Raw genomic sequence first — 40,902 nt, 5'->3', positions numbered from 1 at the left:
GGCGCGACCGGCGGCGAACTGATCGGCGGCTGAACGACGGGCGCCTGCGCGACCGGCGGCGCAGGCTCGTCCGGCTTCGGCGGCACCGCATCGGCGGCAACCGGCGGCGGAGCCGGATCCCGCGCTGGTGTCGGCACTGCGGGCGCCGGGACCGGCACCGCATCGGCGCTCACCGGCGGCGCCGGCAGCGGCTGAGGCTCGGCGATCGCGACCGGCGACGGGACCGGCGACGGGACCGGCGCCGCACTGAGCCGCACATAGAGATAGGCGCCGCCCGCCACCAGAGTGAGCGCCGCAACCCCCAGCATGATCAGAGGCAATGTCGAGCCGCCCTGCCGACCTTGAGGATATTGCCGTGGCTGGCGATCCTGCATGCTCCCACCCTTCGAACGCCGGCTCGAAGATACCGCATTTCCGCCGGCCGGGCCTCGCCGGACCGGCCTTCGGAATCGCCACTATGCAAGGCCCGAACAATCGGTTCTGATTCGGCATGCCTGCCGGCAGCGGGATACCGCCCGATGGACGAAGCGCCGTTCCGACCGCACGACAATCGCCTGATCGACCTCTACCGCCTCTGGCAGGCTAAGCGGCCTGAGGGTCGCTTGCCGGCGCAGGGCGATTTCAGCCTGGACGACCTGCGCCCGCTGATGGGCCGCATTGCCATACTGGACGTGATCGATGGCGGCGCGGATTTCCGCTTTCGTCTGTACGGCTCCAGCATCGCCAGCGCCTATCGGGGCGAGATGACAGGGAAATCGATCAGCGCCTATCGCCCACATTTCTACGCCAAGATCGCGCCCGGCTATCGCGAGGTCGTCGCCACCCGGCAGTCGCGCTACGACGAGATCCAGGTCGATGACGAGATGATGCTGTACCGCTGGGAGCGGCTGGTGCTGCCATTGTCCAATGACGGGAACGAGGTCGACATGCTGCTGGTCGCCTCGATCACGCTGCAGTATCAGGAGAAGGGCGGCAAGTAGACGCCCGCCGCAGAGAGGAAAGCGTCCGATGAAGCAACTCGCCGTCAACGGCTACGACATGGCCTATCTCGATCTTGGCCAGGGCAGGCCGCTTGTCTGCATTCACGGCACGGTCGGCGATTTCCGTTCCTGGGCGCCGGTGCTGGGGCCGCTCAGCGCGCGGCACCGGGTGATCGCACCCAGCCTGCGCCATTTCTTCCCCGAACACTGGGACGGGCGCGGCGGCGACTTCACCATGGACCAGCACATCGCCGACATGATCGGCTTCATCGAAGGCCTGAAGCTCGGCCCGGTCGATCTGGTGGGACATTCGCGCGGCGGCCATATCGCCTTCCGCATCGCGCAGCAGCGGCCCGAATTGCTGCGCCGGCTTGTCCTGGCGGAGCCCGGCGGCGACCTCGATGCCTCGCTGCAGCCCGCCGGCGCGCCGCCGCCGGATCAGAGCCGGCGCGAGCGCACGATCGCCGCCGCCGACCGGATCCGGTCCGGCGACATCGAAGCCGGCCTCGAGAGCTTCATGGAGGGCATCGACGGGCCGGGCGCCTGGGAGCGCCGGGGCCCGGTGGGCCGCCAGCGCGTGCGCGACAACGCCCTCACCCTGCTCGGCCAGATGAACGAGCAGCGCCGGCCGTTTAGCCGCGCCGATGCCGAGGCGATCCGGACACCGACCTTGTTCATTCTGGGTGCGAAGACCGCGGGCGCGCTGCCGATCGTGCTGCGGGCGCTCGCCGCCCATGTCCGGGGCTCACGCACCGTGCTGCTGGACACCACCCACGGGATGATGGACCAGGACCCGCCCGGCTTCGCCAAGGCGGTGCTGGATTTCATCGATGGCGATTGAAGGCGTCGATCAGCGTCGCAGCTGACGGGGCCAAGCCCTTCCAGGGCAAAAGAAATGCCGGACGCTGCTTGGGGGGAAGCAACGCCCGGCAGGGTGGCGGGATGCCCGGGGGGATGGGCGCCCGCTGCCATGCCAACGCGCCCGATGGCGCTTGGTTCCAGGCGGCGGCCCGCCGCAAGAAATTTTTTCGTCAGTCCGCGTAGGCGACGCTGCGCTGGGTCGCCACGAACTTCTCGCGCAGATGCTCACCCGACGTGGTCGGCGCGTAGCGCGGCGGATTGCCGGCATCGGTGCAGCTCGGCAGGCAGGCGACGCGCGCGTCGTAATTCGGGTTGTGGAAGAACACGATGGACTGACGCCGGCTCTCCGCCGCGCGGTCCGGCGGCGGATTGACCACCCGGTGCAGGGTCGATACCCAGCGGTCGTTGGTCCAGCGCGCCATCATGTCGCCGATATTGACCACGAAGCAGCCCGGCACATGCGGCACGTCGAACCAGGCGCCGCTCTTGTCCTGAACCTGCAGGCCGCCCGGCCGGTCTTCGGTCTTGAGGATGGTCAGGCTGCCGTAATCGCTATGCGCCCCGGCGCGGAGCTGGCCCGGCTCCGGCGGCACCAGCGGCGCCGGATAGTTGCGGATGCGAAGCCGGCTGATATTGCGGTCGATGCTGGCGCGGAAGAAATCCTCCGGCAGGTCGAGCGCCAGCGCGAACAAGGCCATCAGGTCGGTCGCCAGCGCGTCCATGGCGCGGTAATAGGCCTCGTAGAGCGGGCGTAGGCCGCGGGGGCGGTCCGGCCACATATTGGGCGCGAAATGCCGGCCGGCCGCGGCCGCGGTGTAGTACGGCGCGTCGGTCACGTCGATCGGGCCGACCATCAGGCTCTCGTTCAGGTCGCCGGGCGCGTCGCCGCCGCGGCTGCTGACCAGCACCTCGGCCTTGAACGGCATGTAGCCGCGCGTGACATCCGGCGCCGGGCGAACGATGCGCATCTTCTCCGCCAGCGGCAGGTCGAAGAATTCCCGGCTGACCGCCTCCACCGCGTCGATCAGCTGCGGCTCGACGCCGTGCCCCGCAATGACCATGAAGCCGATTTCACGGCAGGTCCGGTCCACTTCTCCGGCCAGGGTCCGTCGGGCAGCGGCTCCCTGGCGGAACGGCGAGATATCGAGCACAGGAACCGGGGTTGAGGTCATCGCGCGCAGCCTCCGGCCAGGTTACGGCCCGAAGGCGATGCAAGCGGCGCGCCATGGCACGCTGCTTGCTGGTCATCCGGGCGCCGCCGGGGAGGTGCTGGATGACCGAGACCGACTTCATGCGCTACGCGATCGAGCTCAGCCGCCGGAAGATGCAGGAGATCGGCGCCGCGCCCTTCGCCGCCGTTATCGTCAGGGACGGCGAGATCGTCGGCGAAGGCGTCAACACGGTGCTGGCCGACCACGATCCGACGCTGCACGGCGAGGTGGCGGCCATCCGCGATGCCTGCAAGCGGCTCGGCACCTTCGATCTTTCCGGTTGCGACATCTACACCAGCTGCGAGCCCTGCGAGATGTGCGTGGCGGCGATCTGGTGGGCCAGGCTCGACCGCGTGTTCTACGCCAACGCCCTTGCCGACACGAACCACCTGATGCCGATCGACGGCTTGACTCAGGATATCCGCCGCCCGATCGGCGAGCGCTCGGCCCCGGCCCGCCAGCTGCTCGCCAAGGAAGCCTTCGACGTCATCAAGCAATGGGTCGATAGCGGCGAGGCCGCCAAGCTGATGACCCGCCCGGAACGCCGCCTCTAGGAGACAGTCATGCCCACACTCATCCGCCAGGCCAGCATCATCGCCATGGACAAGACGCATGGCAGCATGCCCTTCACCGGCGACATCCTGATCGAGGGCGACCGGATCGCGGCGATCGGCCCCGATCTCGGGCCCCAGCCCGGCGCCACCGTGATCGACGGGCGCGACCGCCTGGTCATGCCGGGCCTGGTCAACGGGCACCTGCATTCCGGCGAGGCACTGTTCAAGGGCCGTTACGACAACATGCCGCTCGAACTGTGGATGCTCTACTGCTACCCGATCCTGGGCGACACGCCGCCGGGCGACCGGCTGATCTATCTGCGGTCCATGATCTGCGCCATGGAATCGCTGAAGAACGGCGTCACCACGGTGGTGGACGACGTCTATGAGCTCGGCGGCCAGTCGATGGAGCAGCTCGCCGCCGTGTTCCAGGCCTATGACGATGCCGGCATCCGGGCCAACATCTCCGGCCACATCATGGACCGGCCCTTCCTGGACACCATTCCCTTCGCGCACGAGATGGTGCCGGCCGAGCTGAAGGCCAAGGCAGGCGCCCTGCCGACCCCGAAGCTCGACGACTATCTCGCCTTCTGCAAGGCGGCGACGGCGCGCTTCCACGACCGGGCCGGGCGGCTCCGCTTCATGATCGCGCCCTCGGCCCCGCAGCGCTGCACCGAGCCGCTGATGCAGGCGGCGGACGAATTCGCCCGCTCCATCGGCTCGCCCTTCCATACCCATATCCTGGAGACCAAGACCCAGGCGGTCACGGGTCCCGAATTCCACGGCAAGACCCTGATCCGCTACATGCACGACCTGGGATTGCTGCATGCCGGCACGACCATCGCGCATTCGATCTGGGTGACCGACGACGACATCGCGCTGATGGGCGATGCCGGCTGCTCCATCGTGCACAACGTGATCTCCAACCAGAAGCTCGGCGCTGGCATCGCGCCGCTGCGCAAGCTGCTCGACGGCGGCGTCAACGTCGCGCTGGGATCGGACGGCATCTGCAGCAACGACACGCCGCGCATGTTCGACGTGATGCACGCCGCCGGCCTGCTGCATTCGATCTCGACGCCCGACTACGACACCTGGATCAGCGCCCACGAGGTGCTGGAATGCGCCACCATCAAGGGGGCCAGAAGCGCGCTGCTCGACGGCCAGACCGGATCCTTGGAGGCCGGCAAGAAGGCCGATCTCGTCATCCTCGACCTCAACACGGCGCAGTTCACCCCGCGCAACGACCTGCGCAACCACCTCGTCTATTGCGAGAACGGCAGCTCGATCGAGACCGTGATGGTCAATGGCGAGGTCGTGGTCAAAGACGGCAAGCTGACCCGGGTGAACGAGGCCGATCTGCTGGCCGAGCTGCGCGAGGAATGGGCCGCCTACCGCCCCGTGCACACGGCGATCGAACAGCAGAACAAGGCGTTCCATCCCGCCTTCGCCGCCATCCACCAGCGCTGCACCAGCATGGATGTCGGCATCAACCGCTATGGCAGCGACATGCCGGCCTGGAAGGGCCACAACCGGCCGAGGGACTAATCGGCTTCCTTGCGGCGCGACAGCAGGAGCGGCAGCAGCAGGAGCTCGACGCCGATCAGCGACAAGAGCGAGATGGCGAAGACGATGCTGCCGACCGCATTCAGCGAGGGATCGATCGACCCGACCATGTAGGCATAGACCGCCACCGGCAAGGTCGGATCGAAGCCGGAGACGAACCAGGCGATGATGAACTCGTCGAAGGAGAAGGTGAAGGCGAGCAGCCAGCCGCCGGCAATGCCCGGAAACGCGAAGGGCAGCACCACCTTGTAAAGCGTCTGGAACTCGGTCGCGCCGAGATCCCAGGCCGCCTCCTCCAGCGCCGGCGGCATCTGGCCGAGGCGAAGCTGGATCACCGCCATGGCCGGCGCCGCGATGATGACCATGTGGGTGAGCAGCACGCTCAAGAGTTGCCCCTGCAGGCCGATGCGCGCCAGCAGGCCGAGGAAGCCGACGCCGAGAATCAACGGCGGAATCAGGATCGGCAGCACCAGCAGGACCGTGAAGGCGCCGCGGAAGCGGAACCGGTAGCGGTTCACCGCATAGGCGGCGAAGAAGCCGATGACGCAGGCGCCGGTCGCAGCCAGCGGCGAGACGATCAGGCTGTTCTGCAGCGCCTCGATCAGACTGCCGTCTTCGAACAGCTTGCCGTACCAGCCGAAGGTCCAGCCCTGGCCCGGGATCGAGGCGAACTGCCCCTTCTGGAACGAGAACACGATCATGGTGGCGATCGGCAGCACCAGGAACAGGTAGCCGATCACAAGGTAGAAGCGGCCCGCGATGCGCCACCAGCGCCCATCGGCGGCCAAACGGGCGGCGGCGGAGCCTTGCATGTCAACCGGCCTCGATCTTCCCGCGCTCGGCGAGGGCGGCGCCCGCGGCGAGGATCGCCACCATCAGCAGGACCAGGATCATCGCCAGCGCCGAGGTGCGCGGCAGGTTGGTCGAGCTCGCATATTCCGTCATGATCATGTTGGAGAACAGCGGCACCGAGCCGAGGATCGAGGTCCCGGCGCCGCCGCCGAGCAGCGCGCCGGAGAGCACGTCGCCGAAGCTGACGATCGCGGCGAAGCTTGCCGCCACCACGATGCCGGTCCGGCTCATCGGCAGGATGACGCGACGGAAGGCTTGGCCCTGCGTGCAGCCGAGATCGCGCGCGGCCTGGATCAGGCTGCGGTCGATATTGGCCACGGTGACGTAGAGCACCACGATCAGGATCGGCGCGAGGTAGTGGATCAGGCCGATCCGCGTCGCCGTCTGGGTGTAGATCAGCTCGACCTGCAAGCCGTCCAGCCCGATCCAGATCAGCGCCGAATTGATGATGCCCTTCTTGGCCAGCAGGATCTGCCAGGAAAACAGGCGCAGCACATAGCTGCTCCAGAACGGCGCCACCGCCAGCACCAGGAACAGCCGCTGGCGATTGGCCGGCGCCACATAGACGATCGCCAGCACCAGCGGATAGCAGACCAGTACGGCGAAGAAGGCCGTGGTCAGCGCGACCCAGAGCGACTGGGCGATCGCCAGCGCATAGGTCGACTGCGCGAACATGTTGGCGGCGATGTCGAGATAGTTCTCGAGCGAAAGCGCCGGCACGACCTGGTAGTCCTCGACCCGCCAGAAGCCGAGCAGGATGAGGAAGCCGAGCGGCGCGACGAAAAACGCCGCCGAGTAGAGCAGCGGCAGGCCGATGCTCGCCAGCTTGAGCGGATTGAGCCGATCCCGCACCTCGGCCGTGTCGGCATCCGCTCGCCCAAGCGCGGCGACCACCATCGTCAGGTCCCCAGCGCCACGAAGGACCGGCCGCCCGGCACGTTCTCCGGCCCCGGCACGATATTGGGCCGCAGGATCACCGTATCGGCCGGCGACCAGTAGAGCAGCATCTCCGGGCTGGTGCCGGCGCCTTCGGTCTGGCTGAACGGCTCCTGCGCCACCATCTTCACCTCGCCGCCATCCGGCGTCTCCAGGTGATAGATGACCTGCGAACCGGTGAACTCGCGGCCCGAGAGAACGGCACGGATGCCGTTCTCGCCCGCCACGCCCGTCGGGCGGCTGCGCAGCTTGTCGGCCTGCACCACCAGCGAGACGGTGGAGCCTTTGCCCGGCGGCCGCTCTCCGGCGGCAGCATGGATCACGCCTTGCGGGCATTCGACCGCGACCAGGCCGCGCTCCACCGCCACCACACGACCGTCGAAGATGTTGTTGCTGCCGACGAACTCGGCGACGAAATGCGTCTGCGGGCGGGTGTAGATCTCTTCCGGTGGGCCGATCTGCTCGACCCGCCCCTTGTTCATCACCACCACGCGGTCGGCCATCGAGAAGGCTTCCGACTGATTATGCGTGACGTAGATGAAGGAGATGCCGAGGCGCTGCTGCAGGCGCTTCATCTCGCTCTGCATGCGGATGCGCAGATGGGCGTCGAGCGCGCTCAGCGGCTCGTCGAGCAGCAGGATCTCGGGCTCCGTCACCAGCGCGCGGGCGATGGCGACGCGCTGCTTCTGACCGCCGGAAAGCTGGCCGATGCGCCGGTCGAGGAAGGGTCCGAGCTGCACCATCTCGGCGATCTGCTCGACCTTGGCCTTCACCTCGGCCCTGTCGTGCCGCTTCAGGGTCAGGCCGAAGGCGATGTTCTGGCGCACGTTGAGATGCGGGAACAAAGCGAAGTTCTGCCACACCAGGCGGGTGCTGCGCTTGTGCACCGGCAGGGCCGAAATGTCCTGCCCGCGCAGCAGAAGCTGGCCCGAGGACATCGCCTCGAGGCCGGCGACGATGCGGAGAAGCGTGGTCTTGCCGCAGCCGCTCGGCCCCATGATGGCGACGAACTCGCCGCGATCGATCGACAGGTCGACCTGCTCCAGCACGACGAAATCGCCGAAGCTCTTGGCGATACCCCGCAATTCGAGGTCGAAGGGCGGCGGCGCGGAAGCGATGTTCATCCTCTCATCCAGCGCGGACCGGACCGGCGCCCGAACAGGCGGGCAGCCGGCCCGATCACGCTCAGCCCTTGCTGGTCTTGAACTCGTTGTAGATGGCGATCCAGGCCTTGTCGGGCTGCTGCACCGGCAGGCCGCGCGGCACGCTCTTGTCGATCAGGGTCTCGACCAGCATCTTGCCCGGGTTCTTCGGATCCGGGACATAGCTCATCAGCTTGGTCTGTTCCTCGTTCCAGTATTTGGTCACCTTCATGTTGGGCGCGCGCGCCTTGAAGCCCTTGGTGTAGACGAGCTCGGACTGCACGCGGGCGCCGCTCATGTACTCGATCCATTTCAGCGCCAGCTCCTTGTTCCGGCTGTCGGCGCAGAGCGCGGCGGCCTCGGTCCAGCGGATCGAGCCCTCGTCCGGCACGGTGGAGGCGAAGTTCTTGTGGCCGGCGCCGATCAGGGTGATCTCCATGTCGCCGGTCGGCGTGACCCAGGCGTCCTCGTTGATCAGCGCGTTGACCAGGCCCTGGTTCTGCTCGCTGAACACGCTGACCTGCGGGCGCAGCTTGAACAGCCACTCCTTCACCTTGGCGAGCTGCGCGTCCGGAATGTCGTAGGGCGTCTGGTTGTTGGGCGAGACCGCGAGGCTCGCATTGCTCATGTTCGGCAGGTACCAGTCGAACAGCGCCACCTTGCCCTTGTACTTCGGCAGGAACAGCGAGCTCCAGGTCTTCGCCTCCTCCTCCGACATGTACTTGGTGTTGTAGGAGAGGCCGTAGAAGCTGAACCGGGTGCCGACCGCCCAGATCTTGCCGCCGGGCGCGCGCAGCGGCGCGAAATCGCGGTATTTCGGGTGATAGTCGGCGAGGTTCGGATAGTCCTTGGGGTCGAGCGGATCGATCGCCTTCTGCGCCGTCAGCTTCTGCACGTATTCCGCATCCGAGATGATGGCGTCGAACGTGCCCTTCGGCGACTGGGCATAGAACTGCAGCATCTGCTCGCCGCCGATATAGGTCTTGAATTCGACCTTGCAGTTGTTCTTCTGCTCGAACTCCTCGACGACCGGCTTCTCCTCGTAGCCGGGCCAGCACAGCACGCGCATCTTGCCGGCCGCGTCCGCCGTCCGGCTGAAGATGGTGAGGTTGCTCCAGGCGACGACGCCGGTTGCCGCCGCGCCACCAAGAAATCCGCGGCGCGATGCCTGCTGACGGGTTGCCGCAACGACGCGCGGCGTGGAAGGAGCGTCGCTCCGATCTTTTCTTGCCAATTCCGCCTCCTGTCGACCGCCGGTCACGGCGCATCGCGCGATGCCGCGCGACAGGCCAGCCGGACGATTACTTGCCAATTCAAGTTGCGTGCCAGGGCGCGCGAGGCTCAGTGCGCGTGCCCGTAGCGGTGAATGTGGTACGGCGCATTGGACAGGCCGGTGCAGAAGCTGCCGACGATGCCCTCCAATTGGGCACCCAGCGCCTTCGCGGGCCCGTTGAGCTCGGCAAGCCGGGCCCGCGCCGCTTCCGCCTCACGCGCCAGCTTGCCCATATCACAGCCAATCAGCCGGCCGCCCTGCACCACCATGCGCCCGCCCACCATCACCGCGTCGACGCTGGTGCCGTCCTCGGTCAGCACCAGCTGGTTGGTCGGATCGTTGACCGGGATCCAGTTCACCTTGTGCAGGTCGAGGAACACGATATCGGCCTTGTAGCCCGGCGCGATGCGGCCGATCTTGTCGAAGCCGAGGGCGCGGGCGCTGCCGATCGTCGCCGCGTTCAGCACCTCTTCCGCACCCAGCCAGCGGGTGTAGTCCGGCCCGCGGACGTTCGACACCATCGAGGCGCAGTGCATCGCCTCGTACATGTTCTGGTTGTCGGAGCAGTTGGCGGAATCGGTGCCGATGCCGAGATTGACGCCGAGCTCCAGCATGCGGCGCGCATCGGCGATGCCGGAGCCGAGCCGCATGTTGCTGCCCGGATTATGGGCGACCGAGGCGCCGTGATCGGCCAGCCGGCGCATGTCGTCGTCATCCAGCCACACGCCGTGGGCCACGGTGAAGTCCGGTCCGAGCAGGCCGAGACCGTCGACATGCGCGGTCAGGGTCTTGCCGTAGCGCTTGAAGGCGGAGACGGCCTGCACCTTGGACTCCGCCACGTGGCTGTGCAGCACCACGCCGTAATCGCGGGCGAGATGGGCCGAGCCTGCGATCAGCGCGTCGGAGCAATGGAGCGGGATGATCGGCGCCACGCCGAGCCGCACCCGCTCACGGTCATGGCTCCAGCCGTGCAGGCTCTCCCGCATCATCTTCAGGGTGCTCTCGTGCGGCGCCTCCTGATAGGCCGCGACCTCGCGCTGCAGGCGCTCGGGCAATGCCTCGAGCAGACCGGGGATCGCCTGGTAGAACGAGAAGTCGGCCAGCATCGGCGCCACCACGGCGCGCATCCCGACATCCATATAGGCCTTGCCGATGGCACTTATTTCATCAACCGACGCGGTCGGATAGCCGAAGGTCAAATCGTAGGCAGCCGTGCATCCTTTGAGCAGCATCTCGACGGCGCCGAGATAGGTGTTGAGGTACTTGTACTCGAGGCTCTGGTTGGCCATGAAGCCGGGCGCGCCGACCCAGAGCAGTTCCAGCGTCCAGCGATCGGCGCTGCCCTTGCTGAGATTGCCCATGCCATGGGTATGCGCGTTGATCAGGCCGGGATGCAGCAACCGGTTCGTGGCATCGAGCAATTTGGCATCCGACGGCGCGGGCATGCCCGGCGGGCCGATCTCGGCGATGCTGTCGCCGATCACCAGGATGTCGGTTGGCGGGGCTGCATGGCGGTCGACGTCGATCAGACAGCCGCCGCGGATGATGATCTTGTCTGCTTTGGGCATTGTTGCGCTCTCCGGCGTGGGAAGCCTCGTGCCCTCGCCTACAAGCGCTGTGCCAAGCGCTCAAAGGGTGCGCGGCGGCGCCACCCAGCAATAGATCTCCCACAGATTGTCGTCGGGGTCGGTGAAGTAGACGGCGCGCGCGCCCCAGGGAAATGTCTCCGGCGGCTGGCGGAACTCGACGCCGCGCGCCACGAGCGCGGCATGGGCGGCATCCACCGCCTCCCCTGTCTCCAGCCGCATGGCGACCATGGTGTGCGGGCCGCCGACCCGCACCCGGTCCGGCAGCGCGAGCGCGCGCCGCAGGTCGCCGACTTCCCACAGCGCCAGGATCGCGCCCTCGGTCCAGAACTCGGCGAAGCCGGTATCGCGCCGCTTCAGCTCCAGCGCCAGCTTGTCGCGGTAGAAGGCGACGGCGCGCTCGATATCGGCGACGCAGAGCGCGATGTCGGTGATGCGGCCGAGGCCCGGCAGCGGCATGGCGAGACTCCATTGGTGTCGCGGCTCGCCAAGCAAGCTTCTTGCCGTCGCGGCGGCTGGCCCTGATCTTGCTGCTGCCGCGGGCGATGGATGGAGGGGCCGACCGATGCTTGACCTGATCCTGCGCAATGCCGCCTTGCCGGATGGCCGCCGCGGCATCGATATCGGCGTGCGGGACGGCCGCATCGTCGCCGTAGAACCGACGCTCAAGGCCGAAGCGGGCCGGAGCATCGATGCCCGCGGCAACCTCGTCACGCCGCCCTTCGTCGATTCCCATTTCCACCTGGATGCGACGCTCTCGGTCGGCCTGCCGCGCCGAAACCGGAGTGGCACCCTGCTGGAAGGCATTCAGCTCTGGGGCGAACTCAAGCCGCTCTTGACCCAGGAGGCCATCGCCAAGCGCGCGCTCGACTACTGCGACTGGGCGATCGGGCGCGGCCTGCTCGCCATCCGCAGCCATGTCGATATCTGCGATCCGCGCCTGCTCGCCGTCGACGCCCTGCTCCAGGTCAAGAAGCAGGTGGCGCCGTTCATCGACCTGCAGCTCGTCGCCTTTCCGCAGGACGGCGTCTACCGCTCGCCCGGCGCCATGGAGCTGTTGAAGGAGGCGCTCAAGCGCGGCGTCGACGTGGTCGGCGGCATCCCGCATTTCGAGCGCACGATGGAGGAGGGCCGCGCCTCGGTCATCGCGCTCTGCGAGATCGCCGCCGCACAGGGCCTGATGGTCGACATGCATTGCGACGAGACCGACGACCCGATGTCGCGCCATGTCGAGACCTTGGCGGCGGAGACGATACGCCTGGGCCTCCAGGGCCGCGTCGCCGGCTCGCATCTCACCTCGATGCACAGCATGGACAACTACTACGTCTCCAAGCTGATCCCGCTGATGGCGGAGGCCGATCTCGGCGTCATCGCCAATCCTTTCGCCAATATCGTGCTGCAGGGCCGGCACGACACCTATCCGAAGCGGCGCGGCATGACCCGCGTGCCGGAGCTGATGGCGGCCGGGCTGACCGTCGCCTTCGGCCATGACAGCGTGATGGACCCCTGGTACGGGCTCGGCAGCGGCGACATGCTGGATGTCGCCCATATGGCGGTGCATGTCGGCCAGATGACCGGCCTCGATGCCATGGCGAGTTGTTTCCAGGCGGTGACCGCCAACGCCGCGCGGCTGATGCAGCTCGACGGCTATGGCCTCGCCCCCGGCTGCCGGGCCGACATGGTGCTGCTCGACGCGGCCGACCCGGTCGAGGCGATCCGGCTCAGGGCCGCCCGGCTGAAGGTGATCCGTGCCGGCGAGGTGATCGCCGAAACCCCGGCGCCGCGCACCGCCCTGACGGCCGGCGGCAGCCCGCGCCAGCTGTCCTACCGGAAGGAACCGGGCTGAAGCCCGTGCTCCCGGACACAGGAATAGAAGCCCTGCCGGAGCAGGACTTCCAATTCATGTCAGAAAAAGAGGTGGCGGAGGGGATGTCCGCCTATTTCCCGTTTCCGGCCGACCGCACGTATCCGCTCAGATTCCACGGAAGCGTATGATTCCGCGATATTTCTATGGTGCTCTGCCCGTAGGCGCACGTTGCCGTCCGTTCCCGTTCGGGCTAATTTGGAGGGGCCATTGGAGGGGATACGAGATGCCAAAGCGGGCGGCGGGATTGAGCGCGGCGAAGGTGAAGACGGCTAAGCCGGGGCGCTATGGCGACGGCGGCGGGCTGTTCCTTTTGGTACGGGAGGATGGTCGGCGCTCATGGCTATTTCGCTATAGGGTCGCCGACGCCAGCAAGCGGGATGGGCGCCGCATGCGGGAGATGGGCCTGGGCGTTGCCGACGGAAAAGGCGCCGTGACGCTGGCCGAGGCGCGCGAGAAGGCGGGCGCCGCGCTCCGACAAGTCAGGAATGGGATCGATCCGCTGGTAGCCCGGGATGCCGAGCGGGAGGCACAGGCGGCGGCAGCGGCGGCGGCACAGGCCGGCGCCGTCACCTTCAAGCAAGCCGTTGATAGCTTCCTTGCCGGGCGCGAAGCCGGCTGGCGCAACCCCAAGCATCGGGCGCAGTGGCGCAACACGCTGACCGACTATGCCGGCCCGCATATGGGCGCCAAGCCGGTCGGCCGGATCGACGTATCGGACGTGCAGAAGGCGCTGACGCCGATCTGGGAAGCCAAGCCCGAGACGGCATCGCGGCTGCGCGGTCGAATCGAAGCGGTGCTGGATTTCGCCCGCGTCCAGGGATGGCGCGAAGGCGAGAACCCGGCGCGGTGGCGCGGCAACCTTGATCACGTGTTTCCGCGCCGCTCCAAGGTGTCGCCGGTCGAGCACCACGCGGCGCTTCGCTGGCAGGAGATCGGCGGATTCATGGCCGACCTGCGCGCGATCGACGGCGCGCCGGCCCGCGCGCTGGAGTTCACCATCGTCTGCGCCGCGCGGACCGGCGAGACGCTGGGCGCGCTCTGGCCCGAGATCGACATGGGCGAGGCCGTGTGGACAATCCCTGCCGGACGCATGAAGGCAGGCAAGGAACATCGCGTGCCGCTCTCCGAGGCTGCGCTGGCCGTCCTGCGGGCCATGCTGCCGTTCAAGTCCGGCGAGAACACGGCTGTGTTTCCCGGCCGATATCGGGGCGCGCATCTCTCCAACATGGCCATGGCGATGACGTTGCGGCGGATGGGCCGCGATGACCTGACGGTTCATGGCATGCGATCGACTTTCCGCGACTGGGCCGGCGAGACGACAGCGCATCCGCGCGAGGTGGTCGAGGCGGCGCTGGCGCACCGGCTCGGCGACAAGGTGGAACAGGCATATGCGCGCGGCGACCTGTTCCAGAAGCGGCGCGTGCTGATGGATGATTGGGCCGCCTTCCTGGCCACGGTGCCGGCGACGGTCCTGCGCCTCGGCGACCACCGGCCGGTCACGGCATGAGCCGTCGCCGGAGAGTCGATTTTCAATCGTCGGCGTAAACCAAGGCCGCCCAACAAACACCAGACCCCCCATCCGGCGCCGGTGCGGGTGGCTTTCGATGGCGACTATTCCCTCTCCCCTATCGGACGGTTGCGAGAAGAATGCGAACGGCGGCGGTCGGTTATGGTTATCCGGCCGTTCGCCTTACGCGGGCAAGGGCTTGCGTGGCAAACTGGACAACTCGAAAGGCTGGTTGGGCAGAAGATGTGCACGAGGGGACATGGTTTCATAACGCAGCTGAATGCCCTCAAAGGTCCACTTCTGCGGGACGTTGAGAACCTGAGGAGCCCAGATGAAACTAAGCCCCACCATCCAAGGTCCATAGAGTGCAGGTCGTTCTCCGGCGCCCAGCGACTCAGTTTCGCCAGGATAGAATCGGATTCTTATGCCCATCTGTTCGAGCGGCAGGCATACCGCGACGGCGAGGACGTCCTTCCCGACACGAGGGTCAACTTGTGACGTGCTCCGCGTCGTCTCTACGAGCGACTTCTCCATCCCGTCCATGTCAAACTGATGATGAGCACGCAGCTCGCGTCGAAGTTGTCCGCTCAGTGAATTGGCGTTGGAGCTGGGGGCAAAGACACAGGTAAACGAACCCGGTCCTCGATCCCGAAGCCATTTCGCTCTCAGCCGCCAATCCCGGTCCATAGACCAATTGATTGCGTAGTGTGCGCCCCGGCGCGCCAACTCGAAGCAGACGGGGGCCCACCACCCATTGCGCCCGACCATCCCCAAGCCGACGATCTCGATCCCACCGCGTCGAAATGCCATACTCCTGTTCAACTCGGCGGTGAGGGCGTCTCGCAGCCGGATGAAATGCTGCCCGTAGCCGCCGCGTAGCGAGTTCCTTCCACGGATGCCAATCAAGCCCTCGCGCGAAAAGCGGTGCTGGAGGAGCTGTTCAACAATCCAGCAGTCGGTGGGTATTCCCCGAATACCGGCGTCGCCGGTATAGGCGAGAAGAAACAGTCCGTCCTTAAGCCGATATACGATTTGCTTATTCGACGCGTCGTCATGCACGCCGCCATCGTCGTAGGTCAGGCGGCGGTCCGCTGTCTGGAGCAGATAGCGACCTGCATGCAAACCGAGAAGAAGGGTCATCGGTCAACGTCGTGCAATCCGAGCGGAGCCCTTAGCCGCGACTTCGTTTCCCTATGCCGCCAGCCACGCCACCACGACAACTATTACCGCCGGGACAGGCATGTACGCCAGCCCCGAGCCGCCGGAGCAGGTAGGTCGCGGCGGCGTCGATTCCCCCTGCCCTATCGAACGGCTCCGAAAAGCGAACGGCGACGGTCGCCCGCAGCTTCCGGCGACCCGGGGCGCACGCGTAAAATCCTCGCGGTCGAAGTGCAGGCAGCGGGAGCGCGGACCACGTCTGCCGTTCCTGCAACCTCGCAACTGCCGAACGGGGACAGCACGCCGGGCGGGGCATCGTGAAATACTTGGACACCCAGATTCGCACCATCGTCGAAACCACGGGCCCGCTGCCGGACACCGATTGCGAGCACTGGCGCTACGACGACGATGCCAAAGAAGTTGTGGTCAGGGTACCCCGCATCGTCGCGTTGAAAGAGCGGCTTGAGACCGCCGCACTGCATTACGAATTTCATGCAAAGACAAGCGACCGCCCTTCGCCGAGCGAACTGGTTGGGCGGCTGGACGACATACGCGCGGCAGCCGATCGGCTGCTCGTCGCATTGAGGGCGAATGCCCCCGAAGAGGACCGACTGACGTCGGAAGCGCGTTACGCCCTGCAAGGGCAAGCGATCTTTGAGGCGCAAGCGCGAGGGGGCTTTGACGACGTTCGGCCGCTTCCGTTCGGCATGAGGGGAGGCCCCAATGAATATATCAACTGGGGCGGGCCGGAGCTGGTCCGGAAGTCAGTGGAGGGAGTGAGGCGACTCTCCCGGTGGTCGCAGAAGGCATCGGCCCGCGCAGCGCGGCGGAAGGGAACGGTGGAGAACGTCGGGCCAGCGGACAAGGCCCTGAACGAATGGATTGCTTCTCTTCGCGGCATCTACCTCGATATCTATCAGGCGGTGCCCACACCAAGCGGACGGTTCTGCAAGTTCGTGGTGGCTGCAGCCGAACTGCTCGGCTTGACCATCGATCCCGAGGCGATGCGAGCCCGGCTCAGGCGGCAAGAGCCGAAGCGGTCGAACCGTCGCAAAAACAAATCCGGTTCGGCCATTACGAAGGCGACGAGCGATTGATTGATTGTCTCCGTTCCCGCCCGATCCCGTGGGCACCATCATGAACGGAGCACTGATGACATTTCCCACCCACCAACGCCTCCGCGAGGCTGGCGCGCCGCTCTTCGTCTCGCCGACCGAGGCCGCAAAGCTTCTCGGTATCGGCCGAACGAAGTTCTACGAGTTGCTTGCCGCTGGCGAGGTCGAGGCTAGGCGCCTTGGCACCCGGACGCTGGTCGACACCGCCAGCATCGCCGCGCTGGCCGACCGCCTGCCAAGGCTAGGCGCGGCGGGCTGAAGAAGAAGCCCAGCCGCTGCGACGGCCGGGCCGGCACCAAATCGCCCAACAGGTAAGACACACATGCAATACCGGACATCAAACTCGCGCGCCAGCAGCGCGTCGCACCAACTCGACCTGTTTCTCTGGCTTGCCGATCAGGACCAGCGGCAGCGCATGTGCTGGCCGGCTCGGCGGCTCGCCCGACAACTGGGCCTGACGCCGACAGCGGCAGCGTTGGTGGCGGCGGAACTGTTCGCCGAGGCGCGGCCATGACCGAGCGCATCGACCTGAACCTCGAACTCGTGCTCGCCGCCCGCGCGGTCCAGCCGCGTCATCTCGCGCGGCTCCGCCGGGCCGGGCTGACTCCCGCAAATTTTGTGAGGCTGATGATGCTGATGATCGCGGCCGAAGCTCCCTTCGGCGTCGCCCTGATCACGCCGGTCGAGGACGGCGACTTCTACACGCCGACCGAGGCCGGCACGGAGGCCGTGGTGATCCCGGTCATCGAGGGCCAAGACGTTGTCGACTTGGTCGGCGTGCCGATCGACGACCTGGGCCGGTGGTACCTGCGGCTCGGTCACGGCGTCATTCTTGGCGCGGCCGAAATGACGCGGGCACAGAGGCGAGATTCGCCCCTGCATCTGCACGCCTGCCCCTGGCACTGGCTAGTGAGTGGCGGCACGGGCGCGGTGGTCCTGTTCCCAGACGATCCACCGTCCGATCTGCCGCGCCGTCTGATGGTCGACGATACCGCCCTGGCGCGCCGCCTGGACGCCGCCCTGAATCCGCGCCGATACAGGATCCGGAAGGTGGAGGTGCGCCATGTCGCGTGACTGCGAAGCCGACTGGGACCGCGCCGATCCCATCTGCGAGGAGTCGGCCGACGAAGGAAGCCGCCGCACGCCCCAGCGCGACAAGCTGATCGCCATCGGCCTGGAAGCGAGGCTGTGGCGGGACGCCGACTTCAACGCCTACGCCACCATCCCGGTCGACAGCCACAACGAGAACCATCCCGTGCGCGGAACAGCTTTCCGGCGGTGGCTGATCTCCAAGTTCGGCGAGCGCCACCGGACGCGACTGCCGGGCGGCCGGGACACCCCGTCCGCGCCGGGCAACCAGGCGATCGCCGACGCCCTGCAGAGCATCGAAGCGGCGGCGACGCAGAAGCCGGAGCGCATGCCGGCGGTGCGGCTCGGCCGGCATAACGATGCGATCTATCTCGATCTCGGCTCGGCCGACTGGCGCGTGGTTCGCATCGATCAGAACGGCTGGGAGGTGCTCCAGGAGTCACCGGTGCCGTTCCTGCGCGCCAATGGCATGCGCCCGCTTCCGTGCCCCCAGCGCGGCGGCGGCATCTCCGATCTCGCGCCGTTCCTGAACGTGGCGAGCGACGCGGATCGAATGCTTGTAACGGCGTGGCTGGTCGCCGCGCTACGTCCCGAGGGGCCGTTCGTGCCGCTGATCCTGAACGGCGAGCAGGGAAGCTGCAAAAGCACCGCCTGCCGTATTCTGCGCCGGCTGATCGATCCCAACGTGGCGGAGCTGCGGGCACCGCCACGTGACGAGGGCGACATCATCATCGCGGCGAAGAACTCGTGGATCGTCGCCTATGACAACTTGTCGGTGGTTTCGTCCGAGATGGCGGACGCCCTCTGCCGGCTGGCGACCGGCGCGGCCCTCGGCAAGCGCAAGCTCTACTCGGATTCCGCTGAGGAACTGATACAGGCAAGCCGTCCGGTACTCGCCAACGGCATTCCCAGCCTCGCGACCCGCCCGGACCTTGCCGACCGCGCCATCGTCTTGAACCTGCCGCCGGTGGATGCCCGACGGCGCCAGACCGAAGCGCAGTTCTGGGCCGCGTTCAACATGGCGTCGCCGGGCATCCTGGGCGCTCTGCTCGATGGCGTCGCCACCGCGCTCCGCCGACTGCCGACCGTGATGCTCTCGCGCACGCCCCGGATGGCGGACTTCGCCACCTTCGTCGAGGCGGCGGCACCGGCATTCGGCTGGGCCGAAGGGGAGTTTCTCGACGCCTATCAGTCCAACCGCGACGCGGCGGTGTCGGAGTCGGTCGACGCCGACGCCGTCGCCATTCAAGCGCGCGAGCTGATCGACCGCGAGGGCAGATGGAGCGGCACGGCGACCGAACTGCTGAACCGACTTTTGGCCATCGCGCCCGAAGACGTACGACGGGAACGGAGCTGGCCAAAGGACGCCACGCGTCTGTCCAACCGATTGCGCCGGGCCGCGCCGAACCTGCGGGCGCTCGGATACCGTATCGATCTCGACGGGCGCAGCGAAGGGCGCGACCGCGCGCGGATCATTCGACTTGAGAAGGAATCCCCGATCAGCGTTCCCAGCGTTCCGAGCGTGGCCAGCGTCCGCGAGGAAGCATCCCGTTCGCAGAACGGCGCCTCGGTTCCGGTCCGAGCCGTGAACGCTGCGGGCACTGCGAACGCTGGGAACGCTGCGCGCCCATATCCATCTCCAACGGTGCCGGTAGATCCGTTCGACCTGGGCAATCTCGAATAAGGAAAGGATCAAGCCGATGAAACCTGGACAGGCCAGCACTCCGGCCGATGCGGTGCAGTTGCAGGCCGGCGCGCGGCGCAAGCGCGTGGTCGCCAACATCCTTGCCGAACAGCATGCCGACCCGACCGGCGCGCGATGGGAACGATTGGAAGCCGCCGACATGGAACGGCGCGCGGCCGAATTGCTCGATGCCGCGCCCCTCGCGCCCGAGGGCTTGATCGTCGGTCGCGGCGGCGAGATTGTCCCGGTCGGCGACGATGCCGACAGCCTGCCGGGCTTGGTCGAGACGGTGCGCGATCGCCCCGATCTTTTGACCGCGAATGCCTCGCTCGACCGCATGAAGCTGGCGGGAGAGTCGGGCGCGACGAACTTGGCGCTCGACGCGGCGGAAACCGTGCGCGGTCGCAATTCACTCGAAAAGATGCTGGCGCACCAACTGGCCGTGACGCACAAGCTGGGCATGGAACTGGCGGCCAAGGCGGGGCACTTTCTGAGTCATGTTTCGTCTTGGAACCCGCAGGGCCGGCAGCAAGTGTCGAGCATCGAGGGCGCGCGACTGGCGGCGGCATCGGCCCGGATGTTCGATGCGTACCAGCGGGGCCTGCTGACACTTCAACGCATAAGGTCGCACGGCAAGCAGACGATTGTGGTGCAGCACGTCAACGTCAACGGGGGTGGTCAGGCGGTGGTGGCCGGCGCTCTGCGCACGGGGCGGGGACGACATCGCGGGAAGGGGGCAACGCCGAAATGAGCGATCAACCCCATGGCCCGCGTGCTGGTCGTCTGCGAAACGGCGGACGCGGCGTGGCCTTCACCGAACTGCCGAAGTGCGGCGCCAGTAATAGGGGCGGCGGCAGGTGCGGGCAGGTCGCGATGGCAAATGGGCGATGCCGATTCCACGGGGGCAAGGCCTCCGGTGCACCAAACGGACCGAAAAATCCGAACTACAGGGCCGGAAGGTGGTCCCAGGCGCAATCGGACCTGAAGCGCCGGGCGGCGATTGCACGCATGCTACTGGTTAAGCTTATCGGCCCCGGCAGCGACTGCTAAGGAACCTGAAGCGCCCGGCCGCGGCGCTAAATGGATTGGCGCACCGGGGCTAAATCCATCTTTGCACGCTGGCGAGGATGCCTGCAGCGAGGACAACTAAGACGTACAAGAGCCACCGGATGTCTATCAAGGTGGTTGATACTCGGCGCAGATAGGCCGTCTGCAGCGCAGCGTGTTCAGCATTCCATCTGAGCGCGGCATCGTGGTGGACATCAACGTCGTTGCCTTCCCGGAATTCGATCACCCAGCGGGCGTGTCCTGCAATCTTCTCCTCATCGATGTTCTGCATCGCGCTCCCCTCATATTGGCTCGGATGACAACTCCGCCACCTTCGCGACCATCCCAGACATTCTGTATTGAGGGACTTGCGTGACTCGTCACGGTGACACTCGCGCCCTGCATCGGTGCAACTCTGCGGCCCCGATGCTACCAACTCGCCTGCGCACAATGTGTTTGCTCGCAATCCTTGGCTGGACCCGTGTTCTGGCCTATTTCGACCATCGAACTCCAGCGTGACTCGGCGTAACCCCCATGCCGAGGCGCCAGCGTTTCAAACCGCAGTTCCCGCTACGGCGTAGTAAATCGGCGCGCCCAAATACGAAAACAGGCGGACGCGCACAACATGGAGCATCTGCCCTTTCGGTGTCCTGTGTGTGATGAGCGAGATCTCATGCAACTCAGTTCCCGGAGCAACCGGTTGGCACTCGCCACCGATGAGATGGCTAAAACCAAAGAACTGGCCATCCGGAGCATGGATGATGTCTAGAAGGAGCGGACGGAAGTTGCCATGTCCTAGCTCGGCTGTGGCGAAGGCGTGCCCTATCTTCGCAAGCATCTTGGCGAACTGCCCCCAGCCCAACTTCAAATCGGCTACGTGGCCCTTGCCGCCAAAATAGTTGCCGCCTGACATTCCCGGTTTCGGATACCAGACGCAGAACCAACTTTGCAGCGGTGCGGGACCCGTAGGATGGCTGTCATCTGGTGGAAGATCGAGGAAGATCCTGGGATTGACGAAAGCAAGCAAACCTAGGGTTATCGGACAGTCGTCCGCCGGCACCAGCATTTGCCGCTGCGTATCGTCGTCCACCACCACGGTGACGGGGAACTCTGTCGGGCGATTCTTTGGCCGCTTGGTCGGCAGCTTCAAATGCGTTCGTGCCTGGATCAGCAGATCCCTAAGTACGAAGCGTTCGGCCCGCGAAGTGATGCCCTCATGTTTCTTGCAGCTGGCCCGTCGCAGCACAAAGGTGCCGCCGAGCGCCTCGGGAATGATGTGTTCATCCCCGAGGATGTTCGTGTGAGCATCCTCCGGGCAATAGATGCAACGGCCCGGCGAATCATAAAAACGCGATGGTGCCAGAGGCGGAGGCTTGATGAACTGGTCGTTGCCGGTCACTCGCCGCTCCGAGGCTGCATGCCCGCCAAGTGGAGGGGATACAGGAGGGGATAAACCACCCCCGCTTGAATTCTGCCAATGAAATCAAGCGGGGGTGGCGGAGGGGATGGGATTCGAACCCACGATAGGGGTTTAAGCCCCTATAACGGTTTAGCAAACCGCCGCCTTCAGCCACTCGGCCACCCCTCCAGCCTCGAGGGCCTTGCATCACGGCGTATGCGGGGGTGGTTGTAGAGGCCCCCCGGCCCGACTGTCAACGAAACCCACCCGAAACCCGCCCAACCGCCAGTCCGGCATGTTGACGAAGCCCCGCCGGTAGGCGAAAGGCTTGGCCCGATGTCCGATGCCTATCCCCTGTTACGCCTGCAGCCCGGCAAGGACCGGCGGCTGCGCGACGGCTATCCCTGGGCCTTCGCCAACGAGCTGGTGATCGACCAGGCGGCACGGGCGATCCCGCCGGGCGCGCCGGTCCGGTTGGCCGATGCCCGCGGCCATGCCTTCGCGGTGGCCGGGTTCAACGTGCATTCCCTGATCGCCGCGCGCGTGCTCGCCCGCGACCCGCAGCAGCCCATCGACCGGGCCTTCCTCGCCGCCCGGATCGCGGAGGCGCAGGGTTGGCGCGAACGGCTGGTCGGCGGCAGCCACTACCGGCTGATCCACGCGGAAGCGGACGGACTGCCCGGCCTTGTGGTCGACCGCTATGGCGACGTGCTGGTGGTGCAGGCCAACACCGCCACCGCCGACCGGCTGTTGCCGGATGTCGTCGGCGCGCTGCAGGAGCGTCTGCAACCCCGCGCCATCGTCGGGCGCAACGATTCCGGCGTGCGCCACCAGGAGGGCCTGCCGACCGAGGTGACCCTGCTCGCCGGCGAGGCGCCGGGCCGGGTCGCCATCGAAGAGAACGGCCTCACCTATCTGGCCGACCCGATGGGCGGGCAGAAGACCGGCTGGTTCTTCGACCTCAGGGAGGCGCGCGCGCTGGTCGCCCGTCACGCCCGGCCGGGCATGCGGATGCTCGATCTCTACTGCCATACCGGCGCCTTCGCGCTGCTGGCGGCCCGGGCCGGTGCCCAGGTACTGGCGGTCGACCGGTCGAAACCGGCGCTGGAGCTGGCCGAGGCGGCCGCGGCGGCGGCCGGGCTTGCCACAGCCTGCCGGTTCGAACGGCGCGACGCCGCCGAGGCGCTGGAACGGCTGGACAAGGCGGGCGAGCGGTTCGACATCGTGGTGGCCGATCCCCCTGCCTTCGCCAAGTCGCGCAAGGATCTGGCGCCCGCCCTGGCGGCGCATCGCCGGCTGGCAGAGGCGGCGGCGCGACGGGTTGCCGCAGGGGGGCTCCTTTTCATCGCCTGCTGCGCCCATCACGTGCCGGCGGCGGAGTTCCTGGCCGCCTCGGCGACTGGAATCGCAAGCGCCCGGCGGGATTCCCGGCTGATTTTCTCGGGCACGGCCGGACCCGACCACCCGGTGCATCCGCTGCTGCCGGAGAGCGCCTATCTGAAATGGCACCTCTTCGCCTTGGCGTGATCCCAATTCCGCCGCAAAGGCCGGCAATTGTCCGCTGGCAATGGAGACGCTGCTCATTATATGTTCACTTGGCCGGCCTAAACGGGCCGCGATGCCTCACGGCATCGCAACGATCAAAGCCGGCAAGGGGAACGACAGCCCACAAGAGGATCGTCCGCCCAACCAAGGCGGTGCGGCAGAGCGAAACGACCGTCGGTTTGAACCGGAGGGCGATGTCGTGCGTTTACACGCTGGCATGGCTCTTGCGACGGCAAAGCCGGCTGCGTTCCGCCCCGGTTTCCCATCAGTCGAGATCCAGTAACCCCGAGACGAAAAGGTCAGTCGAGAGCCATGCGCGCTTCGAGCGTGTTTGCGATGATCCTGGTGGTGGCCGCCAACGTGGCCGCCTGGGTTGGCTTGAACCCGCCGCGCCAGGCCCCGGCCTATGACAAGCCGTTCTCCGGCCTCTCCTACTCGCCGTACCGCGAGGGGCAGGATCCGCAGAAGGGCGATCGCGTCTCCGCCATCCAGATCGCCGAGGACATGGCCTTCCTCGCCGACAAGACCCAGCGCATCCGCACCTACACGGCGACCGACGGGCACGAGGCGATCCCCTATTACGCCGGGCAGTACGGGCTGAAGGTCACCGCCGGCGCCTGGATCGACAGTCACATGGACCGCAACGAGCGCGAGATCGCCAACGTCGCCGCCATGGCGCGCAGCTCCAAGGCGGTGACTCGCATCCTGGTCGGCAACGAGGTGCTGCTGCGCGACGACATCTCGGTCAACCAGCTGCTCTCCTATATCCGCCGCGTGCGCACCCAGGTCTCGGTGCCGATCTCGACCGCCGAGCCCTGGCATGTCTGGATCGCCCATCCCGAGCTCGCCGCGGAAGTCGATTTCATCGCCATCCACACGCTGCCCTATTGGGAGGGCCTGCCGTCCGACAAGGCGGTCGCCTATGCGATGGACCGCTATCAGCAGGTCAAGAACGCCTTCCCGACCAAGCCGGTGGTGATCACCGAGTTCGGCTGGCCGTCGGAGGGCCGCATGCGGCGCGGCGCCGACCCTTCGGTCGGCGCGCAGGGCCAAGTGATCCGCACCTTCCTCAACGAGGCGGACAAGCGCGGCATCGACTTCTTCATCATGGAAGCCTTCGACCAGCCTTGGAAGCGCAACATCGAGGGTTCGGTCGGCGGCTATTGGGGCGTCTTCACCGCCGACCGCCAGGCCAAGTTCCCGCTGACCGGCAGCTTCTCCAGCGTGCCGCAGGCGCCCTGGTTCGCCCTCGGCGCCAGCCTGCTCGCGGCGCCCTTGATGCTGTGGTTCCTGCGCCGCTGGTCGAGCCTGACCTTCGCCGGCCGGGCCACCTTCCTGCTCGCCATCCAGGCCGTGGCGTCGGTCCTGGTCTGGACCGCCTATGTCGGCCTGCACCAGTATTTCTCGCCCGGCATGGCGGTCATGTGGGCGGTGCTGCTGCCGCTGCTGGTCGTGCTGCTCGCGCTGCTGCTGACCGAGGGCATCGAGGCGACCGAGGTGCTGTTCGGCACCCAGCTGCGCCGGCGCTTCCTGCCCTATGCCAGCCCCACCTCGAAGCCGCTGCCCAAGGTCTCGCTGCACCTGCCGATCTGCAACGAGCCGCCGGAGATGGTGAAGCTCACGCTGAACTCGCTGGCGGCGCTCGACTACCCCGATTTCGAGGTCCTGGTGATCGACAACAACACCAAGGACCCGAAGGTCTGGCAGCCGGTCAGGGAACACTGCGAGAAGCTTGGGCCGCGGTTCCGCTTCTTCCACGAGGACACGCTGAAGGGCTTCAAGGCCGGCGCGCTCAACTACGCGCTCGCCCGCACCGCCCCTGATGCCGAGGTGATCGGCGTGATCGACAGCGACTACATGGTGGCGCCGAACTGGCTGAAATCGCTGGTGCCCTATTTCGAGCGGCCGGAAGTCGGCTTCGTACAGGCGCCGCAGGATCATCGCGACGCGCCCGACAGCGCCTTCAAGGAGATGATCAACTGGGAATATGCCGGCTTCTTCGACATCGGCATGGTGCAGCGGAATGAGGCCGATGCGATCATCCAGCACGGCACGATGACCTTGATCCGCAAGGCCGCCCTCTCCCAGGTCGGCGACTGGTCGGAATGGTGCATTTGCGAGGATGCCGAGCTCGGCATGAAGCTGATGGAAGCCGGCTGGCAATCGGTCTATTGCCGCCAGCGCTTCGGCTGGGGCCTGACCCCGGACAGCTTCACCGGCTACAAGAAGCAGCGCTTCCGCTGGGCCTATGGCGCGGTGCAGATCCTAAAGGGCCACTGGCGCGCGCTGCTGCCCTGGGACAAGCGGCTCACCTGGTCCCAGAAGTACCACTTCGTCGCCGGCTGGGCGCCATGGTTCGCCGACGCGCTGGGCCTGGTCTTCGCCTATGCCAGCATCATCTGGACCATCGGCGTGCTGGCCCTGCCGCGCTATTTCGAGTTCCCGCACACGCTGTTCATCGTGCCGACGCTCGCCGTGTTCCTGGTCAAGGTGGTGCAGTTCCTCGGCCTCTACCGGGCCCGCGTCGATTGCGGCCTGAGGCAGCGGATCGGCGCCGGCATCGCCGGCCTGGCGCTCACCTACAGCGTGGCCAAGGCGATGCTCTACGGCATCTTCACCTCCAAGCTGCCGTTCATGCGCACGCCGAAATGCGAGAACCAGCCGGCCATGGTCCAGGCCATTGCCATGGCCTGGGAGGAAGCGTCGCTGGCCGCCCTGCTCTGGCTCTCGGGCGCGGCGATCTGGTTCGTCTATGGCTACGACGATCCGGAGGCGCGGCTCTGGTCGCTGGTCATGTGGGCGCAGTCGCTGCCCTGCGTGGCGGCGGTCATCACCGCGACGCTCAATGCCTTCGCCGGCGTCACGCTGTTCAAGCCGGCCAAAGTCACCGCCCCCGCCGCAACGACGGCAGCGACCATGCCGGCCGGCGCCGACTGAAGCCCTCGACTCCGTCAGCCCTGCTGGCATAGTTCAACGCGCCGGGGCCAATCCCCCGGCGCGTTTCGTTTGCGCGCAGACAAGGGAAGGAAACGACCGTGGCCGGCCTGGATGACCGCCATCCCGACGATATCGTCGTCGACGAGAAGCAGCTGCATGCCCTGACGGTGGACCTGTTCCGCCATGCCGGCAGCGAGGAGCGCGAGGCGAAGCTGATCGCCGATCACCTGGTGATGGCCAACCTCTCCGGCCATGACAGCCACGGCGTCGGCATGATCCCGCGCTATGTCATCAACATCAAAGCCGGCCTCACGCCGCTGAACCGGCATGCGCAGGTGGTGCTGGATGCCGGCGGCCTTCTCGTCGTCGACGGCAATGCCGGCATCGGCCAGGTGGCCGCCTTCGAGGCGATGCAGATCGCCATCGAGCGGACCAAGATGCATGGCGTCTGCGCCATGGCGCTGCGCAACTGCTCGCATATCGGCCGGATCGGCCATTGGGGCGAGATGGCGGCGACCGCGGGCCTGATCTCGACCCACTATGTCAACGTGATCGGCCACAAACCCTATGTGGCGCCGTTCGGCGGCGCCGATGCGCGGTTCTCCACCAACCCCTATTGCTGCGCCATCCCGCGCGGCGACCAGCCGCCTTTCATCCTCGACTTCGCCACCTCGCGCGTGGCCCAGGGCAAGGTGCGGGTCGCGCATAACCGGAAGAAACCGCTGTTCGAAGGCGCGCTGATCGACCGGCACGGCAATCCCACCACCGATCCCGGCGTGATGTTCCAGGACCCGATGGGCGCCATCCTCACCTTCGGCGAGCACAAGGGCTACGGCATGGCGCTCGCCTGCGAGCTGCTGGCCGGCGCCTTCGGCACCGGCACCATGCATCCGGCGACGATGGAGCGCGGCGCGACCATCAACAACATGTTCACCTTCCTGGTCGATCCCGGGAAGATCGGCGACCGGGCGGCGGTGCTGGCCGAGATCGAGCGCGCGCTCGGCTGGGTCATCGCCTCGCCGCCGGCCGCCGGCGTGGACAAAGTGATGGTGCCAGGCGACCCCGAGCGGAAGATGCGCGCGCATCGCCGTGCCCAGGGCGTGCCGATCGACCCGACCACCTGGGGCGAGATGCTGGAAGCCGGCGCCAAGGTCGGCATGAACCGGGTCGACCTGGAGAAATACCGGGGCTGAGCGCACCGCAACCCTGCCCGGCTGGCCTATCCGGCCGCCGGGCGCCATATTGCCGGCCATGTCCGATATAGCGATCGAGGCGCGCGGCCTCGTCAAACGGTTCAAGGAGGTCGCGGCGGTCGACGGCGTGTCGTTCAGCGTGCCCCGGGGCAGCTGCACGGCCCTGCTCGGCGGCAACGGCGCCGGCAAGACCACCACCATCTCCATGCTGCTCGGCCTGCTGCTGCCGACCGAGGGCAGCGTGCGCGTGCTCGGCGTCGACATGACGCGCGAGCGCCACCGCGCCCTGCCCGAGCTCAACTTCTCCTCGCCCTATGTCGACCTGCCGCACCGCCTGACGGTGCGCGAGAACCTCTCGGTCTACGCCGCGCTCTACCGCGTGCCGAAGGCCAAGGCGCGGATCGAGGGCCTGGCCCAGGATCTCGACATCGCGAGCTTCCTCGACCGTCCCTACGGCAAGCTCTCGGCCGGCCAGAAGACGCGCGTCGCGCTCGCCAAGTCGCTGGTCAACCGGCCCTCGCTGCTGCTGCTCGACGAGCCGACGGCCTCGCTCGACCCCGACACCGCCGACTGGGTGCGCGGCTATCTCGACCGCTATCGCCGCGACACCGGCGCGACCCTCCTCCTCGCCTCGCACAACATGGGCGAGGTGGAACGGCTCTGCGACGACGTGCTGATGATGCGCGCCGGCAAGATCGTCGATCACGGGAGCCCACGCGCGCTGATCGACCGCTACGGCCGGCAGAACCTGGAGGAAGTATTCCTCGACATCGCGCGCCAGCGCGGCAAGGCAGCGAAAGCCGCCTGAATCGCATGAGCAATCACCTGCGTCCGAACCCGGCCTTCAGCCCGGCCCGCGTGGCGGCTCTGGTGCTGCGCTACTGGTACCTGCTGCGCAGCTCCACCGCGCGCATGATCGAGCTCGCCTACTGGCCGACGGTGAACATGCTGCTCTGGGGCTTCATGACCCAGTTCCTGGCGACGCAGACCAGCTATGTCGCCAATGCCTTCGGCATCCTGCTCTCCGGCGTGCTGCTGTGGGAGATCCTGTTCCGCAGCCAGCTCGGCGTCTCGATCTGCTTCTTCGAGGAAGTGTGGTCGCGCAATCTCGGTCACCTCTTCGTGAGCCCGCTCCGGCCCTACGAGATGGCGATCGCGCTCGGCACCATGAGCCTGATCCGCACCATCGTCGGCGTGGCGCCCTGCATGATCCTGGCGACCTGGTTCTTCGGCTGGTCGGTCGCCGCCCTCGGCATCAGCTTCGCGCTGTTCGTCATGCTGCTGATGGTGATGGGCTGGGCCATCGGCTTCGTGATCTGCGGCCTGGTCATGCGCTACGGCCAGGGCGTCGAGAGCCTGGCCTGGGGCCTGATCTTCGCCTTCACGCCGCTCTCCGGCGTCTACTACCCGATCAGCGTGCTGCCCAGCTGGCTGCAGCCCCTCTCGCTCGCCCTGCCCTCCGCCCATGTCTTCGAGGGCATGCGGGCGATCCTGACCGACGGCGTGGTGCGCTACGACCATCTCGCCGCCGCCTTCGCGCTGGACGCCCTCTATGTGGGGGCCGGCGTGGTCGCCTTCCTGCTGTTCTTCCGCCAGGCCCGGCAGCGCGGATTGCTGCTGCAGCAGGGGGAGTAGGCGCGGGCCCCCAATCGGCGTATCGTGGCGGCGTTGGCGGGTTGCGGGCGTCTCGTAACCGTCGTTAACGCTGGCGGACGAGCAGTCCTGCGATCCCCCGGTTTCCGGGAGGATGAACTATGGCCAGCGGCGATCTGATACGTAATCCCTTCGAGTGGTTCCTGGATGGCTTCCGGGGCGTCGGCCGGGCTGTCGCCTCGACCGCCCATGCGCTGCATGTGGAGGACGAGCCTGTCGAGACGGTGGCGCCGGAGATCCGCCGTATCGAAGTTGCCGACCTGAAGCAGGCGCTCCGGCGCGGCTTCGAGGATTTCGGCGCCTTCCGCACCGACGTCCTGTTCATCTGCCTGATCTATCCCCTTGCGGGCCTGGTCCTGTCGCAGCTGGTCTTCGGCAACAAGATGCTGCCGCTGCTGTTCCCGCTCGCCTCCGGCTTCGCCCTGATCGGCCCGGTCGCGGCGGTCGGCCTCTACGAGATGAGCCGCCGGCACGAGCGCGGCGAGGACATCACGTGGTGGGATGCCTTCAACGTCGTTCGCTCCGAGGCCTTCGGCGCCATCGTGATGCTGGCCGCCTGGCTCGGCATCATCTTCCTGGTCTGGCTCGGCGCCGCCTACGCGATCTACTCGCTGACATTGGGGCCCGAGCCGCCCGCCTCTATCCTCGGCTTCGTCGGCGACGTGCTCACCACGCCGGCGGGCTGGGCGATGATCCTGTCCGGCATGGGCATCGGCTTCTGCTTCGCCCTCATCGTGCTCGCGACCAGCGTGGTGTCGTTCCCGATGCTGCTCGACCGCGATGTCGGCCTGGCCAATGCGGTGATCACCTCGGTCCGCGCCGTACGGGAGAATCCGCGGACCATGGCGATCTGGGGCCTGATCGTCGCCGGCAGCTTGGCGCTCGGCATGCTCCCGGCCTTCCTCGGCCTGATCGTGGTGGTGCCGGTGCTCGGCCACGCCACCTGGCACCTCTATCGGCATGTGGTGGGATGGCCGGCGCAGCCGGCGGACCGCATCGAAGGGTGACGACGGCCGTCAGGCCGCCGTCACGGCCCAGTCGAGAATCAACGCGGCGAAGAGCGCGAAGAGGTAGAGGATCGAGTACTGGAACAGGCGCCGCGCCGCGCGGGCAGTCTGTTCCCGGAAGACCTGGATCGCGAGCGCCAGAAGCCAGGTGCCCGCGACGGCGGCAGTCGTGCCGTAGATCATCCCCACCGTGCCCAGCGCCGCAGGCGCAAGACTGAGCGGGACCAGCAGCGCGGCGTAGATCATGATCTGGCGCCGCGTCTCCGCCTTGCCGGCGACCACCGGCAGCATCGGCACGCCGGCCTTCGCGTAGTCGTCGGTGCGGCACAGCGACAGCGCCCAGAAATGCGGCGGCGTCCACATGAAGATGATCAGGAACAGCGCCAGCGATTCAAGGCTCACCGTCCCGGTCACCGCGGCCCAGCCGATCATCGGCGGAAAGGCGCCCGCCGCGCCGCCGATGACGATGTTCTGCGGCGTGCGGCGCTTCAGCCAGATGGTGTAGACGAAGACGTAGAAGGCGATGGTGAGGGCGAGAAGAGCCGCCGCGGTCCAGTTGACGGCCATGCCCATCAGCGGGATCGAGAGCGCGCTGAGCCCGATGCCGAGCGCCAGCGCTCGCTCCGGCGCCACCCGGCCGGACGGAATCGGCCGCCGGCGCGTCCGCTCCATCACCGCGTCGATATCGCGGTCGTACCACATGTTGATCGCGGCGGCGGCGCCGGCGCCGAGCGCGATGCAGAGCACCGCCATCGTCGCCCGCGCAAAGCCGAGTTCGCCCGGCGCCACCACAAGGCCGGCGAAACCGGTGAACACCACCAGCGACATCACCCGCGGCTTGAGCAGGGCCACATAGTCCCTGAGCCGGGCGCGGGCGGACCGGGCCAAGACCTGAACTGCGCTGGCGGCGTCGATCGACATCCCCAGATGGCCTCCCGCCCTGTCGCGACTGATCGCGTCCCTGGTCAGGTGAGACAATTTTCATCATATCTCGAATCCGCAGAACCGGGTATGGTGTACGGGACAAAGTTCGGACGAGCAGGCTGCTTACAGGCTTATCACGTGTCAGCGTGAGGTCAGTCCTTCGGTAGACGATCCGGGGGGGCGCATGCGAGGTCAGGACCCGTCAGGCGGCAGCCGAAGCGGCTGCCTGCGCCTTGAGAGCCGGATCGCAGCGACAGGGACGCTGCCGCCGATCCGCACGGGGTGGTGCGCTGTGCCCGCAGCCACCCGCAGATCCTTCCATCACGCAATCGCTGCTTCGCTCAACTGGCGAGGGGGGGCCGCGCCATGACGGTCGCGCTGATCGGCTACATCCTGATCCTGCTGGCCTTGTGCATCGGCTTCTGCACCATCGGCCGCGGCTCCCGAGGCACGCGCTACGCCGTGCTGGGCAGCGTCGCCGGCGCCATCGGTCTGGGCGGCCTGTTCGTCGCCGCCGGCAGCGGGCCGCAAAGCCCGCGCCTGCACGATGCCGGCCTCGCCCTGTTCGCCGTCGGCGTCCTCGCCAACTTCTACCTGCTCAAGCGCTATTTCGACGAGGTGGAGGGGGATCGGCATGTATCGGCGCTGCGGCGGCGGGCAGCAGGCCGCGCGACCAAGAACATGGTCGCGCTGGCGATCATCCTGGTCGGCGCCGGCACGGTCGGCTTTCACTTCCTGAGCCCGTGGTGGTGGACGCCGATCGCTTCCAACTGGGGCTATGTCGACGACACCATCATCGTCACCTTCTGGATCACCGGCGTCGTCTTCGTCGCCATCGTGCTGTTCATGGCCTATTGCGTGTTCCGCTACTGGCATCGCGACGACCGGCGCGCCGCCTACGAGCCGGAGAACAAGAAGCTGGAATGGTGGCTCACCGGCCTGACCGCCGTGGGCGTCGCCGGCATGCTGACGCCGGGCCTGTTCGTCTGGAACCAGTTCGTCACCGTGCCGGAAGACGCCACCGAGGTCGAGGTGCTGGCCCGGCAGTGGGAATTCGCCTTCCGCCTGCCCGGCAAGGACGGCGTGCTGGGCACCTCCGACGCCCGCAACATCACGCCGGAGAATCCGTTCGGCCTGAATCGCAGCGACCCGCGCGGGCATGACGACGTGCTGATCGAAGGCGCCGAGCTGCACCTGCCGATCAACAAGCCGGTCAAGGTGCTGCTGCGCTCGATCGACGTGCTGCACAATTTCTACGTGCCGGAGTTCCGCGCCAAGATGGACATGGTGCCGGGCATGATCACGTACTACTGGTTCACGCCCACCCGGACCGGAACATTCGACGCGCTCTGCTTCGAACTGTGCGGCATCGGCCACTACGCGATGCGCGTCAAGGTCGTCGTCGAAGATGACGGCAAGTACCAGGCCTGGCTGACGCAGCAGCCCACGTTCGCGCGCATGCTGGCGCAGGCCGCGGAGTGACAGGAGGCGTGACCGGACCAGCGAAGAGGGTGATCTGATGGCTTATTTCATCCCGACCGCACCCGAAGACGTGCCGCCGGCCGAGCTCGGCGAAGTCGAACTCTATCACGCGCATAGCTGGATCACGAGGTGGGTGTTCTGCCAGGACGCCAAGGTGATCGCGATCCAGTACTCGCTGACCGCCCTCGCCATCGGCATGGTCGCGCTGGTGCTGTCCTGGCTGATGCGCCTGCAGCTCGGCTTCCCCGAGGCCTTCGACTTCATCGACGCGCAGGCCTATTACCAGTTCATCACCATGCACGGCATGATCATGGTGATCTACCTGCTGACCGCGCTGTTCCTGGGCGGCTTCGGCAACTACCTGATCCCGCTGATGGTCGGCGCGCGGGACATGGTGTTTCCCTACGTCAACATGCTGAGCTACTGGATCTATCTGCTCGCCGTGCTGGTGCTCGTGTCGAGCTTCTTCGTGCCCGGCGGGCCGACCGGCGCGGGCTGGACGCTGTATCCGCCGCAGGCGATCCTCTCCGGCACGCCGGGCGGCGCCGAGTGGGGCATCATCATCATGCTGGCCTCGCTCGCCCTCTTCATCATCGGCTTCACCATGGGCGGCCTGAACTACGTGGTGACCGTGCTGCAGGCGCGCACCCGCGGCATGACCCTGATGCGCATGCCGCTGACCGTGTGGGGCATCTTCGTCGCCACCATCCTGGCGCTGCTCGCCTTCCCCGCCCTGTTCGTCGCGGCGGTGATGATGGGCTTCGACAAGCTGCTCGGCACCAGCTTCTTCATGCCCGCCATCGTGGAGATGGGCGCGCAGCTGAAATACGGCGGCGGCAGCCCGATCCTGTTCCAGCACCTGTTCTGGTTCTTCGGCCACCCGGAGGTCTACATCGTCGCCCTGCCCGCCTTCGGCATCGTCTCCGACCTGATCAGCGTGCATGCCCGCCGCAACATCTTCGGCTACCGCATGATGGTGTGGGCAATCGTGATCATCGGGGGGCTCAGCTTCATCGTCTGGGCGCACCACATGTATGTGAGCGGCATGCACCCCTATTTCGGCTTCTTCTTCGCCACCACGACGCTGATCATCGCCGTGCCCACGGCGCTCAAGGTCTACAACTGGGTGCTGACCCTGTGGCGCGGCAACATCCACCTCACGGTGCCGATGCTGTTCGCCATCGGCTTCATCATCACCTTCGTCAACGGCGGCATCACCGGCCTGTTCCTCGGCAACGCCGTGGTCGACGTGCCGCTTTCCGACACCATGTTCGTGGTCGCCCATTTCCACATGGTGATGGGCGTGGCGCCGATCCTGGTCATCATGGGCGCGATCTATCACTGGTTCCCGCTGATGACCGGCCGGATGTACGACGACCGCCTCGGCAAGGTGCATTTCTGGATCACCTTCCTCGGCGCCTATGCGATCTTCCTGCCGCTGCACTATCTCGGCCTGCTCGGCGTGCCGCGGCGCTATTTCGAGATGGGCGAGACCAGCTTCATCCCGCCTTCCGCGGCGACCCTGAACGAGTTCGTCACCGTGATGGCGCTGATCGTCGGCTTCAGCCAGCTGGTCTTCATCTTCAACCTGGTCTGGAGCACGTTCTGGGGCAAGGCGGCCGAGCGCAATCCGTGGAAGGCCACGACGCTGGAATGGCAGACGCCCGAGATGCCGCCGGGGCACGGCAATTTCGGCGACCGGCTGCCGATCGTTTATCGCTGGGCCTATGCCTATGGCATTCCCGGCGCGCCGCAGGACTACCTGCCGCAGAACGTGCCGCCCGACCTCGCGCGCGTCGACGAACTGCCCGAGGAGGAGAAGCGCCACAAGGCCGCCGCGGGAGGACACGCGTGAACCTGCTGCAGCAGCTGCGCGAGAAGCCCTGGCTGCCGTCGCCGGGGCCGGTGGTCGCGCTGCGCGACGGCAGCACGTTCTACCTGCCGGCGGCGACGCTGGGGCTCCGCGTGTTCTTCGCGGTGATCACGGTGGTGTTCTCGCTGCTGATCACGGCCTATGGCACGCGGATGGCGTTCGAGGACTGGCGCCCGGCGCCGCAGTTGGGCCTGCTCTGGTTCAACACCATCATGCTGCTGCTCGCCAGCGCCGGTATGCAGTGGGCGCGGTGGGCGGCACGGCGGGGCGACCGCGACAACCTGGCGATCGGCCTGCTCGGCGGCGGCATCTGCACCATCGCCTTCCTGGCCGGCCAGCTGCAGGCCTGGCGCCAGCTCGAGATGGTTCCGACCTTCGATGTGATGAGCCCGGCGATCGGCTTCTTCTACCTGATCACCGGCCTGCACGGCCTGCACATGGTCGGCGGCATGGTCGCCTGGGGCCGGGCGGCGGTGAAGCTCTGGCGCGGCCTCGACGTAATGCGCCTCAGGCTCAGCGTCGAGCTCTGCGCATCCTACTGGCACTTCCTGCTGGTGGTCTGGCTGGTGCTGTTCGCCCTGCTGTTCTCGGGCAACGACAACCTGCAGGCGATCCTGGTGTTCTGCGGCATCCGGTAGAGAGAGGGCGGGAGCATGGCGGAGAGCGTCACAAGACGCGAAGGCTGGAACGGCATCGCTACCGACTGGGCCTCGGACCAGCGGGCGTTCAAGGACGTCCCCTGGGGCAAGGCGATGATGTGGATCTTCCTGCTCAGCGACACCTTCATCTTCAGCATCTTCCTGCTGTCGTACATGACGGTCAGGATGTCGACGGTGGATACTTGGCCGAATGCGAGCCAGATCTTCTCGCTGCATATCGGCGGTTCCGACGTGCCCCTGATCCTGATCGCCATCATGACCTTCGTGCTGATCTCGAGCAGCGGCACCATGGCGATGGCGGTCAATTTCGGCTATCGCCGCGACCGGAAGATATGCACCTACCTGATGCTGGCGACGGCGCTGTTCGGCGCCACCTTCGTCGGCATGCAGGCCTTCGAGTGGAGCAAGCTGATCTCGGAAGGCGTGCGCCCCTGGAGCAATCCGTTCGGCGCGCCGCAATTCGGCTCCACCTTCTTCATGATCACCGGCTTCCACGGCACCCACGTGTCGATCGGCGTGATCTTCCTGCTGATCATCGCCCGCAAGGTCTGGCGCGGCGATTACGAGCGCGGGCGGCCCGGCTTCTTCACCAGCCGCAGGGGGCAGTACGAGGCGGTGGAGATCATGGGCCTCTACTGGCACTTCGTCGATCTGGTCTGGGTCTTCATCTTCGCTTTCTTCTATCTGTGGTGAGGGCGGCATGGCACACGCAGAGACGCATCACGCTCCGGCCGCCCAAACGGCACACGCCCAAGCGGCGCATGCCGAAGGCCAGCAGCACCCGATCGGGGTCTATCTCTGGGTCTGGGGCGCGCTGTTCGTGTTCAGCCTGTTCTCCTACCTGGTGGACTATTTCCACGTGCAGGGCGTGCTGCGCTGGTCGCTGATCCTGATCTTCATGATGATCAAGGCGGGGCTGATCGTCGCCATATTCATGCATATGCGCTGGGAGCGGCTGGCGCTGACCTACGCCATCCTGCTGCCGCCGGTCCTGGTGCTGGTCTTCGTCTGGCTGATGACGCACGAGGCGGACTATACCGCCATCACCCGCGACCTGTTCTTCGCGGCCGGAACCTAGCGCCCTACTCCACCGTCACCGACTTCGCCAGGTTGCGCGGCTGATCCACGTCGGTGCCCTTCAGCACCGCGACGTGATAGGCGAGCAGCTGGACCGGGATGGCATAGAGGATCGGGGCGACGAAGGGATCCACGCTCGGGATCTCGATGGTCGCCTCCGCCTCGTCGCCGATGCGGGCGATACCTTCCTTGTCGGACAGGAAGATGACGCGGCCGCCGCGCGCCATCACCTCCTGCATGTTGGAATAGGTCTTCTCGAACAGGTGGTCGGAGGGCGCGATCACGATCACCGGCACGGTCTCGTCGATCAGCGCGATCGGCCCGTGCTTCAGCTCGCCGGCGGCATAGCCCTCGGCATGGATGTAGGAGATCTCCTTCAGCTTCAGCGCGCCTTCCATGGCGATGGCGAAGCCGGTGCCGCGGCCGATGAACAGGATGTCGCGCGCCTCCATCACCTTCTGGGCGAGCTGCTGGATCGCCCCGTCATGGCCCATCACCTCGTTGGCGCGCGACGGCACCTCGGCGATGGCGGCCGACAGCTTCGCCTCGGTCGCCGCGTCGATGGCGCCGCGGGCCCGCGCCGTCGCGATGGCGAGGCAGGCGAGCACCGTGAGCTGGCAGGTGAAGGCCTTGGTCGAGGCGACGCCGATCTCCGGCCCCGCATGAGTGTGCAGCACCGCATGCGCCTCGCGCGCCATGGCGCTTTCCGGCACGTTGACCACGGCGAGCACATGCTGCTTCTGCGCCTTGGCGTAGCGCAAAGCGGCCAAGGTGTCGCTGGTCTCGCCGGATTGCGAGATGAAGATGGCAAGGCCGCCTTCCGGCATCGGCGCCTCGCGGTAGCGGAACTCGGAGGCGATATCGATCTCGACCGCCACGCGCGCCACGCGTTCGAACCAGTATTTCGCCACCAGCGCCGAGTAGTACGAGGTGCCACAGGCGATGATGGTGATCTTCGGCACCTTGGCGATGTCGAAGGGAAGCTGCGGCAGCGCGATCTCGCGCGTCGCCGGATTGAACATCGTGTTGAGCGTGTCGCCGATCACCGCCGGCTGCTCGTAGATCTCCTTGAGCATGAAGTGGCGATGATTGCCCTTGCCGATCAGCGCGCCGGAGAGCGCGGTGAGGCGCACCTCGCGGCTCACCACCTTGTCCGTCTCGTCGTGGAACACCGCGTTGTCGCGCCGCAGCACGACCCAATCGCCCTCTTCCAGGTAGGAGATCTTGTCGGTCATCGGCGCCAGCGCCATGGCGTCGGAGCCGAGAAACATCTCGCCCTGGCCCCAACCGACGGCGAGCGGCGAGCCGCGGCGGGCGCCGATCAGCAGGTCGGGATGCCCGTCGAACAGGATGCCGAGCGCGAAGGCGCCTTCGACGCGCTTCAAGGCCTTGGCCGTCGCGTCCTCGGGCGAGAGCCCCTGGTCGAGCAGATGGGTGATGAGCTGCGCCATCACCTCGCTGTCGGTCTCGCTCTCGAATTTGTGGCCGGCGCGGGTCAGCTCGTCGCGCAGCTGGCGGTAGTTCTCGATGATGCCGTTATGGACCAGCGCGACCTTGCCGGTCGCGTGCGGATGCGCGTTGCGCTCGTTCGGCACGCCATGCGTCGCCCAGCGGGTATGGGCGATGCCGATGGTGCCGTCGAGCGGCTCCTGGCTCAATCGCGCCTCGAGGTTGACGATCTTGCCCTCGGCGCGCCGGCGCTGGATACGGTCCGCCACCAGGGTGGCGACGCCCGACGAGTCATAGCCGCGATATTCCAGCCGCTTCAGCCCGTCGACCAGCCGCGGCACTGCCGGGCCTTTGCCGATCACCCCCACGATGCCGCACATGCCTGCCGCCTATCCCTTCTTCTGCTGCGCCGCCTTGCGGGCGCGCGCCTTGGCGCGGAAGCGCTCGGCCCCGCCCTGCACTTCCGTCTTGCCGCCGCGCACCACGGTCAGCGCGCCGGGCGGCACGTCCTCGGTCACGGTGCTGCCGGCACCGACGATGGCGTCGTCGCCGACCTTGACCGGCGCGACCAGCGCGGTGTTGGAGCCGATGAACGCGCCGGCGCCGATATCGGTGTGGTACTTGCCGAAGCCGTCGTAATTGCAGGTGATGGTGCCGGCGCCGACATTGGCCTTGGGCCCGACGCGAGCGTCGCCGATATAGGTGAGGTGGTTGACCTTGGCGCCGGCCTCGACGGTCGCCGCCTTCACCTCGACGAAATTGCCGATATGCGCTTCCTCGCCCAGCACCGTGCCGGGACGGAGCCGCGCGAACGGGCCGATCGTGGCGCCGTTGGCGACGGTCGCCTTCTCCAGATGCGAGAAGGCGCGGATCACCACGTCGTCACCGATGCTGACGCCGGGGCCGAAGAACACGTTCGGTTCGATCACCACGTCGCGGCCGAGCCGGGTGTCGTGCGAGAGATAGACCGTCGCCGGATCGATCATGGTGACGCCGCCGGCCATGGCCGCGGCACGCAGCCGGCGCTGCAGGATCGCCTCGGCGCCGGCGAGCGCGGCGCGGCTGTCGACGCCGAGCACCTCCTCCGCATCGCCCTCGACCACGGCACAGGCGAGGCCGCGCGCGCGGGCAATGCCGACCACGTCGGTCAGGTAGTATTCGCGCTGCGCGTTGTCGTTCCGGATCGCCTCGAGCAGAGCGAAGGCATGGGCGCCTTCGAGCAGCATCACGCCGGCATTGCAGAGGCCGATGGCGCGCTCCTCAGGCTTCGCATCCTTGAACTCGACGATGCGCTCGAGCCCACCCGGCCCGACCACGAGGCGGCCATAGGCGGCCGGGTCCTTCGGCCGGAAGCCAAGCACGACGACGGCTGCCCCTTTGGTCCGTGCGTCCAGCATCGCCTGCATCGTCGCCGTGGTGACCAGCGGCGTGTCGCCGAACAGCACCATCACGTCGCCGTCGAAGCCCTGCAGCGCCGGCTTGGCCGCCAGCACGGCGTGGCCGGTGCCGAGCGGCGGGTCCTGCACCGCGGCGACCGCGCCGGGCACGGCGGCGGCCACCTGGTCCATGCCCTTGGCGGTGACGACGACGATCCGGCCGGGCGCGAGCGCGCCGACCGCAGCGCCGACATGGGCGATCATCGGCCGCCCGGCCAGGGCGTGCAGCACTTTGGCCCGGGAAGACCGCATGCGGGTGCCTTGACCTGCGGCTAGGATGATTGCAGCGAAGGGCTGATGGCTCATTGGGGGCATCTCGATCGCTGGCGGAGCATGGTCCCCCGCCGGTTAACGGCGGATTAGCCAGTTAATGGACCACGAGAGGCGGAATGATCAAGCGATTGAACCGTAGCGCCATTGTGTTCGACCTGGACGGAACGCTGGTGGAATCCGCGCCGGACCTGCACGGCGCCCTCGTCCATGTGCTGGAACAGAGCGGCCGGCCGACCGTCACCCTGGAAGATGTCCGCCATATGGTGGGCGACGGCGCCCGGGCCATGCTGGAACGCGGCTTCGCCGCCACCGGCGGGCCGCTCGGAAGCGCCGAACTGGACGCGGCGATGCAGCTTTTCCTGCGCCATTACGGCGCCAATGTCGCGCGGCTCAGCCACACTTTCGAGGGGGTCGAGGAGGTGCTGGCCGGCCTGCAGGAGGCCGGCGCCGCGCTTGGCGTCTGCACCAACAAGCCGCAGGCGCTGACCGAGGCGCTGCTGGAAGAGCTCGCGATCGACCAGCATTTCGGCGCCGTGGTGGGCGGCGATGCGCTCCCGGTGCGCAAGCCCGACCCGGCGCATCTGACGGCGACCCTGGAGCGCCTGGGCCGCAGCGGCGCCCCGGCCGTCATGGTCGGCGATTCGCGGAACGACGTGGCGGCGGCGCGCGGCGCCGGCCTGCCGGTGGTGCTGGTCAGCTTCGGCTACACCACCATTCCGGTCCGCGAACTGGGCGCCGACATCGTCATCGATCACTTCGCCGACCTCCCCGCCGCCCTGGCCGAGCTCGGCTTCCGCGACTGACGCTTGCCCGCGGCGCATCTGTTCCGCCCTTCCGGCCCTCCCCCCGTGACAAACACAAAGCATGGGGGAGGGTTGGCTGGGGGCGGCCGGCGCACAACGACCGGCGGCGCATCTGTTCCCTCACCTCGTCGTGCCCGGGCTTGTCCCGGGCATCCACGGCTGTCGGCCGAGCTGCCGCAGGCGCGTGGGTGGCCGGGACAAGCCCGGCCACGACGGCAAAGGACCGGCGCATCTGTTCCGCGGCGCTTCTGTTCCGCGGCGCTTCTGTTCCGCGGCGCTTCTGTTCCGCGGCGCTTCTGTTCCGCGGCGCTTCTGTTCCGCGGCGCTTCTGTTCCGCGGCGCTTCTGTTCCGCCATGTCGTCGTACCCGGGCTTGACCCGGGTACCTATGGGCCAGCGGAAAGGTGTGAGTGGTAGGATCGTATTCACTTAACAAAGTTAGCACATAGCGCAATTTTTGGCAAGGCGCCAACCGAAAATTGGGACTAATCCGGCAATTCATCCCCGCGCCCGACATTGCGTACGAGGTCGGCGATGTCGGGGTGGTGCTGCAGGATCTCTCGCTGATGCGCCCTGAGGGCCGCCACCAGTTCGCCCTTGCGGCCGAGCAGTGTGTCGGCATAGGCGACCATCCGAGAATTCGGCCAGCAACGCGGCCGGACCCGGTGCAGGGCCGCGAAGGCGGTCCGCTCGCTGCCCGGCGCGAGCTGCGCCATCAGGATGGCCGCCGCCGCGGTCGAGCGCGAAATGCCCATATGGCAATGCACC

At 67.0% G+C, this 40,902-nt stretch carries 38 protein-coding genes, 1 tRNA gene and 1 pseudogene (1 of these 40 running past the window's edge); 24 read left to right on the top strand and 16 right to left on the bottom strand.

The window, feature by feature from the left end; all coding sequences use genetic code 11:
- Positions 1 to 374: pseudogene (locus tag DT074_RS01265) on the bottom strand (hypothetical protein); the annotation flags it as partial.
- A 144-nt stretch (positions 375 to 518) separates the two neighbouring features.
- On the opposite strand from DT074_RS01265, the gene DT074_RS01260 reads away from it, so the two are divergent.
- Together DT074_RS01260 and DT074_RS01255 are read left to right on the top strand one after the other, a co-directional pair.
- Entirely contained in the window at positions 519 to 980 is a 462-nt protein-coding gene (locus DT074_RS01260) for a PAS domain-containing protein (RefSeq protein WP_119417964.1), read from the top strand.
- Between the two features lie 28 nt (positions 981 to 1,008).
- Positions 1,009 to 1,821 carry an alpha/beta fold hydrolase gene (locus tag DT074_RS01255; RefSeq protein ID WP_119417963.1) on the top strand — a complete coding sequence of 271 codons (813 nt, stop codon included), beginning with the start codon at positions 1,009 to 1,011 and terminating at the stop codon, positions 1,819 to 1,821.
- A gap of 190 nt (positions 1,822 to 2,011) precedes the next feature.
- Here the strand turns inward: DT074_RS01255 and DT074_RS01250 are convergent, their stop codons facing one another.
- Positions 2,012 to 3,013, bottom strand: coding sequence for an isopenicillin N synthase family dioxygenase (locus tag DT074_RS01250; RefSeq protein WP_119417962.1), 1,002 nt, complete (start codon positions 3,011 to 3,013; stop codon positions 2,012 to 2,014).
- Between the two features lie 101 nt (positions 3,014 to 3,114).
- On the opposite strand from DT074_RS01250, the gene DT074_RS01245 reads away from it, so the two are divergent.
- Together DT074_RS01245 and DT074_RS01240 are read left to right on the top strand one after the other, a co-directional pair.
- Complete coding sequence (locus tag DT074_RS01245; RefSeq protein ID WP_119417961.1) at positions 3,115 to 3,606, top strand: nucleoside deaminase; 492 nt, start codon at positions 3,115 to 3,117, stop codon at positions 3,604 to 3,606.
- Positions 3,607 to 3,615: 9 nt separating this feature from the next.
- Entirely contained in the window at positions 3,616 to 5,151 is a 1,536-nt protein-coding gene (locus DT074_RS01240; protein WP_119417960.1) for an amidohydrolase family protein, read from the top strand.
- On the opposite strand, the gene DT074_RS01235 is transcribed toward DT074_RS01240, so the two are convergent.
- The 6 genes from DT074_RS01235 to DT074_RS01210 form a co-directional block, all read right to left on the bottom strand.
- Positions 5,148 to 5,981: an ABC transporter permease gene (locus tag DT074_RS01235; protein ID WP_119417959.1), complete on the bottom strand. Its 834-nt coding sequence runs from the start codon at positions 5,979 to 5,981 to the stop codon at positions 5,148 to 5,150. The two genes, DT074_RS01240 and DT074_RS01235, sit on opposite strands and share 4 nt — an antisense overlap.
- A 1-nt stretch (position 5,982) precedes the next feature.
- A complete protein-coding gene (locus tag DT074_RS01230; protein ID WP_119417958.1) occupies positions 5,983 to 6,918 on the bottom strand; it encodes an ABC transporter permease in 936 nt (311 codons plus the stop codon).
- Between the two features lie 2 nt (positions 6,919 to 6,920).
- Positions 6,921 to 8,081, bottom strand: coding sequence for an ABC transporter ATP-binding protein (locus tag DT074_RS01225; RefSeq protein ID WP_119417957.1), 1,161 nt, complete (start codon positions 8,079 to 8,081; stop codon positions 6,921 to 6,923).
- A gap of 61 nt (positions 8,082 to 8,142) precedes the next feature.
- Positions 8,143 to 9,333 (bottom strand): ABC transporter substrate-binding protein, encoded by a 1,191-nt coding sequence (locus DT074_RS01220; RefSeq protein WP_162914540.1) that lies wholly within the window; start codon positions 9,331 to 9,333, stop codon positions 8,143 to 8,145.
- 107 nt (positions 9,334 to 9,440) lie between these two features.
- Positions 9,441 to 10,940 (bottom strand): amidohydrolase family protein, encoded by a 1,500-nt coding sequence (locus tag DT074_RS01215; protein ID WP_119417955.1) that lies wholly within the window; start codon positions 10,938 to 10,940, stop codon positions 9,441 to 9,443.
- A 60-nt stretch (positions 10,941 to 11,000) separates the two neighbouring features.
- On the bottom strand, positions 11,001 to 11,417 hold the full coding sequence (locus DT074_RS01210) for a VOC family protein (RefSeq protein ID WP_162914539.1): 417 nt from the start codon (positions 11,415 to 11,417) through the stop codon (positions 11,001 to 11,003).
- Positions 11,418 to 11,523: 106 nt separating this feature from the next.
- Between DT074_RS01210 and DT074_RS01205 the strand changes: the two genes are divergently transcribed.
- On the top strand, positions 11,524 to 12,804 hold the full coding sequence (locus tag DT074_RS01205) for an amidohydrolase family protein (protein WP_119417953.1): 1,281 nt from the start codon (positions 11,524 to 11,526) through the stop codon (positions 12,802 to 12,804).
- Between the two features lie 244 nt (positions 12,805 to 13,048).
- Complete coding sequence (locus DT074_RS01200) at positions 13,049 to 14,332, top strand: tyrosine-type recombinase/integrase (RefSeq protein WP_119417952.1); 1,284 nt, start codon at positions 13,049 to 13,051, stop codon at positions 14,330 to 14,332.
- Between the two features lie 183 nt (positions 14,333 to 14,515).
- Here DT074_RS01200 and DT074_RS01195 read toward each other — a convergent pair whose 3' ends face one another.
- Positions 14,516 to 15,472: a hypothetical protein gene (locus tag DT074_RS01195; RefSeq protein WP_119417951.1), complete on the bottom strand. Its 957-nt coding sequence runs from the start codon at positions 15,470 to 15,472 to the stop codon at positions 14,516 to 14,518.
- Between the two features lie 335 nt (positions 15,473 to 15,807).
- Here DT074_RS01195 and DT074_RS01190 point away from each other — a divergent pair, with 335 nt between their 5' ends.
- The 6 genes from DT074_RS01190 to DT074_RS01165 all read left to right on the top strand — a co-directional run bounded on the left by DT074_RS01190 (position 15,808) and on the right by DT074_RS01165 (position 20,129).
- A complete protein-coding gene (locus tag DT074_RS01190; protein WP_119417950.1) occupies positions 15,808 to 16,587 on the top strand; it encodes a hypothetical protein in 780 nt (259 codons plus the stop codon).
- Positions 16,588 to 16,642: 55 nt separating this feature from the next.
- Entirely contained in the window at positions 16,643 to 16,864 is a 222-nt protein-coding gene (locus tag DT074_RS01185) for a helix-turn-helix domain-containing protein (protein ID WP_119417988.1), read from the top strand.
- A 63-nt stretch (positions 16,865 to 16,927) separates the two neighbouring features.
- Positions 16,928 to 17,119 carry a hypothetical protein gene (locus DT074_RS01180; protein WP_119417949.1) on the top strand — a complete coding sequence of 64 codons (192 nt, stop codon included), beginning with the start codon at positions 16,928 to 16,930 and terminating at the stop codon, positions 17,117 to 17,119.
- Positions 17,116 to 17,679, top strand: a complete 564-nt coding sequence (locus DT074_RS01175; protein WP_119417948.1) for a hypothetical protein — start codon at positions 17,116 to 17,118, stop codon at positions 17,677 to 17,679. Before DT074_RS01180 ends, DT074_RS01175 begins: the two co-directional genes overlap by 4 nt.
- A complete protein-coding gene (locus DT074_RS01170) occupies positions 17,669 to 19,378 on the top strand; it encodes an AICE element replication initiation protein (protein WP_119417947.1) in 1,710 nt (569 codons plus the stop codon). The genes DT074_RS01175 and DT074_RS01170 overlap by 11 nt, the downstream gene beginning before the upstream one ends.
- 16 nt (positions 19,379 to 19,394) lie before the next feature.
- Positions 19,395 to 20,129, top strand: coding sequence for a cupin domain-containing protein (locus DT074_RS01165; protein ID WP_119417946.1), 735 nt, complete (start codon positions 19,395 to 19,397; stop codon positions 20,127 to 20,129).
- A 348-nt stretch (positions 20,130 to 20,477) separates the two neighbouring features.
- Here DT074_RS01165 and DT074_RS01160 read toward each other — a convergent pair whose 3' ends face one another.
- The 3 genes from DT074_RS01160 to DT074_RS01150 form a co-directional block, all read right to left on the bottom strand.
- Positions 20,478 to 20,717 carry a hypothetical protein gene (locus DT074_RS01160; protein WP_119417945.1) on the bottom strand — a complete coding sequence of 80 codons (240 nt, stop codon included), beginning with the start codon at positions 20,715 to 20,717 and terminating at the stop codon, positions 20,478 to 20,480.
- 261 nt (positions 20,718 to 20,978) lie between these two features.
- Entirely contained in the window at positions 20,979 to 21,824 is an 846-nt protein-coding gene (locus DT074_RS01155; RefSeq protein ID WP_119417944.1) for an HNH endonuclease, read from the bottom strand.
- A 95-nt stretch (positions 21,825 to 21,919) separates the two neighbouring features.
- Positions 21,920 to 22,013, bottom strand: a tRNA-Ser gene (locus DT074_RS01150).
- Between the two features lie 147 nt (positions 22,014 to 22,160).
- Between DT074_RS01150 and DT074_RS01145 the strand changes: the two genes are divergently transcribed.
- From DT074_RS01145 to DT074_RS01120, 6 genes are all read left to right on the top strand, one after another.
- Positions 22,161 to 23,351 (top strand): class I SAM-dependent rRNA methyltransferase, encoded by a 1,191-nt coding sequence (locus tag DT074_RS01145; RefSeq protein ID WP_119417943.1) that lies wholly within the window; start codon positions 22,161 to 22,163, stop codon positions 23,349 to 23,351.
- A 330-nt stretch (positions 23,352 to 23,681) separates the two neighbouring features.
- Positions 23,682 to 26,306 (top strand): glycosyltransferase, encoded by a 2,625-nt coding sequence (locus DT074_RS01140; RefSeq protein WP_119417942.1) that lies wholly within the window; start codon positions 23,682 to 23,684, stop codon positions 26,304 to 26,306.
- A 107-nt stretch (positions 26,307 to 26,413) separates the two neighbouring features.
- Positions 26,414 to 27,499 (top strand): malate/lactate/ureidoglycolate dehydrogenase, encoded by a 1,086-nt coding sequence (locus tag DT074_RS01135; protein ID WP_119417987.1) that lies wholly within the window; start codon positions 26,414 to 26,416, stop codon positions 27,497 to 27,499.
- A gap of 58 nt (positions 27,500 to 27,557) precedes the next feature.
- Complete coding sequence (locus DT074_RS01130; protein WP_119417941.1) at positions 27,558 to 28,307, top strand: ABC transporter ATP-binding protein; 750 nt, start codon at positions 27,558 to 27,560, stop codon at positions 28,305 to 28,307.
- Positions 28,308 to 28,312: 5 nt separating this feature from the next.
- Positions 28,313 to 29,134: an ABC transporter permease gene (locus tag DT074_RS01125; RefSeq protein WP_119417940.1), complete on the top strand. Its 822-nt coding sequence runs from the start codon at positions 28,313 to 28,315 to the stop codon at positions 29,132 to 29,134.
- A 119-nt stretch (positions 29,135 to 29,253) separates the two neighbouring features.
- On the top strand, positions 29,254 to 30,159 hold the full coding sequence (locus tag DT074_RS01120) for a DUF2189 domain-containing protein (protein ID WP_119417939.1): 906 nt from the start codon (positions 29,254 to 29,256) through the stop codon (positions 30,157 to 30,159).
- A 9-nt stretch (positions 30,160 to 30,168) separates the two neighbouring features.
- Here the strand turns inward: DT074_RS01120 and DT074_RS01115 are convergent, their stop codons facing one another.
- Entirely contained in the window at positions 30,169 to 31,080 is a 912-nt protein-coding gene (locus DT074_RS01115; RefSeq protein ID WP_119417938.1) for a heme o synthase, read from the bottom strand.
- Between the two features lie 684 nt (positions 31,081 to 31,764).
- On the opposite strand from DT074_RS01115, the gene DT074_RS01110 reads away from it, so the two are divergent.
- From DT074_RS01110 to DT074_RS01090, 5 genes are read left to right on the top strand one after another with little or no spacing between them, the layout of a single operon-like run.
- Positions 31,765 to 32,565 (top strand): cytochrome c oxidase subunit II, encoded by an 801-nt coding sequence (locus DT074_RS01110; RefSeq protein WP_119417986.1) that lies wholly within the window; start codon positions 31,765 to 31,767, stop codon positions 32,563 to 32,565.
- A 37-nt stretch (positions 32,566 to 32,602) separates the two neighbouring features.
- Positions 32,603 to 34,420 carry a cytochrome c oxidase subunit I gene (locus tag DT074_RS01105; protein WP_119417937.1) on the top strand — a complete coding sequence of 606 codons (1,818 nt, stop codon included), beginning with the start codon at positions 32,603 to 32,605 and terminating at the stop codon, positions 34,418 to 34,420.
- Positions 34,417 to 35,076 (top strand): cytochrome c oxidase subunit 3, encoded by a 660-nt coding sequence (locus tag DT074_RS01100; protein ID WP_119417936.1) that lies wholly within the window; start codon positions 34,417 to 34,419, stop codon positions 35,074 to 35,076. The genes DT074_RS01105 and DT074_RS01100 overlap by 4 nt, the downstream gene beginning before the upstream one ends.
- A gap of 15 nt (positions 35,077 to 35,091) precedes the next feature.
- Positions 35,092 to 35,790 (top strand): heme-copper oxidase subunit III family protein, encoded by a 699-nt coding sequence (locus tag DT074_RS01095; protein ID WP_119417935.1) that lies wholly within the window; start codon positions 35,092 to 35,094, stop codon positions 35,788 to 35,790.
- A gap of 7 nt (positions 35,791 to 35,797) precedes the next feature.
- Positions 35,798 to 36,175, top strand: coding sequence for a cytochrome C oxidase subunit IV family protein (locus DT074_RS01090; RefSeq protein WP_119417934.1), 378 nt, complete (start codon positions 35,798 to 35,800; stop codon positions 36,173 to 36,175).
- A gap of 4 nt (positions 36,176 to 36,179) precedes the next feature.
- On the opposite strand, the gene glmS is transcribed toward DT074_RS01090, so the two are convergent.
- Positions 36,180 to 38,003, bottom strand: a complete 1,824-nt coding sequence (glmS, locus tag DT074_RS01085; RefSeq protein ID WP_119417933.1) for a glutamine--fructose-6-phosphate transaminase (isomerizing) — start codon at positions 38,001 to 38,003, stop codon at positions 36,180 to 36,182.
- Between the two features lie 9 nt (positions 38,004 to 38,012).
- Positions 38,013 to 39,365 (bottom strand): bifunctional UDP-N-acetylglucosamine diphosphorylase/glucosamine-1-phosphate N-acetyltransferase GlmU, encoded by a 1,353-nt coding sequence (gene glmU, locus DT074_RS01080; protein WP_119417932.1) that lies wholly within the window; start codon positions 39,363 to 39,365, stop codon positions 38,013 to 38,015.
- An 83-nt stretch (positions 39,366 to 39,448) separates the two neighbouring features.
- Here glmU and gph point away from each other — a divergent pair, with 83 nt between their 5' ends.
- The gene (gph, locus tag DT074_RS01075) at positions 39,449 to 40,135 is read left to right on the top strand and encodes a phosphoglycolate phosphatase (protein WP_119417931.1); all 687 of its coding nucleotides are present in this window, start codon (positions 39,449 to 39,451) and stop codon (positions 40,133 to 40,135) included.
- Between the two features lie 484 nt (positions 40,136 to 40,619).
- Here the strand turns inward: gph and DT074_RS01065 are convergent, their stop codons facing one another.
- Positions 40,620 to 40,902: the 3' portion of a tyrosine phosphatase family protein gene (locus DT074_RS01065; RefSeq protein WP_162914538.1), read on the bottom strand. The gene runs 209 nt beyond the window's last position; only the last 283 of its 492 coding nucleotides appear in the window; its start codon lies beyond the right edge, outside the window; its stop codon occupies positions 40,620 to 40,622.

This window comes from Desertibaculum subflavum, assembly GCA_003576705.1.
GTDB lineage: Bacteria > Pseudomonadota > Alphaproteobacteria > Ferrovibrionales > Ferrovibrionaceae > Desertibaculum > Desertibaculum subflavum.
This window is presented reverse-complemented; position numbering and strand designations above follow the sequence as displayed.

Bases quoted from the DNA above. Each gene is read 5' to 3' on its own strand.
- DT074_RS01215 (WP_119417955.1), bottom strand. From the start codon at position 10,940: ATGCCCAAAGCAGACAAGATCATCATCCGCGGCGGCTGTCTGATCGAC.
- DT074_RS01125 (WP_119417940.1), top strand. From the start codon at position 28,313: ATGAGCAATCACCTGCGTCCGAACCCGGCCTTCAGCCCGGCCCGCGTG.
- DT074_RS01145 (WP_119417943.1), top strand. From the start codon at position 22,161: ATGTCCGATGCCTATCCCCTGTTACGCCTGCAGCCCGGCAAGGACCGG.
- DT074_RS01130 (WP_119417941.1), top strand. From the start codon at position 27,558: ATGTCCGATATAGCGATCGAGGCGCGCGGCCTCGTCAAACGGTTCAAG.
- DT074_RS01260 (WP_119417964.1), top strand. From the start codon at position 519: ATGGACGAAGCGCCGTTCCGACCGCACGACAATCGCCTGATCGACCTC.
- DT074_RS01210 (WP_162914539.1), bottom strand. From the start codon at position 11,417: ATGCCGCTGCCGGGCCTCGGCCGCATCACCGACATCGCGCTCTGCGTC.
- DT074_RS01090 (WP_119417934.1), top strand. From the start codon at position 35,798: ATGGCACACGCAGAGACGCATCACGCTCCGGCCGCCCAAACGGCACAC.
- DT074_RS01185 (WP_119417988.1), top strand. From the start codon at position 16,643: ATGACATTTCCCACCCACCAACGCCTCCGCGAGGCTGGCGCGCCGCTC.
- DT074_RS01245 (WP_119417961.1), top strand. From the start codon at position 3,115: ATGACCGAGACCGACTTCATGCGCTACGCGATCGAGCTCAGCCGCCGG.
- DT074_RS01120 (WP_119417939.1), top strand. From the start codon at position 29,254: ATGGCCAGCGGCGATCTGATACGTAATCCCTTCGAGTGGTTCCTGGAT.
- DT074_RS01230 (WP_119417958.1), bottom strand. From the start codon at position 6,918: ATGGTGGTCGCCGCGCTTGGGCGAGCGGATGCCGACACGGCCGAGGTG.
- gph (WP_119417931.1), top strand. From the start codon at position 39,449: ATGATCAAGCGATTGAACCGTAGCGCCATTGTGTTCGACCTGGACGGA.
- DT074_RS01235 (WP_119417959.1), bottom strand. From the start codon at position 5,981: ATGCAAGGCTCCGCCGCCGCCCGTTTGGCCGCCGATGGGCGCTGGTGG.
- DT074_RS01165 (WP_119417946.1), top strand. From the start codon at position 19,395: ATGAAACCTGGACAGGCCAGCACTCCGGCCGATGCGGTGCAGTTGCAG.
- DT074_RS01170 (WP_119417947.1), top strand. From the start codon at position 17,669: ATGTCGCGTGACTGCGAAGCCGACTGGGACCGCGCCGATCCCATCTGC.
- DT074_RS01225 (WP_119417957.1), bottom strand. From the start codon at position 8,081: ATGAACATCGCTTCCGCGCCGCCGCCCTTCGACCTCGAATTGCGGGGT.
- DT074_RS01205 (WP_119417953.1), top strand. From the start codon at position 11,524: ATGCTTGACCTGATCCTGCGCAATGCCGCCTTGCCGGATGGCCGCCGC.
- DT074_RS01175 (WP_119417948.1), top strand. From the start codon at position 17,116: ATGACCGAGCGCATCGACCTGAACCTCGAACTCGTGCTCGCCGCCCGC.
- glmU (WP_119417932.1), bottom strand. From the start codon at position 39,365: ATGAGCCATCAGCCCTTCGCTGCAATCATCCTAGCCGCAGGTCAAGGC.
- DT074_RS01095 (WP_119417935.1), top strand. From the start codon at position 35,092: ATGGCGGAGAGCGTCACAAGACGCGAAGGCTGGAACGGCATCGCTACC.
- DT074_RS01105 (WP_119417937.1), top strand. From the start codon at position 32,603: ATGGCTTATTTCATCCCGACCGCACCCGAAGACGTGCCGCCGGCCGAG.
- DT074_RS01115 (WP_119417938.1), bottom strand. From the start codon at position 31,080: ATGTCGATCGACGCCGCCAGCGCAGTTCAGGTCTTGGCCCGGTCCGCC.
- DT074_RS01180 (WP_119417949.1), top strand. From the start codon at position 16,928: ATGCAATACCGGACATCAAACTCGCGCGCCAGCAGCGCGTCGCACCAA.
- DT074_RS01110 (WP_119417986.1), top strand. From the start codon at position 31,765: ATGGTCGCGCTGGCGATCATCCTGGTCGGCGCCGGCACGGTCGGCTTT.
- DT074_RS01240 (WP_119417960.1), top strand. From the start codon at position 3,616: ATGCCCACACTCATCCGCCAGGCCAGCATCATCGCCATGGACAAGACG.
- DT074_RS01255 (WP_119417963.1), top strand. From the start codon at position 1,009: ATGAAGCAACTCGCCGTCAACGGCTACGACATGGCCTATCTCGATCTT.
- DT074_RS01250 (WP_119417962.1), bottom strand. From the start codon at position 3,013: ATGACCTCAACCCCGGTTCCTGTGCTCGATATCTCGCCGTTCCGCCAG.
- DT074_RS01200 (WP_119417952.1), top strand. From the start codon at position 13,049: ATGCCAAAGCGGGCGGCGGGATTGAGCGCGGCGAAGGTGAAGACGGCT.
- DT074_RS01140 (WP_119417942.1), top strand. From the start codon at position 23,682: ATGCGCGCTTCGAGCGTGTTTGCGATGATCCTGGTGGTGGCCGCCAAC.
- glmS (WP_119417933.1), bottom strand. From the start codon at position 38,003: ATGTGCGGCATCGTGGGGGTGATCGGCAAAGGCCCGGCAGTGCCGCGG.
- DT074_RS01195 (WP_119417951.1), bottom strand. From the start codon at position 15,472: ATGACCCTTCTTCTCGGTTTGCATGCAGGTCGCTATCTGCTCCAGACA.
- DT074_RS01160 (WP_119417945.1), bottom strand. From the start codon at position 20,717: ATGCAGAACATCGATGAGGAGAAGATTGCAGGACACGCCCGCTGGGTG.